The organism is Idiomarina aquatica, assembly GCF_004362895.1.
Classification (GTDB): domain Bacteria; phylum Pseudomonadota; class Gammaproteobacteria; order Enterobacterales; family Alteromonadaceae; genus Idiomarina.
In genome coordinates, this window is record NZ_SNXI01000017.1 from 1 (window position 1) to 57,378 (window position 57,378).

The 57,378-nt window shown below is 47.4% G+C and carries 47 protein-coding genes and 2 pseudogenes; 13 read left to right on the top strand and 36 right to left on the bottom strand.

Annotated features, from left to right (window positions below; all coding sequences use genetic code 11):
* Window positions 1-82: 82 nt before the first annotated feature.
* A complete protein-coding gene (locus tag DEU29_RS11045) occupies window positions 83-883 on the top strand; it encodes a SecC motif-containing protein (RefSeq protein WP_243734574.1) in 801 nt (266 codons plus the stop codon).
* 6 nt (window positions 884-889) lie between these two features.
* Here the strand turns inward: DEU29_RS11045 and DEU29_RS11050 are convergent, their stop codons facing one another.
* The 7 genes from DEU29_RS11050 to DEU29_RS11080 all read right to left on the bottom strand — a co-directional run bounded on the left by DEU29_RS11050 (window position 890) and on the right by DEU29_RS11080 (window position 10,208).
* Complete coding sequence (locus tag DEU29_RS11050; protein WP_133540417.1) at window positions 890-3,118, bottom strand: hypothetical protein; 2,229 nt, start codon at window positions 3,116-3,118, stop codon at window positions 890-892.
* 189 nt (window positions 3,119-3,307) lie between these two features.
* Window positions 3,308-3,508: a hypothetical protein gene (locus tag DEU29_RS11055; protein WP_133540418.1), complete on the bottom strand. Its 201-nt coding sequence runs from the start codon at window positions 3,506-3,508 to the stop codon at window positions 3,308-3,310.
* A 282-nt stretch (window positions 3,509-3,790) separates the two neighbouring features.
* Entirely contained in the window at window positions 3,791-4,831 is a 1,041-nt protein-coding gene (locus tag DEU29_RS11060; protein WP_133540419.1) for a cyclase family protein, read from the bottom strand.
* A 35-nt stretch (window positions 4,832-4,866) separates the two neighbouring features.
* A complete protein-coding gene (locus DEU29_RS11065) occupies window positions 4,867-6,315 on the bottom strand; it encodes an NAD-dependent succinate-semialdehyde dehydrogenase (RefSeq protein WP_133540420.1) in 1,449 nt (482 codons plus the stop codon).
* Window positions 6,305-7,681, bottom strand: coding sequence for a sigma-54 interaction domain-containing protein (locus tag DEU29_RS11070; protein WP_133540421.1), 1,377 nt, complete (start codon window positions 7,679-7,681; stop codon window positions 6,305-6,307). The genes DEU29_RS11065 and DEU29_RS11070 overlap by 11 nt, the downstream gene beginning before the upstream one ends.
* The gene (locus DEU29_RS11075) at window positions 7,681-9,033 is read right to left on the bottom strand and encodes a hypothetical protein (protein WP_133540422.1); all 1,353 of its coding nucleotides are present in this window, start codon (window positions 9,031-9,033) and stop codon (window positions 7,681-7,683) included. Before DEU29_RS11075 ends, DEU29_RS11070 begins: the two co-directional genes overlap by 1 nt.
* A gap of 11 nt (window positions 9,034-9,044) precedes the next feature.
* Entirely contained in the window at window positions 9,045-10,208 is a 1,164-nt protein-coding gene (locus DEU29_RS11080) for an iron-containing alcohol dehydrogenase (protein WP_133540423.1), read from the bottom strand.
* A 329-nt stretch (window positions 10,209-10,537) separates the two neighbouring features.
* Between DEU29_RS11080 and DEU29_RS11085 the strand changes: the two genes are divergently transcribed.
* Window positions 10,538-11,719, top strand: coding sequence for a porin (locus tag DEU29_RS11085; protein ID WP_133540424.1), 1,182 nt, complete (start codon window positions 10,538-10,540; stop codon window positions 11,717-11,719).
* A 173-nt stretch (window positions 11,720-11,892) separates the two neighbouring features.
* Here the strand turns inward: DEU29_RS11085 and DEU29_RS11090 are convergent, their stop codons facing one another.
* A complete protein-coding gene (locus tag DEU29_RS11090; protein WP_133540425.1) occupies window positions 11,893-13,794 on the bottom strand; it encodes a bifunctional metallophosphatase/5'-nucleotidase in 1,902 nt (633 codons plus the stop codon).
* A 206-nt stretch (window positions 13,795-14,000) separates the two neighbouring features.
* On the opposite strand from DEU29_RS11090, the gene DEU29_RS11095 reads away from it, so the two are divergent.
* Window positions 14,001-16,334, top strand: coding sequence for a TonB-dependent receptor (locus DEU29_RS11095; RefSeq protein WP_133540426.1), 2,334 nt, complete (start codon window positions 14,001-14,003; stop codon window positions 16,332-16,334).
* A 1,471-nt stretch (window positions 16,335-17,805) separates the two neighbouring features.
* On the opposite strand, the gene DEU29_RS11100 is transcribed toward DEU29_RS11095, so the two are convergent.
* Window positions 17,806-18,546, bottom strand: coding sequence for an HNH endonuclease family protein (locus DEU29_RS11100; protein ID WP_133540427.1), 741 nt, complete (start codon window positions 18,544-18,546; stop codon window positions 17,806-17,808).
* Window positions 18,547-20,144: 1,598 nt separating this feature from the next.
* Here DEU29_RS11100 and DEU29_RS11105 point away from each other — a divergent pair.
* Window positions 20,145-20,747, top strand: a complete 603-nt coding sequence (locus DEU29_RS11105; RefSeq protein ID WP_133540428.1) for an outer membrane beta-barrel protein — start codon at window positions 20,145-20,147, stop codon at window positions 20,745-20,747.
* Window positions 20,748-20,792: 45 nt separating this feature from the next.
* Here DEU29_RS11105 and DEU29_RS11110 read toward each other — a convergent pair whose 3' ends face one another.
* The 7 genes and pseudogenes from DEU29_RS11110 to ssb form a co-directional block, all read right to left on the bottom strand.
* Complete coding sequence (locus tag DEU29_RS11110; RefSeq protein ID WP_133540429.1) at window positions 20,793-22,169, bottom strand: HipA domain-containing protein; 1,377 nt, start codon at window positions 22,167-22,169, stop codon at window positions 20,793-20,795.
* Complete coding sequence (locus tag DEU29_RS11115) at window positions 22,153-22,464, bottom strand: helix-turn-helix domain-containing protein (RefSeq protein ID WP_243734575.1); 312 nt, start codon at window positions 22,462-22,464, stop codon at window positions 22,153-22,155. Before DEU29_RS11115 ends, DEU29_RS11110 begins: the two co-directional genes overlap by 17 nt.
* 136 nt (window positions 22,465-22,600) lie before the next feature.
* Window positions 22,601-24,295, bottom strand: a complete 1,695-nt coding sequence (locus DEU29_RS11120) for a methyltransferase domain-containing protein (RefSeq protein WP_133540431.1) — start codon at window positions 24,293-24,295, stop codon at window positions 22,601-22,603.
* A gap of 62 nt (window positions 24,296-24,357) precedes the next feature.
* Entirely contained in the window at window positions 24,358-24,747 is a 390-nt protein-coding gene (locus DEU29_RS11125) for a type II toxin-antitoxin system death-on-curing family toxin (RefSeq protein WP_133540432.1), read from the bottom strand.
* On the bottom strand, window positions 24,747-24,920 hold the full coding sequence (locus DEU29_RS11130) for an acetyltransferase (RefSeq protein WP_133540433.1): 174 nt from the start codon (window positions 24,918-24,920) through the stop codon (window positions 24,747-24,749). The genes DEU29_RS11125 and DEU29_RS11130 overlap by 1 nt, the downstream gene beginning before the upstream one ends.
* A 107-nt stretch (window positions 24,921-25,027) precedes the next feature.
* Window positions 25,028-25,909 (bottom strand): helix-turn-helix transcriptional regulator, encoded by an 882-nt coding sequence (locus DEU29_RS11135; RefSeq protein WP_133540459.1) that lies wholly within the window; start codon window positions 25,907-25,909, stop codon window positions 25,028-25,030.
* A gap of 219 nt (window positions 25,910-26,128) precedes the next feature.
* Window positions 26,129-26,470: pseudogene (gene ssb / locus DEU29_RS11140) on the bottom strand (single-stranded DNA-binding protein); the annotation flags it as partial.
* Window positions 26,471-26,651: 181 nt separating this feature from the next.
* On the opposite strand from ssb, the gene DEU29_RS11145 reads away from it, so the two are divergent.
* Window positions 26,652-27,278, top strand: coding sequence for an SOUL family heme-binding protein (locus DEU29_RS11145; protein ID WP_133540435.1), 627 nt, complete (start codon window positions 26,652-26,654; stop codon window positions 27,276-27,278).
* Window positions 27,279-27,325: 47 nt separating this feature from the next.
* Here DEU29_RS11145 and DEU29_RS11150 read toward each other — a convergent pair whose 3' ends face one another.
* From DEU29_RS11150 to DEU29_RS11185, 8 genes are all read right to left on the bottom strand, one after another.
* Window positions 27,326-28,372, bottom strand: coding sequence for a hypothetical protein (locus DEU29_RS11150; RefSeq protein ID WP_133540436.1), 1,047 nt, complete (start codon window positions 28,370-28,372; stop codon window positions 27,326-27,328).
* A gap of 202 nt (window positions 28,373-28,574) precedes the next feature.
* Window positions 28,575-29,285, bottom strand: coding sequence for a dUTPase (locus DEU29_RS11155; RefSeq protein ID WP_166635912.1), 711 nt, complete (start codon window positions 29,283-29,285; stop codon window positions 28,575-28,577).
* A 47-nt stretch (window positions 29,286-29,332) separates the two neighbouring features.
* The gene (locus tag DEU29_RS11160) at window positions 29,333-30,157 is read right to left on the bottom strand and encodes a DUF7281 domain-containing protein (RefSeq protein ID WP_133540438.1); all 825 of its coding nucleotides are present in this window, start codon (window positions 30,155-30,157) and stop codon (window positions 29,333-29,335) included.
* Window positions 30,158-30,260: 103 nt separating this feature from the next.
* Window positions 30,261-31,514: a hypothetical protein gene (locus DEU29_RS11165; protein ID WP_133540439.1), complete on the bottom strand. Its 1,254-nt coding sequence runs from the start codon at window positions 31,512-31,514 to the stop codon at window positions 30,261-30,263.
* A complete protein-coding gene (locus DEU29_RS11170; RefSeq protein WP_133540440.1) occupies window positions 31,515-32,141 on the bottom strand; it encodes a hypothetical protein in 627 nt (208 codons plus the stop codon).
* Window positions 32,138-35,797: an ATP-binding protein gene (locus DEU29_RS11175; RefSeq protein WP_166635913.1), complete on the bottom strand. Its 3,660-nt coding sequence runs from the start codon at window positions 35,795-35,797 to the stop codon at window positions 32,138-32,140. Before DEU29_RS11175 ends, DEU29_RS11170 begins: the two co-directional genes overlap by 4 nt.
* A 217-nt stretch (window positions 35,798-36,014) precedes the next feature.
* Window positions 36,015-36,983, bottom strand: coding sequence for a restriction endonuclease (locus DEU29_RS11180; RefSeq protein WP_133540442.1), 969 nt, complete (start codon window positions 36,981-36,983; stop codon window positions 36,015-36,017).
* A 26-nt stretch (window positions 36,984-37,009) separates the two neighbouring features.
* Window positions 37,010-37,309 (bottom strand): hypothetical protein, encoded by a 300-nt coding sequence (locus DEU29_RS11185; RefSeq protein WP_133540443.1) that lies wholly within the window; start codon window positions 37,307-37,309, stop codon window positions 37,010-37,012.
* A 179-nt stretch (window positions 37,310-37,488) separates the two neighbouring features.
* On the opposite strand from DEU29_RS11185, the gene DEU29_RS11190 reads away from it, so the two are divergent.
* Entirely contained in the window at window positions 37,489-38,364 is an 876-nt protein-coding gene (locus DEU29_RS11190) for a hypothetical protein (protein ID WP_133540444.1), read from the top strand.
* 64 nt (window positions 38,365-38,428) lie between these two features.
* On the opposite strand, the gene DEU29_RS11195 is transcribed toward DEU29_RS11190, so the two are convergent.
* Both DEU29_RS11195 and DEU29_RS11200 read right to left on the bottom strand, forming a co-directional pair.
* The gene (locus tag DEU29_RS11195) at window positions 38,429-39,433 is read right to left on the bottom strand and encodes a helix-turn-helix transcriptional regulator (protein WP_133540445.1); all 1,005 of its coding nucleotides are present in this window, start codon (window positions 39,431-39,433) and stop codon (window positions 38,429-38,431) included.
* Window positions 39,434-39,486: 53 nt separating this feature from the next.
* On the bottom strand, window positions 39,487-39,864 hold the full coding sequence (locus tag DEU29_RS11200; protein WP_133540460.1) for a thiol-disulfide oxidoreductase DCC family protein: 378 nt from the start codon (window positions 39,862-39,864) through the stop codon (window positions 39,487-39,489).
* Window positions 39,865-39,967: 103 nt separating this feature from the next.
* On the opposite strand from DEU29_RS11200, the gene DEU29_RS11205 reads away from it, so the two are divergent.
* Window positions 39,968-41,248, top strand: a complete 1,281-nt coding sequence (locus DEU29_RS11205; protein ID WP_133540446.1) for a serine hydrolase domain-containing protein — start codon at window positions 39,968-39,970, stop codon at window positions 41,246-41,248.
* Here the strand turns inward: DEU29_RS11205 and DEU29_RS11210 are convergent.
* On the bottom strand, window positions 41,245-42,249 hold the full coding sequence (locus tag DEU29_RS11210; RefSeq protein ID WP_133540447.1) for a hypothetical protein: 1,005 nt from the start codon (window positions 42,247-42,249) through the stop codon (window positions 41,245-41,247). The genes DEU29_RS11205 and DEU29_RS11210 overlap by 4 nt on opposite strands.
* 109 nt (window positions 42,250-42,358) lie before the next feature.
* Here DEU29_RS11210 and DEU29_RS11215 point away from each other — a divergent pair, with 109 nt between their 5' ends.
* From DEU29_RS11215 to DEU29_RS11225, 3 genes are read left to right on the top strand one after another with little or no spacing between them, the layout of a single operon-like run.
* The gene (locus tag DEU29_RS11215; RefSeq protein ID WP_133540448.1) at window positions 42,359-43,015 is read left to right on the top strand and encodes a c-type cytochrome; all 657 of its coding nucleotides are present in this window, start codon (window positions 42,359-42,361) and stop codon (window positions 43,013-43,015) included.
* Window positions 43,016-43,026: 11 nt separating this feature from the next.
* A complete protein-coding gene (locus tag DEU29_RS11220) occupies window positions 43,027-44,016 on the top strand; it encodes a c-type cytochrome (RefSeq protein ID WP_133540449.1) in 990 nt (329 codons plus the stop codon).
* 44 nt (window positions 44,017-44,060) lie between these two features.
* Window positions 44,061-45,683: a methyl-accepting chemotaxis protein gene (locus tag DEU29_RS11225; RefSeq protein WP_208107638.1), complete on the top strand. Its 1,623-nt coding sequence runs from the start codon at window positions 44,061-44,063 to the stop codon at window positions 45,681-45,683.
* Between the two features lies 1 nt (window position 45,684).
* Here the strand turns inward: DEU29_RS11225 and DEU29_RS14215 are convergent, their stop codons facing one another.
* From DEU29_RS14215 to DEU29_RS11240, 4 genes and pseudogenes are all read right to left on the bottom strand, one after another.
* Window positions 45,685-46,137 (bottom strand): cytochrome-c peroxidase, encoded by a 453-nt coding sequence (locus DEU29_RS14215; RefSeq protein WP_347813157.1) that lies wholly within the window; start codon window positions 46,135-46,137, stop codon window positions 45,685-45,687.
* Window positions 46,135-46,554, bottom strand: a pseudogene (locus tag DEU29_RS14220) (cytochrome-c peroxidase); the annotation flags it as partial. The pseudogene DEU29_RS14220 and the gene DEU29_RS14215, both read right to left, overlap by 3 nt.
* A gap of 17 nt (window positions 46,555-46,571) precedes the next feature.
* Complete coding sequence (locus tag DEU29_RS11235) at window positions 46,572-47,444, bottom strand: thioredoxin family protein (protein WP_133540451.1); 873 nt, start codon at window positions 47,442-47,444, stop codon at window positions 46,572-46,574.
* A gap of 131 nt (window positions 47,445-47,575) precedes the next feature.
* A complete protein-coding gene (locus tag DEU29_RS11240) occupies window positions 47,576-48,469 on the bottom strand; it encodes a LysR substrate-binding domain-containing protein (RefSeq protein WP_133540452.1) in 894 nt (297 codons plus the stop codon).
* Between the two features lie 105 nt (window positions 48,470-48,574).
* Here DEU29_RS11240 and DEU29_RS11245 point away from each other — a divergent pair, with 105 nt between their 5' ends.
* Window positions 48,575-49,414: a DMT family transporter gene (locus tag DEU29_RS11245; RefSeq protein WP_133540453.1), complete on the top strand. Its 840-nt coding sequence runs from the start codon at window positions 48,575-48,577 to the stop codon at window positions 49,412-49,414.
* Window positions 49,415-49,442: 28 nt separating this feature from the next.
* Here the strand turns inward: DEU29_RS11245 and DEU29_RS11250 are convergent, their stop codons facing one another.
* From DEU29_RS11250 to zwf, 5 genes are all read right to left on the bottom strand, one after another.
* Window positions 49,443-49,991 carry a bifunctional 4-hydroxy-2-oxoglutarate aldolase/2-dehydro-3-deoxy-phosphogluconate aldolase gene (locus DEU29_RS11250; protein WP_133540454.1) on the bottom strand — a complete coding sequence of 183 codons (549 nt, stop codon included), beginning with the start codon at window positions 49,989-49,991 and terminating at the stop codon, window positions 49,443-49,445.
* A 9-nt stretch (window positions 49,992-50,000) separates the two neighbouring features.
* On the bottom strand, window positions 50,001-51,017 hold the full coding sequence (gene glk, locus DEU29_RS11255; protein ID WP_133540455.1) for a glucokinase: 1,017 nt from the start codon (window positions 51,015-51,017) through the stop codon (window positions 50,001-50,003).
* Window positions 51,007-52,842 (bottom strand): phosphogluconate dehydratase, encoded by a 1,836-nt coding sequence (gene edd, locus DEU29_RS11260; protein ID WP_053952283.1) that lies wholly within the window; start codon window positions 52,840-52,842, stop codon window positions 51,007-51,009. Before edd ends, glk begins: the two co-directional genes overlap by 11 nt.
* 97 nt (window positions 52,843-52,939) lie before the next feature.
* Window positions 52,940-53,635 carry a 6-phosphogluconolactonase gene (gene pgl / locus DEU29_RS11265; RefSeq protein ID WP_053952284.1) on the bottom strand — a complete coding sequence of 232 codons (696 nt, stop codon included), beginning with the start codon at window positions 53,633-53,635 and terminating at the stop codon, window positions 52,940-52,942.
* 14 nt (window positions 53,636-53,649) lie between these two features.
* The gene (zwf, locus tag DEU29_RS11270) at window positions 53,650-55,119 is read right to left on the bottom strand and encodes a glucose-6-phosphate dehydrogenase (protein ID WP_133540456.1); all 1,470 of its coding nucleotides are present in this window, start codon (window positions 55,117-55,119) and stop codon (window positions 53,650-53,652) included.
* A gap of 163 nt (window positions 55,120-55,282) precedes the next feature.
* On the opposite strand from zwf, the gene hexR reads away from it, so the two are divergent.
* Together hexR and gap are read left to right on the top strand one after the other, a co-directional pair.
* Window positions 55,283-56,128, top strand: a complete 846-nt coding sequence (hexR, locus tag DEU29_RS11275; protein ID WP_133540457.1) for a transcriptional regulator HexR — start codon at window positions 55,283-55,285, stop codon at window positions 56,126-56,128.
* A 12-nt stretch (window positions 56,129-56,140) separates the two neighbouring features.
* Window positions 56,141-57,151, top strand: a complete 1,011-nt coding sequence (gene gap / locus DEU29_RS11280) for a type I glyceraldehyde-3-phosphate dehydrogenase (RefSeq protein ID WP_133540458.1) — start codon at window positions 56,141-56,143, stop codon at window positions 57,149-57,151.
* The last annotated feature ends 227 nt before the right edge of the window (window positions 57,152-57,378 follow it).

Below are 57,378 nucleotides of genomic sequence, written 5' to 3' on the forward strand. Positions count from 1 at the left end.
ACACAGCATGACCTCCGTTTTGCTGTATCGAACCCTATCAGATCAACCGGTCAAGATAATTGTCGCGGACCGGTCAGGTTAATTGTCGCTTAATAGCCTGACGCCAGGGCAAGTTAATAACTGGCTCTATGCCCCTTTTTCCGAGTTAGACGGCATCACGGTAAAAACGCCCTCTGATTTAAGTACCAGTCCGGTCATGCGTTATTTGGAACTGATGTTGGAGACCGCATTAGCTAACGGTGGACAGATTAAGGCGACCGCCAAGGGGAACCTCCCGGCGGCGCTTGTTAAAGAAGCGAGCGCGTTCTTACCCGAGTTTGCTGTTGCTCCATTCGAGCGAGCCATCAGCATTAGTGAATTCGCTGGAGCCAATGAAGATAAGTTTAACGCACTGCATTACTGCCGTGTTCTTGCAGAAATAGCGGGGATTTTTAAGCTTAAAAATAATAAGTTTCACGTCTCAGCCTGGGCTAAACGTCAATACCAGCAAGCTGGCCTGGAATCGTTTTTCCCTCTCATGTTAGAAACCGCCATTTACAAATATAACTGGGGCTACATGGACGGATGGGAAGACGAAATTCCGCTACAGCAATTTTGGCTATTCATGATTTGGCGACTTCAGCATCATGAGTCTCACGAACGATTGGTGGATGAGATGACGCAGGCATTCCCTGATTTGCTCAATGAGCTTTATGAGGAAGAGTTTATTTCTGATAAAGACAAACTCTCAATTCTGATCGAATCACGTTTTATCCAGCGATTTCTGCAGTTTTTTGGGGTTGTCATGGTTGACCCCAGGCGGTTTGTTGACGGCAAACGGGTTGTTCCCCAAATCAACTGTCTGCGTTTGTTTCATGAAACGTTTGAATTTTCGGTTGGCTAACTACAGTTACCGATTAACCTTTCGTTGAGCAGAACTAGCCAAGCTCTCTCGTATGCGTTGAATTACCTCTGCACCTGCATCCATTTTTATACCAAGTTTAAAGAAACATTCTGCAATATGATTGACATAACGAGTCAAAGAGGCAGTGGGCTTATAATACTCGATCCCTTCCACAGACAGTAATTCAACATCATGGAGACCGTCATATCGCGATTGTTTATAGTTCCTCTTACTTAGATAATCTCTAAGGAACCCAGACCCAGGATACTTTTCATTACATGCCCACACTTCTCCATATACCTGACGCCCATAATGCTCATTTTTAAGTAAAAAATCTGCTTTCATCGCATTCGTGTTTTGTAAGCTTTTGAAAGGTGTCTGTACGTGTGTTTGAAAAGGTATGTTATTGAGTTCCATTAGAGAAAAAACAACTGACTCTACTAAAGAATCAGCCCTTCTCCCAAATATTGATTTAAATTTTCCCCAGTGAACTTCAGCGGCTAACTTTTCGGCCATACCTGTGCGATAAAGTTCTTTATAAAGGCCTGGTAATTTTTTGTGCAGATCTGTCATCGAAAATATTTTATACTCAAGGACTTTACACAGGACTTCATACATTTCAATTCCCCGCCATTTTTCTGCTGACTCCCAGCCTAATATAGCGTGAAGGTTTTCATTAAGACCCGACCGAGATTCAGAGCGGATTTCTCTCACCAATGCACTGCTACCTTGATATTCGAGTTCAGTGATATTTCGAGCATTCAGTTCAATCGCAGTATTTTTAGCATGGCTCAACAAGTCATTATCACACATATCGACATAAATAATGGGCTCATGCCAATCCATAGCTGCGTATATTTGCGCCAATAAGTTTTTGCGGATACATGCACCGTAAAGTCCCTGCGCATTATATTTAAAATCATTTCTACTTTTTAGTTTTAAACGGTTTATTTCTTGTAATGCTTGCTCAACAGTTAAGTTTCGCCAGTTATTTCTTAAGTGATAATCCAACTTCTCACAGCAAGTTCTAAATTGCTCTCTAAATTTTTGACTTACTTGAGCTATGAATGCTCTATTATTAAGTGTTGGCGCTGATTCGAGCAAGCTATTCAAGCCGGCGGTAGCGCCATTTTTAATGCACAATAAAAGCACCTTGGTAATATCTTCATCTTTTTGAATATTTACCTTTGTGCTCTTCCAGCCGTCACTTAGCTCCCCACAGCGCTGCCATAGCTTCTTTAAAAACACCGCTCGTTTAACGCCAAAAGATAGTCGATATTTAACGTAAGGGTAAGCTGACTTAAAGTGAGATAAGCTTTCAAAATTTGATGTTAGTATTAATGCATTTCGCTCGAGATCCGCATCGCTACTGCCGAAGCTTAACCCTAGCGAATCTGATTGCGCTCTCATTTCAACAAAGCTTTTACAGTTTTTATTCGTACAGAAAAGCAGAAACTCATAGACAATTTGAAAAAGACTTTGACTAAGAAAAGCTCCACCGCAGTCAGGACACCTTAACTGCGCTCTCACATTTCTATATGCGTTTTCTCGCTCTTGCTTCGGAAGATTTTTTTTAGCTATAGATTGAAATTGATTTCTCACATCGTCTAAGTCATCGAATGCTAAACCAGCTTCCTCTACACGTAATACGAAGTCATCAAATCGCTTTTCTGACTTTACGCACTCACAATCGCAATTTTCTCTACTACTTAATCTTTTGGCGGTGTCAAATCGATGCAAACCACATCGTAAGCATTTGAACTCAACTCTATCAACCCAGCTCGTCGGTTTCCGTTCGGTCAGCTTTACTTGGTTAATCTGCATTATTTGTTTTAGCTTCTCATCTGTCAGTAGATTGTGCTCTTTATGTTTCTCATCTTCTTTAAAAATTAACCGCCCAGTTCTTATTCTCTCTTTTATTGTTCTCCAACGCTCTCTCATCTGTTTCTTATTATGTTCAAATACAAGCTTATCATCGCTACTAACAACAGTTGCCTCACAGGGTTCTGGCTCACTTAGTAAGCTGATACCATATGGCGCGAGCGTGTCTTGAATATATTGTAAAGTTAGCACTCCTCGGTTTTTGCATGGCATATAACGACACTTAGAGTGGGCTATTAACATTTTTGTTGTCTTTTTATCAGGTAAACCGCACGTTCGGCATCTTACAACGTGCTCAGACTCCTGGTTCGCTTGAATGCCAGCGATATATTTATAGCCATTTTCATCAGCCATCCTCTCGATATCTTGTTGATTGTATTTCGAACATCTACTCATAGCTGCTATCTCCAGATACAGGCTTTGCTTAAAATTTAGCACTGTTGAAAATTAACCTATTAAAAAATAGTAGTCTAGACACTAACCTTTACAAGTGGAACAGCTTTGGGCTTCTGACTGAACGGTTTGCACCTCACACTGTCAATGCTAGACATGTAACTTCTCTTGGTTTTCAACTATTCTCACCGATACTAATGCTTGGGAGCGAAAGAGAGTAGAAATATGAATGACCCGCCCGACATAGAGCGTTTGATTGTCTACAAATAGATATTCATCCAACCCGGGAACACGGCTCAGTGATGTGGTTTTAGTTGAACCGTTTTCCAAAAGTAATGTTATACGTGCCATAAAAGTCTCCTTTTTGTTAAGAAGTTTATGGTACCGCTAACTAGGTACAAGGGTGCTGTGACGATCACTGATCTCGAAGTAATACATTAACGACAAGTGGGTGCTTCCACCGGTAGGGCTTGACAAAAATTAATGTAGTGGGCACTCGTCAACCGCATTCCCACTGTGTTGACGGTTTTTAAATTGAATTGAATAACTCAAACGCCCTCAGTTAAGCACTTAATAATTTGAGAATAAGTGAAACGTAAATTTACGTAAGGGGGGATAGCTCCCCCCATTCGTTTATTTAATCACAATTGGATTAATAGGAGAGCCTGAGCCTCGTTCCATTTTGAGCGGCGCTGCTGTAAACATAAACGTATACTGCCCATCTTCAGCACTGTCTTTTGCAAGGTCATCTAGCCAATACAACTCACTAAGCACAACTCCTAAATCCCTGATCAATGCACCATGTAATGGTATTACGTAATCTTTTCCGTGAATAGTTTGCGGAACCAGTTCGACAGCAAGGTTATCCGCCGCAATCACTGGTATTTCCATATCGTCAATCCAGTTAATTAGTTGTTTGCTATAACATAATCCCGGCTCTGTAGTTGCGCTCCATGGCGCGTCTGGTTCGTCCTGATAAAAGCGACCAACGGAACCCGTTCTTATCAACAAAATATCACGTTTCTCGATTGCTACGTTTTGCGCTTCAGCTGTTTCTTGTAAATCATCGAGTGTAACGCAAGAGCTTGGTGCCAAACGGCCAGACTGACCACCTTTGTGACTTCCTACATCCAACAAGACACCACGACCAACAATACCGTGTTCAGCAAGTTTGCCTACATCGACATGATCGTGCCCGTGTACAGTGCTATCTGCCGAAACGCCCCCATAAACTTTGTCGCCATACCAAGCATGCCCTAATGCATCCATGTGAGTCGTGCCTTGTAAATACATGAATACAGCATCGTCGGAGTACTTCACCCCACCGGCTAACTCATCAAGTTTATCCACAGAATACATACTTTCATCCTGTGTCATGAAATGCATGGCTGGCACTCTTCCAGGAAAGACAGGTCCGACTCCATGAGTAATCGGTAATTGCAGGGTGAATTTTTCACCTGTTTTTACAGCCTTAACGCCACGCAGTGCTTGTTCATCATCGAGGTAATTTAGTGCGCCAATTTGGTCATTCTCACCCCACTTCCCCCAGTTTTTCGGCATATCCTTCTGTAAATTTTCAATATCACTGCTTTGAGCAAAAGCCAGTGATGAAGAGCTTAGTCCCACAAGGGCGCTCAACACAGCGACAGATAAGATATTTTTGGATTTTTTCATTGTTATTTTCCTTTTGTTGCTCGTAGTTTTACTTGTTAGTAACAAAGCTTGATGTACTTTGTTTCGAGGTACTCCGTAATGCCTTGTCGACCTCCTTCTCGGCCTAAGCCAGAGCTTTTAACTCCGCCAAAAGGCATCGCAGGATCTGAGATAACGCCAGTGTTAACGCCTACCATACCCACCTCTAACTCCGCAGCGAGGTCGTGGATCCGTTTCAGACTCTCGCTGTAAAAGTAAGCCGCTAAACCTGTATCCTGTGCTCTAAGTGACGCAATGAGCGAATCTTCATCGCTATAGCGAACTAAAGGGGCGACTGGGCCGAAAACTTCTTCTTGAACACAGCGCATATCGGTTGTTGCTTCTGTGATCAATGTAGGAAGATACCAACGCTCCGACTCTGCCCAACGCTCGCCTCCATACACTATCTTGCCGCCTTTTTCTCTGGCATCTCTAACTAGTGCCTCCACCTTCTCCAGAGCCCGTTCATTAATGAGGGGACCTATATCGGTATGGGGATCACCGCCTAAGCCTAAGGAAAGTGCTTTTATTCGTTTTTCAAAAGCACTCGCAAAACGGTCATATAGCGAATCATGAACATAAAACGCATTCGCACAGACACAAGTTTGTCCGGCATTGCGAAACTTTGACTGCATCGCTCCTTCAACTGCTTTATCGATATCAGCATCGCTACAGACTATAAACGGGGCATTACCGCCCAATTCAAGCGAAAGGCGCTTAACGGTAGAGGCACAAGCTCGCATCAAGTGCCGCCCCACAGCTGTTGATCCAGTAAAGCTGAGCTTTTTAACCTGTTTGCTGGTGCACACTGTGTCGCCTATAAGTTGTGCGTCACCAGTTACTACATTAATCATACCCGGAGGAACGCCGGCCAAAAGCGCCAGCTCTGACAATGCAAGTGCTGTAAATGGAGTCTCAGGTGCAGGTTTTATTATCATTGAACATCCTACAGCCAGAGCTGGTGCGACCTTTCGAGTTAACATCGCTGCTGGAAAATTCCAGGGAGTTATCGCAGCACAGACACCGACCGGCTCTGTAATTGTTTTCAACGACTCACCCTCGGAACCATTGGGCATTGCGCTCCCGTTATCCTGCAACGCCGGTTGTGCGTACCACTTTACATAACTCGCCGCATAACGAACTTCTCCCAGGGCCTCAGCGAACGGCTTTCCTTGTTCTAGAGTAATGATTGACGCTAACCGCTCCTCATTCTCTTTTATCTTTTGGTACCAATTATTAAGTACTGCACAACGTTCGTTTATCGAAGTCTTACGCCAACTATTGAAAGCACGCTCAGCAGTGGTAATCGCATAGCGAACTTGCTCCTCAGAGAGCTTTGGAACAGTGCCTAGCAGCTCTCCACTAGCTGGATTAAAAACCTTCAACGTATTGCTCCCGCTACACGGGATCCAATTTACGCCAATTAAGGCCGCCTGCTTTAAATCTACCTGTTTCTCATTCATCATCTTGAGTTGGATTTCCCATCATTTTTGCTTTTAATCGTTGTTGTTTTTTTACTAATGTTGACTGGTCTATACCCAATGCTTGTGCCGCAGCTCGTGTCGTACCATGAACTTGGAGAGCCTCACTTATAAGCCTTAATTCAAGCTCATCCATCCGATGTCTCAACGAAAGCCCCTGCTTTCCTAGAAACTGCTCACCGATAAGTTCTCGAGGTAAATGAGCGGTCGTTATTAATGCTTGCTCACTGGTCACCACTAACCGCTCTACTAAATTTATTAATTCTCGAATATTTCCAGGCCAATCGTAACGAGTAAGGCGCTCAACAACGCTCTGATGCCAACGACAGTCAAATTCATATTGTTGATTAAAATAACAAAGGTAGTGTTCCAATAGCGGCTCAATTTCCTCAGTACGCTCGCGAAGCGCGGGTAGCTCGATAGGAACTACACATATTCGGTAAAGAAGATCTGGCCGAAAGAGGTTCTCTTCAACTAGTGCCTTTAAATCGCGATGCGTTGCTGAAATGAGTCTAAAGTTTGTCTGCCTAAACTCGGTCCCTCCAACCGGTAAAAACCGCTTCTCGGCAATCACCTTCAATAGCTTTGCCTGCAACGATAGGGGTAAGTCACCAATCTCATCCAGAAATAGAGTGCCGTTATTAGCAGCTTCAAGCAGCCCTGTTTTTCCTTTATTTGACGCACCAGTAAATGCGCCAGGTACATAACCGAAGAGCTCTGCTTCCAGCAGCGACTCAGGCATTGCGGCACAGTTAAGCTCAATAAAGGGTCCGTTACTGCATCGGCTATATTGATGAATAGTGCGTGCTAATAATGTTTTACCAGTTCCCGTCTCGCCTTGTAACAGTACTTTTGCCGCTGAGTTAGCTACGCGCTTGGCAAGCTCGTAACAGGCTTGGGTACGCGGGCTTACGATAAATGGCTCTGCCGGCCAGTCATGCTGCGCCGGACCATATTGTTCTCGCACATTCAACAACTGCTCTAGCTGCTCTTCGGCACGCTTGGCTTGGAGTAACTCAGTTACGTCTCTAACCGTTGTAACTACGTATTCAATGCGTCCTCGGGCATCAATCATCGGAGTGCCCGATGCCAAAATTTTATGGTCATCGGTCAAAGCCTGAGTCAGTGTTACAGCGCGTCGCTCTTTCAACACTTCTAACGATACCGAACGTGAAATGTAGCCGGCTTTAACAACTTCTGACATGTGCATGCCCTGTAGAGATCGCTTTGGAATACCTGCTATTCGCTCATAGGCTTTATTTACAGTTATGGTTATTCCGTTCCCATCGGTAATGTAAACGCCGTCACTCATGGCATCCAGTACCCGTTGCAGGTTATCACCGTGAAACATCAGCGTGTCTCCTTAAGGGGGCTCCGTAGACGCCAGCCATAAATCAAAAAACACAATAATAGTCCAGCAGCAAACGCCCAGGTTGCACCTTTCACGACCAAAATTGCTGCAATAACACCGGCAATTCCCAAATCGCGCTCGCTTCTAGCTTCCTGAATACCTATGCGCACACTGACGTAACCTTGGATTAGTAGGGTCAGTGCCAAAGCAATCCCCAAGATCGGTTGCACTAGACTGACGACTGGTAGTAGTAGTAAGCCGGTATTGGTCCCCCAGCGAAAAGATCCTGCGCCCCCGAAGATGGAGTCCATTGCCTTGCGACCTTTTTTAAAACGTTCAACAATTACAACATGCATTGCCGCCCAGAGAGGTCCGCACATTGCTACATCCGGCCCAATAATACTCATACCAAAATTGCGAGCACCAAAAATCATGTGAGCACGATCAGGGCTATAATCAATTTTTTCATCCGGGCGCGCTTCATCAGCTTCATCCAAAATAGCCTTGCTCTGCAGGACATCGCCAAAAAGTACGATATAAGCTGCTAGCACTGTCGGAATTGCTGTAACAAACATCATTAATGGTGGCAGTCCAACACCGAAGAGCGTGTATTCTGTAAACATCGTGACAAAATCTGGTGATGTCAGTCCCCACTCGATATCTGGCCAGGGAGCCTCACCAAAAAGCGGTGCGACCACGATGGCAAGTGCAATGATGGGGAAAATTCCCAACTTACCTATCAGCGCTAATAACCAATGTTTATTTTGAATGGCTGCAAAATGGCGTGAAAAAATTAGGTAGAATGCTATACCAACCGCAATGGATATTGTCATGGGGAAGGACTCAAAACGCCCCCCTTCTTCAAATACTACAGCAACAGCCGCTAAGCCGGCGCCCATAATGATGCCAGCTTTGATCGCACTGGGAATATAATGAACAACTCGTCGTGCGATTCCTGAAGCACCCAATACCATGGCAAATGCGCCCAGCATCATTTGAAAGGCGATTAGTGCATGTACGCGGCTTTCCCCCTCGGGAAAGGTAGAGACATACATCATTAACAAAGGTATTGCAGGAGTTATCCACCCTGGCACTACTGGATCGCCAAGCAAATGATGGAGCAAGTAAAATAGACCATTAATCAGTACTATTGCCAGTGCAGCCTCAAATGGCATTCCCAGAAGTTCGGCCATTAACGAAATAGCAGCTAAATCCACTGCGCACATCAACAATCCCTGAAAGTAATCCGGCCACTCAAATCGGTAGTGCAAAAAGGGCAGCCTTACTTTTAATGGACCAAGTCCCCAAAACGGTGCTTCAGCGCCCGATTTACGATGTTTCCATAACGACATTATTGGTTTCCTCAGTAAACAGCAGTGTAAATAGCTGCAATATCTTCCACACTCAATTCCCGAGGATTATTGCGGAGCAGTCGAGTGACACCATGAGCGGACTCAGCCAATTCAGGAATAACTTCTTTTGGAATATCGAACTCGCGTAGCGTTTTGGGAATATTAACTTGCTCACATAGCTGGGTCAGTCGCTCAACCACAAAGTCCCCAGCTTCTTCTTCTATCAAAGTTTGAGGAGCTCCCAGCGCATAGGCAATATCAAGAAATAGACTCCGACAATAAGAGTAATTCCAACGCATCACTTCCGTAAACATAACGGCATTACTGACACCATGCGACAAGTGGAAACGCCCTCCCAAGGGATATGCCAGCGCGTGGACGGCTCCAACTCCAGCATTCCCAAAGGCTAAGCCAGCCATAAGGCTGGCTGTAGCCATTTGCTCGCGCGCCTTCATATCTTTGGGGTTTTCATAGGCATGTAACAACGATTTATTAATCATCGTCATCGCACGCAATGATAATGGTCGAGTGAGCTCAGTAGAGAAATTAGATAAATAACTTTCAACGGCATGCACTAAGGCATCAACTCCACTCGCTGCGGTGACGGCGGGTGGACAGCTCACTGTCAATTCTGGTGCCACAATGGCAACGTCTGGCAACAACTGGTTGCTGACAATACCCTTTTTTAACTGCGCGTTTACGTCTGACAAAATAGCAATATTGGTCACCTCAGAGCCTGTTCCTGCTGTAGTCGGCAAACAAATAAGGGGAGTTTCTCTGGTACGAACCTGATCTTCCCCAAAAAGCGCCTCCAATTTTCTGTCATCACCAATATAGACAGCCACGGCTTTAGCCGTATCCATCGCGCTGCCCCCCCCTATTGCTATAATGCCGTCGCATTTATTTGCCGTAAAACTATGACAGCAGTCTTCGACTACATGTGTTTCCGGTTCAGCCGAAATATCTGAGTACAGTGATGTACTGTCTGCAAAGTCATGCTTGAAGCGTTCTAAAATCGGTTCAATAACACCAGAGCCCAGCACTCCTTTATCGGTAACAATTAAAGGGCGCTTCATCATGAGATCTTCAGCCTCTGCCGCCAATTGGGCACTTGCACCATATCCCGTCAGTAACCGTCGAGCGGTTTTAAATACTTGCACGCGTGTCTCAGTCATTGCGTTACCTTTTTGTCGTTATTTTTTAACTTTTTATTATCAATTACTCAGCAAGCCCTATGCCAACTCAAAGTAAAAAATTTAAACCATTGTTTTTATTGCACTTAATAAATATCAGCACCACTGAAAAATAAATCGAGTTTACTTTTCTGATGATTTTAAGCCATCAAAAAAGAGAAAATGATGAAATTATTCATCAGCAGAATTTAGGACTTTTTAAAATATTTATATAAAAAACAGCACCTTACATTTTTACAGTCTTTGGCATAACCGTTGCAGAGCTTATCTTGCACATTCTTAATAACAAGAAAAAAACAGGGGAATACCACATGAAATATAACGATAAGCTTAAACAGCGAGCTCTTACAACCACGACATTGGTCTCAACCATGTTGGTAAGTAGTTCGGTTATGGCTCAGTCAGTTTCTGCACCGAAATGGGATTTTTCTTTTAACGGTTACATAAATGCTCACGCTGTGTATGCGAGCTGTGATGACTCAGGGTCTACAGTAGCCGGCAACGCTTTGCTTTGCACGGGGGAAGATGCAACCTCCGTATCAAACGGTTATAGCCCCTCCAGTTTTCAATTTTCAGCAACAACCCAGGCTCAGGGCTTCGATTTAAAAGCGTTTCTTGCAATCGAGCCAGGCTCAACTGATAACAGCGCATTTAATGGTAACGGAGACAACCGTGCGTATCGTGCCTACTTTACTGTCGGTAATGACGATGTAGGAACACTCAAAGTTGGTCGTGGTTATGGTGTTTTCGGTATTGATGTAGTGATTGAGGATATGGCGCTAGGAGGAGTTGGTGCACCGGCATCAATCCGTAGCCCATTAAACACAACCTTAGGCGCTGCAGGCTATGGTTATATTTTTGCAGATAGGTTATCTCAAATCACTTACAGTCGTTCATTTGCTGACAACTGGCAAGCTGATATTGGTATTTTTCAACCTCTAGATTCAGTAAGCTTCGGTGGAAACGGTTATGTGGGAGATTCCGGCTCAGAGCGTCCAGGAGTTCATGGCCGCTTACGCTACAATCATGATAACGGCTTTATTTCTACAACATTTTACAATCAACATGTCACAACCGATATCGGAGATTATAGCGCTAGGGGTGTCGATTTAACCGGCGCACTTCAATTGGATAACACTCGTATCTCCCTTTCAATATTTGATGCTAAGGGACTCGGTTACTATGGGCTACTGATCGATGCTGCGGATGCTAACGGTACTCCGCGCGATAGCTCTGGTTGGTTTACGCAGGTAACGCAAACATTTGGGGCAACTAAGGTTGGTTTGAATTATGGTGTGTCAGAAGTAGATTTAGCCGGAATTGATCAGCTTAGTCAGGTAGAAGAACAGAGTAAACTTAGTTTGGGTGTTTATCATACATTATGGCAAATGTTTACGGTGTCAGCAGAGCTGTCATCAATGGAAGCTGAAAGCCATAATAATGATAGCATTGAAAACGAAGCTGTCAGTATTGGTTTCTCTTTATCTTTTTAAGCTCATAGAAGTGCTTATCACGCGCTGAAGTTGGGACCTAGCCCAGTGTTCTATCGGCAGTCTACCCCATCTAGTATCGGGTGGGGTATTTCCGACGTAGCGCTTGCGCACCAGGCCGAATTAACCCCACCCCATCCTCGAAATGATTGCTTTGCGACGTTTTGAATGGCTGCTTAATTACGCGATTGTTTGTTTTGTTCGCCCTGTTGATCTATTAGGCTAAACTTAATTCTTCCGTCTTTTCTAAAATCTATAGTTTTATGATTTGACGCTCTTAGGTATTCTAAAACGCTATCTCGGAGCTTGTAAGTTGTGGACTTTATTGGGAACGACTTAATGTCAAAGCCTGTTACTTTGCCACCATTCGGGAAATGTATCGTTTGGCCCCTCCATCCTAGGTTGCCAGAAGCTATATAATCTCCAACTAACAATTTGATCGTTTGACCAGCATAATGTTCGAGAGGTTTACCATTGAACTGAATATTGGTTGCTTGGGGTCGTCCATCTTGTTCGTAAGTCACTTCATACCGTAACGCATCCGAGAAGTGTAAAAAGCCCTGATTAATAAAGCCGGTTAAATCGAGGCTTTCTTGCTCTGATGGCATAACTAGGCGTTGAGCGTTAGACTTTATAAGCTCTCTGAGTTGAGTAGGCGTAAGCTCAATTAATTGAAGCGTGTCTGCATAGGGAATAACATTGTACCAATCAGAAAAAGTCGCCATTTCGCCCGGCTCAAAGCCGTTAACAATACTTGATGCATTGATTGCTGCCAAATCAGCGATTTCATTATCTGTATTAACCGTTTGCATAACTGCATCCGTTATAAAGTTGGCAACGGCAAGCTCTGCAGTATAACGGTCAACCAGTATCGCATTTTTTGTTAATGCTGAGTCATCAGGGATGCGCCCTAACGGCTCATTTAATACATCGTCAAAATCAGTGATGATAGGAGCAATGGACGTTTTATAAAACTGCTCACTAAAGCTTATAAGCGACGCGCTGTTTTGCTTTAGAGAGTGCAAAACGGTGTTGTTAGATATTACGACTTCTTTTGAGTCACGTCGCAAGTTCAGTTGAATATCCCCAATGTAATCGCCCCACTGTCCAGCCTGAAATACCGGAACTCCACTGTAAATGTGCTCTTTATTAACCCCTGACTTATGCAGTGTATCGTGCGAATGACCGCCGATGACAATAGCGGGAACCGACGCTTTTGCTAATAGCTCTGCGATGTCTTGATCGCCAACTTTTCCGCTTTGTTGATAGCCAATATGTGTCAGTGCGATAATGACATCAACCTTACCTTCAACAGCGGTCAGTATTTGGTTCATATTTTCCAGTTGCGGAGCAACCTTTAATTGCGGATCGTCAGCCAGGTTACTTTTCGTATCTTCTGATGATGTTTGTCCAACTACCGCGATTCGCCACCCATTAATTACTCCAAGTAGCACAGAAGCGTAATCGTCAGCATCTAAATTTTTAGACGCAACAAGATTTGAACTCAATAGTGGAAAATTGGCATCAGCGTTAATGGCTTGCTTTAGGATTTGAGTGCCGCGATCAAATTCATGATTACCCAATACTGCCGCATCAAGACCTGCCGATGAATAAGCGTGGTAGGCCAAGCTTTTTTTGAAAGATCCTGGACTGTAACCGAGTAATTCATCATATACGGCACCGGTATGATCATCTCCAGCGGATAAAAATAATACATGCTCTTTTTTTGAACTTGCCTCACGACGAGCCTTGCTGACATGGGCAGCTATGAGGCCAGTCACAAAGCGAGCATCGCCATCTTCTTTTTCTATTATGTGTTTGTTGTGTAAATCATTGATGTGGAAAATTCGTAGTTTTAAATGCTCTGATGGTTTTTTTGACGGCCAGTTATCGGGCCATCGTATTTCGAGATTTCCGGTTCTATCTAAAATAGGAGCAAGAGTGTAGGCTCGATCAAACGGGCTATTCTTATGCAGTTCAAGTGGCGCTACCTGAATTACGTCTCTAGCGTGAGAGAACGTATCAGTACTAACCAGTAGCAAACTGAAAAAGATAAACAGGTGGCGCAACGTTTTCAAAGTGCACTCCTTTTTTAATTAAGGGGCTTAAGCTTTGCTCTATTAAACCGCATTAATATGACAGTAAAAATACACTGCCTGTGACTCAAATTTGTCATCAAAATGACGCGAAAGCATACGTTAAATGTCATATTAAGTTATTACTCTCTCGCACACCTTTACAATTCATTCAATCATAAAAAAACCTGCTTCAGGGAGAATAATTAATGTCAGTGTTTCGACCAAATGCGTTAGCTTTTGCAGTAACGAGCGCCCTGTTACTTGGGACCTCCTTCACCGTTAACGCCCAAGAGCAAACAGATCAGCTTGAAACCATTATTGTGACAGCGCAAAAATCAGAGCAAAGCCTTCAAGAAGTGCCCGACGCAGTCTCTGTTGTCGACGGAAGCGCACTGGATCAACTGAATGTTGCCAATATATTTGACTTGAGTGATCAAGTACCCGGACTCGTGGTATCAAGCGTACAAGGCTATCGACCCTCTGTATCAATTAGAGGCGTCGGCAATGAAATACCTGATAATGCTGGAACCAAGCAAGCAGTGGCATATCATATTGATGGCGTATTCATGGCCAATGATTATGCACTTTGGGCTGACTTGGTTGATATTGATCGTGTTGAGGTCACTCGAGGCCCCGACGGAACAATTTATGGAAATAGTTCGACAGGCGGAGCCATTAACGTACACACCAAAAAACCTGACTTTATAAATGGTGATGGCTCATTATCAGCAACGATGGGTCAGTACGACACAATGAACTTTCGTGGTGCTACCACATTGAAGTTAGACGACAACTTAGCAGTACGACTCTCTGGATCTCACCGAGAGCATGACGGCTTCACAGAAAATAGAGCACTTACTCATGATTACCGTTTAGACGATAAAAATAACACGACAGTTAGGGCACAAATTCGTTGGCAACCCGCTCAGGACTTCGATATCCAGCTTCAACATATGCAGTTCAGCTCAGATACAAATGGCCCTGCGCTGAAAGGTAATTTAGACTTAATTAGCAATGATCCTCGCGTGGTTTACCATGATACCCGTGAGTATTATAAACTAGACATGGATATGACCAGCTTGCATATGCATTATGCTATGGATTGGGCTCAGTTACGCGGTATATTCAGCCAGCAAAACTATGACATGCGCCGTCGTCTCGATATGGATAGAAGCAGTTTGACTGCCAATGATCCAGCACCATTTCCTCTGTCTGATGGTGAAGAGCCGACAAGCTTAGGACAAGTTCCTATACCGGAATTTATCGGTAATTTGCGACAGGAAGATGAGTCTTATACGGCTGAAATCAACTTGATATCACCTGATGCAACGGCTGATTTAACATGGTTAGTTGGTGCTTTTTACCTTGATACTGAGATTTTCTCAAATACACGTAATTTTTACGATGGCGGAAGAGATGGCAACCCAGTCAGTGAAGTTGTTGCAGGACCTAATGTCTTTGAAAATAATGCGGATATTGATTTCATAAACTCTGACTTCCGTAACTTTCAATCGTATTCAGTTTTTGGGCAAGTCAGTTATGCGTTGACAGACGCACTGCGTATGACGACGGGCTTACGTTATACTAATAACGAATTTTCTGATGAGCGTTGCAGTTTAAACTGTGTTCCCACTCGCTCTCCTATCACCAGCACACCATCTGATGAAACTGATAACGTGACAGGGAAGTTTGCGCTGGACTATCAGTTCACAGAGCGAACTATGGGTTATGCATCTGTAGCAAGTGGCGTAAAACCAGCAGGTTCAAATAGCTCGACTGACACGCGCTTTTTCCCTGAAAAATTTGATCAGGAAGAACTCATCGCTTACGAACTTGGTCTCAAAAATGATTTATTTGATAACCGGTTACGTTTAAATACCGCCGCTTTCTATTATGACTACAGTGACTATTTATTTGAATCAAGTGGCATTGAACGTTTTAATTCAGGCGCATCAAATTTGCCTGAAGCAGAAGTATATGGCTTAGAGGTTGAGGCTCAGGCGAACCTTGGAAAAGGCTGGCGTTTAGATACCAACTTAACCTGGATGGAGTCAGAGGTTATTGAAGGACGCGATGCAATTGATAGAGCTGAAGCTGAAAATGCTTCAGTCGGATTGATCTTAGATGGAGCCCCAACCGAGGCCATTAACGCCGCCCGCGAGGCCACCGCTGTTAACTTAACGGGTAACGAATTAGCGAAAACTCCAGATTTAGTCGCTAATGTTCGCTTAAGCTATACACATCAGCTCAATAATGGGGCCACATTAAGATCATCGTTGGGCTATACGCACCGAGGTGACTATTTCGCTCGAGTCTTTAATTCTCCTGACCGTGATGTCGTAGAAAGCTATGATATCGCCCATTTAAACGTGAATTACATTCCTTCACATGGTAATTGGGATTTAGAGCTGAATGTGCGTAACTTATTCGACGACGACTCTGTTGCCTCTGTTCATACCGATACATACGGTGTGGGAGTGACCAGTAAACAATATTTAGCACCGCGTGTTGTGACACTTCAAGCTCGTTATTTCTTTTAACATCGACTTATAGCAGCTCAGAGGCCACCTTAATCGGTGGCTTCTATCTAAATCCAAATAGATGAAATTAAATACGTCTGTTTTTATGGTGTCAAAACGGCCGGCAAACTCTAGGAAGAACTCACTAAATTAATGTGTGTTGACAGCTTATTCTCCTTCGGTACCTAATCAAACGAAATCACCCGAGACAAATTCTAACTTCCTACCACCTTCGATAGCTGCTTCTTTATGGTTATTGTAGTTGCCCCTGTTAAAGTGTGGTAACCAATCGTTCGGCAACAAAAACGCGGTGGCAGTTTTTAGCAACAGTCATAATTAACGACGTGCCTTTCGGCACAGCCATAACATCTTCTTCGGTGATGTCCAAACGGCTTGCAACTTCCCAGTGACATAATTGAAGTCAAACACGTGCAAGCCTGCGTCCCAACAAACCAATGGAGGGCAGGCTAATATTTTTCGCTTTCGTGCTCACGAAGCTTTTCTATACCCCAAATCAAGAGAGCTATGCCAGAACCTATACCAATTACGAGAACGAGAAGCATAGCTATTTGAAATGTACTCATAAACACCTACCCTAATTAACATCCGTGAGTTGTCTCAGGAGTCATTAACCCAATTAAAACAATAGTTTTCAACTATCTATTGAAAATAACCGCCAATGCTGAGATTATAGCACCGTTGAGGCACGTTACATTTTGCGAGTGGCCTTATCACCCACTAGCCCTAGAGCCACCAGTTTTGGTGGCTTTTTTATATCAACAGCAAGATATATGAGCGTAAAATTCTCTTCATTTAAACCTTACTCGATTAGTGATTTTGCGTAGAGGAAATTAAAAGAGTCAGACCAAGTACCCACTCTTTTGAACCAAGCCATTCCTGTTGCGCCGAAACTCATCGCCAATCTCGCTAGCGAAAATCATAGTCACATATCAGTTGGGCTATCATCTCTGCAGTTTTTTGCAGTGAGTATCTCTAGACTTTGAATTACTTCTAGTCTTTTTCTAATTACCGATAAAGATTGTTGTAACACCAATCAACAGAACAAAAGGTGCAGCGCCGATCAATACAGCTTGCAGCGTTGTTAGCTCCATAACTAATATCTCATGAGCAAATATTCAAATATACATCGCGTCGAAACCGAGCACCTATGATTTAAGTATGCTGTAAAATCGTCAATTTCACTAACCATTCCGGTGCCTGCGACAATGAAACTTCTTCACTCTGATAGAGTATCACAGCATTAATACCTGGCTAGCTACTCGAATTGTGGATGAAATTACCTCACTCATAAACGCACAACTAAGCTAAGCCATTATGTCCGCAAGCAGCTGCCCAGCTCACGGCACAAGTTCAATGACAATAACATGCTACCGCTGAACAACGCAGCTAACTGAAGCTCCTGATTGCTAAAATCTGTTAGATGAAGTTTCTGGGGCTCGAAAAAAATCTAAGAACCTCACGGTTATGCACGTTATTTTTTACAGACTTGTCGTTTAAGCCGGCCTACCTGCTTCTGATAGTTTGAAGGTAGCTCATAGCTAATTAGCACACGAAGATAACGAGTCACATAGGCACAATGAAACTTTTGATTTGGCGGCAACCATTCAAGAACAGATTTAGCACCCTTCGATTGATTTGTAGCGTCATCAACAACCAATAAGTTGACGGGGTCGTTTGAAAAACGCTCCCTTTTATCATAACTCCACATGGCAGCCCCCATATCCCAGGCGCGCTTCAGTGGAACTATATGATCAACATCAACATCGCTACTGATAACAAAAATTTTCGCAGTGTAGGGATCATTCCAGCGACCTCGCAAAACACGGCAATTATCGCTCGTATACTGAACAGGGACTGTGGAAAGCTTTTCAAGTAATTCATGGCGTTCGTTCAAACAATCTCCGTCTTTATCGATCCAATGATTGAATGTTCTGCGCTCATAGCCCTTCGACTGCTTCTCTTCATCGTTGGTGATATAGCCTTTCGGGAGTCGCCCGCCACTGCTTAAGCATGCCTTCAGGGAATCATAAGGGGTAAAGTTTTTCGTCCTTGTAAACCATGGGCTATCCTCAGCATGGCATATTCCAGTATTGCTTTTTTTTACCGATGGCTCAGAATAGATTGCTAGAGAGACATTACTAAAGAAGAATAATAAGAGTGATCCATAGCGCAAGAACGAAGAACCTCGCCTTGTTATGCGGCGCTCATACATTGAGTATCTCACTCATCCTGACTGTCTTCCGTAGACTTCAATCGGTTTATACCCCATACACCGATAGTAAAAAATGCAATAAGTCCAATGAGCAATAGAAACAAAAGTGCTATTTGTCCGTTTGTCATTGTGCGCCCTCCTTTGTCTAATGCACAAATCAGTGAGTATATTTAACGCTTTTAAAACTAGCACACGACCAATAGTTTTTGCTAAGTTGTCGGCGTGATATCATAATAAGCAACAAAGCTACTCGGAAGCTAGGCTCTGACAGTCATAAGTAATTTTTCCAATAGGCACCTACCAATAGTCGCTTAGCAAGAGATGACAGGCCAATTGCGCTATTCATGCAAAAAGAGTTTGAGCTCAATCTAAGGGGTATGCCCCTCAATTGATGAATAACGAGTTTACCAGTCATGCAGCTGAGTCAGAACTGATTCATTTAACACAAAGAGGTCGGGCAGATGAACTGTAAAAAGAAGCCACTGGGAAAACAGAGTCACAGAGAGACGTCTAAAGAGTATAGCCTCGATCAACTACTAGCCAAAAGTTCTAAGGATGACTTTGTTTTAAGCGATGAAGATAAGTGCTGGCTTAACGGTTCTTTGGTCGAGAGAAAACCAAAAATTAATCAATGAAAAACAAGAGGTTTTAGATGTCAGAAATTATGGCAACTATCGCAATAGCGTTAGCTCCAATCCTATCAATAGCATTTGTAGCATACTATTTGTTCTGGTATGAGCGTAAATCTGATAACAACCAGGACTGAAGTGAATGACAAAGAAGTCGTCGCTTAGATTGATGGCGTTATTTCGTTTAGCTTTCAAAGCTCTGGCCCCAACTGCAATAAACCGCCATACTAATTTTGGTCATCTCGGACATACTTTTAATCAGTAAAGTTAGTCACATTATGTAAGCCGGGTTAGTGGAAATCCGCAGGCTCTCCGCGAGATATTCTGAAGTTATCACCAGCTTAGGTTGCCGTTCACCAGTTGGTTTAAATTGCATAAAAATTCACATTAGGTACTATTCCTGCCTCTTAAAAATGACCAATTTAGTACATAAAATCGGTGACCATAAACTATTTTGACCGCCGTGTTTGACCTCTATGTACCTAAACTGTTTGTTTTCAAATGTTAACTAGGCCCCACGTTTGACAAGGGGTGTAGGTTAATGTAAATTAAGATCTATCAAGACAGCCTACCCTTAACTGTCTTGACATGGCAGAGGTTTCTTTCATATCGGTTCCATCGTATAAATCCAGCTGAGCATATATTGTCATAGTCACCTCTGCACTTCCATTGCGAGTTTGCTAAATGACTAATTATAAGGCAGACATTTTTTCTTTCCGCCATCCTACCGTCTTACCAAAAAGTAGCTTTTCTCAAACTAAGACTACCTGACCGCTGTAGATAATTATGAAAAGTAGCATCCCTGCCCACTCACATCCCTTGTGATGTCCATCCTTTCAACGTTAACGCCTTGCTACGTCATTTTACGTCGCAAGCAAACAATTTAACTGCGACCCCAAATGACGCACCCAAAGGTTTTACTGCACGGATTCACCATGATGGTGATATTTGCTCAATAAGGAGATACCCATGAAAAAATCAATCTTAGCGTTGGCGTTAATTACAGCATCAAGTGCGGCGACGGCGCAGTCGCCTAACTGGAACAAGCTCGATGTGTCGTACCTTGATACTGATATAGATGTAAATATTGGTGAAGCGTCGTTCGACGGCTTTGGCCTGAATGGCTCGGTTGCGCTTAGCGATAACTGGATGCTGTTTGGCGATTACAAAGCGGTATCGGAAGATGCCAATGGTGCCAGTGCCGATTTAGATATGTTCAGTGCCGGTGCCGGCTTTTACCAAAGTGTGTCGGATAACACCGATATGTTTGCAACGGCATCGGTGGAGCGACTGGAAGTATCGGGTTCCGGCGGCGGTATTTCTGCCTCTGACGGTGAAACCGGCTTCGGTTTGGGCGTTGGCGTCCGTTCGATGTTAACGACGTCATTCGAGTTAGGTGGCAAGGTGGATTACGTCAATATCGATAGCGAAGACATTGTGCGTGCCCAGGTCAACGCATTTTACTACTTCACCGACAACATCTCTGTTGGTCTAGGTTACGAAATGTACCGCCCCAGCGACGCTGATTTGGACATCGACACGTTGGGCGCATCATTCCGCTACGCGTTTTAGGTTAGTAGTACCGCAAAACAATTAGCCCGCAGCTGTTGCGGGCATTTACAAGCGTTTGGCCATAGCCGGGATTAACGCAATCTGCTCGGTTAACTGGGCACTGGCCTGCTGAATAATAGCGATACACTGATCAACATGCGCCAACTCTGCTGACGAGATATCCTTATCCACTGTCGCTGCACGCGCTGAGCTTATCCCTTTATGTACCGCATCAATGGTTTGTTGAGCCAGTAACTGCATGCGAGCCGGCGAAAAGCCAAATTCCTCTGCCATGTCGGCTAACATATAGGCGGTAATAGGCTCGGAGAAATTCCCGGCTGTTCCGCTCTCATACTCACCCATCGACATGGCATAATGCTGGTCCATGGGAGCGTCCTGTTGTCGTTTTTCGATTTCATCGATAATGGCTTTAATATTGACCAAATCGTAGAACGGCGCCAATGTCAGACCATTTTTGCCGACATAAAAACTGATGTTTTTACCATGTGCGTCGTAGTTGCGCACCAACACATTAAATATCATCCACCGGATCAGTTGTGCCCGGTAATGTGCTTGGTTAGCGGTATAAATGGCAAAGAGTTTCGGGAAAGAAACCCCATCGCGAATGTATCGCCCATCGCCCTCGTCGCCATGCTGGCGCTCATATTTATAAGAAGGCGGTAAGTTAGTCGCCTGGCATCCATCAATCACATGACGCCGAAAAACCCGCTGACTACTGGCATCAAGCTTTCGGTCAAATCGTTCAACAACCAAGGTTCTGACGCCACCATAGGTGCGCAGCTCAGTTGCGGGTACCGGCAAACCAGCATGCTGTGCCAAATTCAGGGTAAAGAACTCGTTGACGGCAATAAACGGTGCCCGCCCGGATTCAAATTTAAAAATTTTAGTCGAACACAGATCGCCCTCGCCAAACCCCGTTTGTCCGTCAATCTCCAATAGGTTAAGTTTGTCCTGAACCCCTGCTACCGATAACCGCACACGGCCATCCCAATAGGCTATTGACTCACCTGTCAGGCGATATCTTTCCAGTCGCTTGTTCAGTTCATCTTTTGTGATCAGGCGAAAGTCTGTTTTGGTCTTGTCTTGGGTATCGCTAATAAATGACAATGCGCCGGAGGTGTCAGTACCAATAACTTTGATAAGGCCAAAAGTATTATTACGCGAGATGGTCGTATTGCTGGTGAGCTCTTCCAGGCCTTTACCTTCGGGCAACATATTCTGTAAAAAATGACGAACCGCACGGCTATCGAAATTACCGGATAACGGCAAATGTGGCGATATTGCAAAACCGTCAATAACCCAATCGGGCTCATAGGTTAACATCAGCTCAGTTTCAGAGCCTACCGGCAACGTTAGTGTTGCTATTACCCTTTGATTACCTAAAAGGACCTTAAGCTGAGGCGTATTAAAACCACTCGTCATCTGCATATCCTTCGTTTGCGCTGTGTTCAATGTCGTCAGACACCACGGCAAAGGTCAAACCGAGGTATTCCATCACCTGAAGCAATGTAGACAGCTTTACGTTGGTATCCGCCTTTTCTATTCTTATTAAGGTGGGCTTAGAAATCGACAAGGCATCCGCGACCATCTCCAGCGACAACTTCATTTTAGTGCGTTTGGCTCGGATCGCGGATGCTAATTGCTGCGGCGAAAATTGCTGTTCTAAGTTAGGCATCGCTGTCGCTTTGACGCTACGCCCGGTAGGTTGTTTAGACATAATGGTTAACTTTAGTTTACTTTTAGTAGAAAGCTTAGACGAGAGAAGCTAAAAGTCAAATATAAATTACTTTTAGTTGCCAGTCTGTAATTTTCTCTTTAAAAGTAAATTACAGATTACCTTAAGAAAAGTCCGCCTACCCCCACTCCGCCAACTGCTGGATATCTTTAATGCGGTCGCGTTGCAGCGCAAAGGCTTCGAATACGTCGTCAAAGCTTTGGTTGTTGTGATGTAGGTTGGGTAGTGCCAAGTTGGCCTGGGTGAAGAACTCGCGGCGGTTGTTATGCCAGCCTTGTTGCCACCAATGCAGGATGAGTTCGCGCGACGACAACAGTTTATCGCTGCTTGGCAGGCGGTCAGATTTGTTTGCGTTTACCGCAGTGCGGGTGGGCAGTAAGTTCCATAAATCGTTATTGGGCCAGCGGGCAAACGGGAAGGCATGATCCACGGCGTAGTCGCTGGGTTTTATGTGTTTGCCGGACCAACAACAGGCGATGTCATCGCTGGCGAGCAGTTCATTAACCCGATGGCGCACACGGTTGGTGCTGCGAGTATCGTCTTTCCAGTCCAGCGCCTCTAAATAATCATTGCGGGTAAATTGCTGCCGATTGACGTCATAACTGTGCATCAACGCCGCCCATTCGTTCACCAGCGCCGGCTCTATCCACACGCTGAAACGGGTTAACGAATCCCAGATGTGTTTGGGTGCATAAAAAGTCCCGAGCGAGGCTAAAAACGGCAGATCCAGGGTCAGGCCAGTTGTTGGCTTGCTGGTACGATTCAGCTCAACCTCAAACACGGCGGTATTGCTACCGGGCAAGGTGGTGTAAGTGGCCGGGTTCTTTTTAATGGTGGCGGCGATGTCTTTCAGTGTCTGGTAAAGCGGTAACGCCTGCTCTGCGCCGCTGTAGTGCGCGCCAATAGCGTAATCGGCGGCCGTGGTATGTTGTAATAATCCCCAACCCCGCGGCTGCACAAAACCCAGCCCCGCCGAGGTGTTGTTGTTTTGGTGCATGCCGTAATGGTCAATTAAGGGTTTATAGAGTTTTAACCAATACAGCGCCACCAGTCCCATGGGTAGTGCGACGTGATCTTCGGTTTGATCCAACACCGCACCGGGATGGCCTTCGGCGATACGCAGCAGACTTCTTAACAGTGCAACTTTGTAGGTGGATGTCTTTCTGTCATTAACCACGATGTTGCGCAGCAGCGGAAAGGCGCCGGTGCCGTCATCGGGTAAGGTCAGCAGTACGGTTTGCCAGCTGACATCGTTACGGCCGAGTTCGTCGGTTTGTTGTTCGGGTGTGAGTAACTGATAGGTTAAGCCAAAACGACTGGCTAATTGCGCCAGTTCGTCGGCGGAAACCTCGTACATGGTGCGCTCGTCATGACAGGCGCCGTGACGCAGCGAAATCACCAACTTGCCGTTAGGTTTTAACAGGGAGCTTAACTTGCGCAGGCTGCGTTCACGCTGGGAAGCCGGGATGTGCATCCATACAGCGCTTAATAAAATAAGATCAAACTTGGTTTGCAGTGCAAATACCTGGCTGAGATCGGGCAGGCTGTCGTTAAGCCAATGCACCGGCTTGCCGACGGTGTAGCCTTGCGCGACTTCACGAATGCCCTCGGCGGGCTCTACGGCCACAACGTTCAAGCCCTTGGCGGCCATAAAACGGGCATCGCGGCCTGAGCCGGCACCGACATCCAGCACCATGCCCTCTTTTGGTAATTGGCCGAGCCAATCTTTGTGCACCGACTCAACAGGCACGCTGTTGTAGTTGTCCGCCAGGGTTTCGGCGTTTTTGGAGTAGTAGGTGATGTTTTTGGACATTTTGTGAGTCTCGGGCGACCCTGTTCAATTAAATTTCAAATTATTTTGAAATATACATGAAGTTAAGAGCCATTGATAAAACAGTCGTACAGTAAGTCTGCAAACTGCTGCTCTGTAATTTGCCCCAAAACCAGATCAACCATTGCATCAGCAAGCTCTTCGCGCTCAATTACCACTTCATAATCATTTAACGCCAAATATTCCAGGGCAACCATTAGCCCTGTGCGCTTGTTAGCGTCTGAAAGCGCATGCGCTTGTGCAATGACGAGTGCGTATTTGGCCGCAACTTCAAATATGTCGTCTAACCCCTCGTAGGCAATGGCATTATCTACCCGTGCCAAAGCCCCCTCTAGCTTACCTTTATCCGGTGTTCCCTTATTGCCTGGTTCGGTCGACAGAATAAACGCATTTATTTCAATAACTCGGCTGGCTTTGAATTGAATAAGGTTCATTACATGGATGCCAAGCGCCTAAACGTGTTTTTATGCTTTGCTAAGATTAGCCTGGCCTCGGCATGCACTAAGTGCTGACCCTCGGGTGTATCGAGATTCAGTTGTTTTACCGGTTTAATTTTAGGCCGATTAACTGGCTGACTAACCCCATACTTTGATAGTTTATTTTCCATTTGAATATCCCTAGCTATTGCTTTAATGCAAGTTTATAACTGCGCAACGTCTCTGTCGATAGCGTGATAAAGTTATTTACCCACCTTATACCCTGGCGCAAGTTACGTCACCTCACCTTATACCCCGGAGCGATAGCCAGGTTGCTGGTGTTCATCAAACTCGTGCGATTGCGAAGCCACAGTTGGTATTCGGGGCCGAGCAAAGTGCCATCTTCGGTGCAATCGACGTTCCAGCGTCGCAGCAAGTAGCCGGCCATAGCGGCGCGCACGTCGATGGTCAGCACGCCGTTGCTCATGCCGTAATCCATTTCGATGGCTTTGTTATGGGCCACGTTATGCGGGTGCGGTACCAGCTGCAACGGGATCATACGGTGCCATTCGTGGTCGGCGTCGCCCTGCTCTTCCGGCTCGGCGGCAGTGTCAAACTTGCCGGTTAATTTTGCGCGGCTGATGCGGGTTAACACAAAGTCACGGAAGCTTTCGGATTTACGGTCATAGCCGCGAACGTGCCAGCGTAAGCCGTTATCGACGATGGAATGCGGCACGATCTCGCGCCTGGACTCGCCACTGCTGAGCGAGGTGTAGCTGATTTGCAACGCCTGCTGCTTGAGCGTTGCCTGCACGATGCTGGCGACAATAAAAATATCTGGTACGTTCAAGCTCGATGGTGCTTCGACCGGAAAATGCACGTCGCCAATCGCATCAAAGCCGTCGCTGATGTCGTTGGCCAGTTTGACGAGCGTGCGTTTGGCATCGTGTTTAAACAGCGGTTTAAAGGTTGCGGTTTGGAAGTAGCGCTTTTGCTGGTGATCGTACACCAAATTTTGTGGGGCGAGCTGCTTATAAATCGTAAAGTCACGCGACCCCGCCGACAATCCTACTTCAAAGCGCTGGATCAGATCCTGCCGGTAAATCGCGCCCTTAAACAGCAAACAAAAATCAATATACGCCAAGCGCTGACGCTGCGCGTACGAGAGCTGATCTAACATCGATTCGTTAATGGATTTTTTAGCAACCGCTTCGGACATGGTGGTGTTGTTATTGTTATGTGGATCATAAACCTAGTGTGGTTTGTTTTGGGTTAGGTGTAAAGGGGGATAATTTCAGCGGAGGAAATGCCGCGCGCTAAGCACCCAATTAGCGCACGGACATGACAATTTAACGCGTTAGTTAACGCTCTGCGTGGCAGGGCGATTTTTATCGGCACTGCTTTTGCTATCCAACATTTGCAAATTTCGCACGATAATCTCCGTGCTATATCGGTCCGTGCCGTTATCGTCGCGCCATTTATGGGTCTGCAATTGCCCTTCGATATAAACTTTACTGCCTTTTTTAAGGTACTCATCAGCGACTTCCGCCAACCGTCGATACAGCACACAGCGGTGCCATTCGGTTTGTTCTCTAGCCTCACCGGTGACTTTATCCTTCCAGGATTCCGAAGTCGCGACATTGAGATTGGCGACTGCGGTATCATTTTGCGTATGTCGCAGTATCGGATCGGCACCTAAATGACCGACAATAAACACTTTATTTACGCCTCTTGATGACATCAGCTTTTTCCTTTTTTGATGAAAGTGAAAAAGCCTAGTTAATCTCGGACGCATTGCTATTGGCGATGGCGCAAATGGTTGTAAGCAAACGATAGCGTGGTAGATTTTGCTGTCAGCAAAAACTTTTCCAGCGCCACTGCGTATCATGATTAACTGCAATTTTGCTTTTACCGAGGTTAACATGAAACGCTTTTTCGCCCTGTTTGCGCCGCTGGCTCTGGCGGGTTGTTCTGTGTTTGGTCAGTCCGATGTCGAGACGGCACCTTATGAGCTGGTCGAGGCTGTGGCTGATAAAAATATTGAGGTACGGAACTACCCATCGTTAATACTGGTATCAACGCCAATGAATGCGGGCGAAAACAGTGCTTTTCGGCGGCTCTTTAATTATATTTCCGGTGCTAATAAGGGCTCTGAGGAAATCGCCATGACTGCGCCGGTATTTATGAATGAAGGCGCTGAGCGCGAGAAAGATGGTGAAAAGATAGCAATGACCGCCCCCGTTTTTATGGGGCAAGGCGAACAAAATATGATGTCCTTTGTTATGCCCAGTCACTTTACTGTGCAAACCACACCGCAACCGAGCAATCCGGACGTCCGCATCAGCGAAGTTACTGACTATAAAGTGGCGGTTATCACGTTTAGCGGCACGCTGAGTGAATCCAATGTAAGAGAAAACACGCAAAAACTAAATGCCTGGCTTGCAAGCAGTAATTACACGGCAACGGGACCCGCTATCGAGGCCGCGTATAACGGCCCCATGACACTGCCAGTGTTTCGGCGTAACGAGATCATGGTGCCGGTTAAATAAATAAGCGAGCCGTCCTGGCTCGCTTTTATTTGAACAAGACAAGAAGGCTACTTGTTTTTACCTTTAGCTTTTCCCTTACCTTCACCACCTTTTCCGCAGTCGCTTTGACCGGCTGTAGAAACTAGTGCAGAGGCGCCTTCATCAGTCAGTAAACCGTTATTGACCTGGGCGTTGGATGCTTTCGCTACACAGCTGACATACTGACCATGATTTTTCCAAGGCGTATTATCCGCGGGGCCTGCACAGTCGCAGGCATTAGCGACGTTTTGTGCACCAGAACAACCGTTTTGACCGACCACTGCACCGCTAGCTGTGTCAGGGCAAACATCAGTGTCGTCAAACACACCATCAGCGTCTGCATCAACCACAGGCGTGCTGTTAGCATCGTTAGGGTCACTGCCGGCGGTGACCTCCTCACCGTCCAAGAAACCATCACCATCCGAGTCCCCGTTTTGCGGATCAGTTTCGGTTAATACCTCTTCAGCATCGGTTAGGCCATCGTCATCCGTGTCTTCAAAGGTAACGTTAACATTGGTTTCGAGTCTAAATAGGCCGCCGGCGAGACCACCCCCATCAAAAATAATAAAGTCTAGCGTGTGGTCACCATCAAGGGTTACCGGATAAACGCCAGGGGTACTGACTGCAGGTTGGTAGCCCACCAGCGTGCCGTCGATATAAATCCACGAACAATTATCGGCTAATAAATTAAGCACGAATTCACCGTTTCCGGAAACCTCTTTCGAGTAACGGGTCCAGTTTTGCGGGCCGTTCTCTCCGGGGGTCCCAATGGAGTTAAATTGTGGGTCTTCCCACGCATTTATCCACATCGCACTAATGCCTGAACTCGCTTGCCAGGGGTGTGTAAAGTTAGGGTTAGTATACGCCGGGTGCGGGTTCACCCAGTTAGCATTCAAACTAATATCCGGGTTGACGGAGCACGCGCTCGCTGGCCAGTTAACGTAGGCGGTTACGGGATAAATAGGATCATAGGCAGTGACAGACGCGTCGCTGATATAAACATTACTTTGTTGAGCCATCGCGGAGGCAGCAGTAAACGCAGCTGCAACGACCAGGCTGTGGGGTAATCGAAACATAGTTGTACCTTAAAAAAGTTAATAAAAGGTACTGAATTCATCAAGTGAGGCTTGAACGACCAAACTCAGTAGTTTTTCAAGCAGTTAGCTGTCGCACTGCCCGATTTAACATAGGTTATAGAAGCTGGTCGTTTTTTAGGCAATATGACAAATGGCGTTTTTTTGACGTCATTTGTCATATTATAACTTTCATATCGGCGAGCTACTGCTGAGATACGACGTGGGTATCGTAGTAATCCAACAGCAGTGCCACGGCGTCGTCGAGTGGCGTGTCACTGTTTAGGATACGGTCGCTATCGAGCAATAAACGCACCATCACTTGGTTGTCTTCTTCGTGTTGCCACATTTTGATGTAAGTGCCCTCTTTATAACCGCGCTGCTGACGCACGTGGTTCAGGGCGTTTTTGCCGATGTAACTGACGTAAACGGCTTCGGCGCTGCCGTAGGCTTGGTATAACAGCGACAGCAGTTGCGTCAGTGATTCGTTGCCAAAGCACAGTGGACGTTCTAAATCAGGGCGGCCCTCTAGTGCAGTGTGGCGCAATAACCACTTGGCGTTTTGCGCATCCTTGGCTTGGGCGCGAATACTGGCTTCGGCGAGCTTTAAGCCGGCGCTTTCGACTGGGTTTTCAGCACCGTCAACCGCTAACACTTCGATCACGTCCGACAAAGCAAAATGCAGCACGTCTATCAGTTCCATATTCGCCTGTGCGGTGTCGGGGGTTTGTTTTTTCCACCATTTGTAGCCGAGGTGATCATAACGCTCGCCTAGTTCGACGATGACCGCGGCCATATCGTCGCGTACCAGCGTGGGTGCGGTAGGCCAGTTGGCGTCCAAGCCTTGGTTAAACTGGGTTTGGAGCTTGGCGATTTGTTGCGCTTGCTTTACCGAAAACTGCGTGTCTTGTGACATTAAAAGATCCTGTAAATTACGTGCCGTAAAATGTTGAACAAAATACCTTAGGTTTCGCACCACTGCAACGGCGTGTTTTGTAGCCATTGTTGTAAGATAGCGCGATGTTGGTCTTTTAGGATTTGGTGGTATGGGCGTAACGCGCCCTGAGTGCTTAGTGACGCCAGTAGGTTTGCCTGGGCTGGGTTAAAGGCGCTGCTGTTTGCGTTGGCTTTAAACCATTCGTAAGCGGGGACGGCGATATGGGTGAAGCCTTCGCTTTGGGCGATGTGAAAACCTTTTGCATCCAGGTCACCGAAGTACTTTATCGGTTTGCCGGTGTGGCGCCAGTGTTTAAGCAGCTCTTTGCGGCCGGTGCTGTACGCGCTGTCGCCGCGGTATACAACAAGCGAGTCGGTGGCTATATCAAATGCGAAGTTTTCCATCGCATAAAAACAATCCAGGTTTTCTACGACGATAATTTCACTGATGCTGTCGAGATCGAGTGCGCGGTAGTCGCAATCGATAATGGTCCAGCTTTGTAGTGATTTTTGCGCTGTCAAAATACGATGCGCGCGGGGAGCTTCACGTACTGATTTTGTTTCGTCTTTACCCTGCTCGGCTTGTTGCAGGCTACTAACCGCTTGATCGGTTTCGAACGGTGCAAAGCCAAGCTGTTGTAGGCGCTGATTTATGTTGTTTAGTAGTGACACGGTGTAAACGAACACCGGCGCGTCGGCCTCAGCGTTGCTGATGAGATCCTGCTCTGCGCACCAATTTAGTAGCTGGCGATCGGCCGCTTTGACTTTACGTTTTTGGTGTGTCGATGTCCGCAGTTTTTCTGCGATGTTTTGCAATAGCCGGCGCTGGTTGGGGGTGAGATTTGTGTTCATATCAACGTTATATCGTTACTTGCGCCAGGGCGCAAGGTACGTTTGGGTGATGGAATCTCTTGCGCCAAAGGCGCAAGGTACGGGTTGGAGCGCAAGGTACGCATCAGGGGGTGAACCGCAGGGCGATGTCTTCGATGACGATGACTTGGTTGTAGCGGCTTACCGGGTGTTCGCTGCGTTCGATGCTAAACAGTTTTTGTTCGTTTCGCGGCAGGCTGTTGTATTCGCCAATCACCTGAAACAGCCAGGCCTCCGGTGGCCATTCGAGTGTCTGCTGGTGCAGGTAATCAAGCGCCGATAGCGGCGTTTTGCTGTCGCAGGCAGCCATAAAGTATTGCATGGCATCGTGTTTAAGTTGTTGTTGTCGTGCTTCCACCGCTTGCTGTTGGGCGCTGTTATCAACTGCCTGAGTATTGGAGTCGGCATCGTCGGTTTTGGCCTTTATCGCCAGCTCTTTATAAAGCCCGTGTACGATATGAGCGATATCTGCGTGCTGATCACGTCGATCCAGTGCTACGGCAGCGGCTGGCTTTATCGCCGCGGCAACATTCACCAAGCTCGGCACCTGACTGCGATAGGCATAATCGCCTACGGTAAAGCCCGGATGTTCACGTAAAAAGCCGGCCATGTTGGTGACTAACAAGCTGCGCTCTTGTTGCTCGCGGAAGCGCGTCATTAACTCGACCAAGCGCTTTTGTACTTCCAGCAAGCTACCGTGGTGACCGTTAATCTGCGTCTGTAGCTTAGTCACTAATAGTTTACGTAACGCCGGGTTACCCTCGGCCAGTTCAATCAGCTCGTCAAAGTCGATCAGTGATAGGCCTTCGATTAGGCGCCTGATCTGCTCCTGAGCGCGGCTGTTTTCACGGATTTTATCGCTGAGGTTACTGACAAAACCAAAATTTGAATTAAGCCGATGCCACAAACTAAAAATGGCTTCTTCAAATTGCGAGGTCAGATCATAGACCGCCTCTTCGGTGCGTTGTAGCTGGTTATCGGCACGGATCACATCACCGCTACGTTGCGCTTCACGAAAACCCTGCACAAAACCGCGGATACTCTGCAGTTTATCGGCAATATCGGCATTAACCTGGCGGCGGCTTTCGTCGGTGACCATGGCGGCGACCAGTTGCACCACCGGATGACGCAATTTTAGTTCGTGACTATCATCAGGCTGGTAAATAATCCGCGCGTTGATGAGTTTTTTCAGCGCTTGCTCGCTCAGTGCCGAGGCATCGATGCCCCCGCTCAAGTAGCCTTGCATCAGCACCTTGGCGTGGTTGCCAATTAATTTTAGCCGCTCGACCCCAACGTCGAACATATTACTTAGCAGCTGCTCGTCGTTTGCCTGCGCCATTTACAACAGCTCCGCCTGACTACTGGTATCTTCCAGTGGAATATTTTCTTCGTCTTTGACAAAGCGCACCAGCTCAAGCAGGTAATCAATTTTGCCGGTGACGGTAAAATACAGGCGATTGGCATGGGGTTGCAGTAAATAACCATGTTCAACTAAGCGTTTAGCTACTTGCTTAGCCTGACCATCGACCGCGTCCGACTGTGAATTAAAAAAGCGATCATTAGCCAGGCTTTGCAGGCGTTGACGCAAGCTCGGATTGTCTTCGGTTTTTACTGTTAGTTCTTGCAGTTTTAGGGTATCACCGGCCGTTAAAATGCCGTCGCTGCCCATGGCTTCCTGCACATATGTTAACCACTCCAGCAGCGGCAGCATCGAGCCCATCACCACGCCTAGTTGCTGCTTTAAGTGCTCACGCGCGCCGTCATCGAGATCACGATACGCCAAAAAATACACGCTGCCTTCGTCATTGGCGGCCAGCCTTCGGTTTAACGGCTTTAGATACGCATCAATGCTGTCGCGCGTCTCGTCGTCTTGTAACTTAGCAAAGTTGGCTTCGTCGCTAATCGCGCAAATAAATTCACCCGCCAATAGTTTTTCGATTAACGGCCCATATACCGGCGAAATCATGCGTTAACCTCCTTGCTGTCTTGTTGCAGCGCCTGTAACTTTTGGCTGAGTTCAGATACCCGTGGCTTAATCCGCTTAAGCTGGCCTTTGTTGGCAAATTCTTTGTGCGGCTCAATCAAATAGCGGTGCTTAAACAGCAGCAACACATCCGATTCCGGGTTCGGGAAGGCGCCAACAATATCGATGTTGTTGTTATCGCACGCAACAAAGAGCTTTTCGACGTTGTGGTATGCCAAAGTACCAATTTCGTCGATAGGCCAGTGAATGGTGACGCCGGCCTGCTCCGGCCGCAGTAAGCGGGTAAAGGCCAGTAGAAATTTGCACAAGATTAGGTAGGCCATGCCGTGGCTGGACGAATCGGTTAACTGGCGATCGTTGCGAATAACCACGGGCTCGCCATTTTCGACCAAGTTTAACTGCAGTTTGATCAGTGATTCAATGCTGTATTCCTGATTGGCTTTGAGCAATTCGGCGACGTCGGTTAACTGGTCAATATATTCTGCGGGCGGCGTTAGCGCGCCGGATTCTATCCACTGCCGGTAGTGCTGCGTCATTTGTTTGAGCGGTTGCCAAAAGCTGAGCTCATCGATGGTTGAGCTAATTTTAACCTCGGCTTTATCGATGCCATCTAGGGTTAATTCATCGGTCACCGCTTGCGTTAAACGGCGGCTGTAATCGCTGACACGCTTGTGAATATCGTTAAAGACGGTGAAAAACTCAAACAGTCCTTTGCCGATGGTTTTACCCTGGTCAATGGTTTGATCGCGCTTGCCTTCTAATACTTTGAGTAGTTCACTTAGGGTGTTGACCTGTACTTGCAGATCCGGCGCTTCGCCCTGCTGTGCCAACGACTGCTCGATAAAGCGCAAAAACTGCAGGTCGGCATCTTCGCGTAACTCGGCTTCTAAGCGCGGAATGCGCTGCTCCAGATCTTTATCTTGTTTTTGCTTCTCATCCAGTAGTTTATAGCTGCGGGCACAATGTTCGCTGACATCGCCCTGCGCTGCCGCTGACTCTTGCGGAGGGTTCAGCGACGCCGGCAAATCGGCCATGCGTTGCACCAGCGACTGCAGATCTAACACCACTTTCTCGGTTTTCTCGAGCGTGTCTTTTAACGTTTGCAGCTGGGCTTTTAGTTGTTGTTGCTGGGCTTTAAACTGGCTTTCGTGCTGTTCTAATTCACTAGTTGCCTTACGCAGCGCTGCCTTCGCTTGTTGCTCTTGCTCCAGCCACCGTGGCCGTTGCTTGTCCCAGGTAACCCGCATAAAGGTTTGATATTCGCTGTATTCATCGCGGCGGCTGTCGGTATCGCGAATTTGCTGCTGTAACTGACTGATTTGTTGTTTTATTTCGCGCAGCTTGTTTTCATCAACGCCCTGATCTGCGAGCTTTTCGCTAAACGCCTGCTCCAGCTCTTTAATGCGTTGTTTAGCGGCATCCTGCTTGCGACCTAATTCCGCGTTAAGATCGTCGATAGCTTCTTGCAGTAACTGTGTTTTTTCCTGAAATTCAGCGGTAACTTCCAACACTCGTGCGTTGTGATCGTCTTGCAGTTCTTCTAGTGCTTCGCTGCGCTGAGCCTTGGTGTGCTCAAGCTCACGTTCGAGTTGCGTGATACGCTCACGGACTTGTTGTTTACGCTCTTGTTCCAATTTTTGCTGGGCGTGGGCCAGTCGCGCTTTGTTATCGCGGGCATAGTCGACATCACTGCTCAGCTGACGTTGCTGTTGTTTCGCCGCATCTAACGCCTGTTGCTGCTGCTTGGCTTTTTCAACTGCATCGGCAAAGGCTTTTTCGGTATTTTTCAGTTGTTGTTGCTGCTGTTGCCAGTGTTCGGTTGCCAGTTCTAACTGCTCCCGTAAGCGCTCTGCGCCGGCGGCATGCTCGGGCAGTTCGATGGCATGTAAATCCAGCTCAACGCCAAACAGGCTGTCGTTGTGTTCGTTTTCTGTCAGCCGTGGGGTTAAGTCGGTGCGTTGCAATAAAGGCTCCGACACTACGCGGCCGAAAGATTGCTCCCAGTGCTCGACGTTTTGGCTTAAAAACTGACGCAAACTCCCCGCTGCCGGTTGCAGTCGTTGTTGCAATTGCTCAATACGCTGCTCACTCTGCGCCAGCTGCGTGCGAGCCTCTGTTACCTGGCTATCGAGCCGTTCGCGCTCGCGCAACGCAACATTAAGCTGCTCTTGCTGCTGGCTAACCACCTGCTGGTGTTGGTTGAGCTGTTCCTGTGCCTGATCAACACGCGCCTCGGCAATTTGCATTTCGTTACGTTCATCGTCAGTTAGCGTTGATAACTCGCGTTGTGCTCGTTTTGCGGCCAGTTCGTTTTGCTGCTGTTCCAGTTGCGCTTCGTACTGCTCGCGTACTGTCTGCTGCTGTTGTTGCAGCTGCTGGTTTAACTGTTTGGCGGCATCCAGTTCTTGCTGCATCACCGCCGTTTTTTGCGCGGCTTTGTCTTCGATTTTTCGGCGCAGTTTGGAGCTAAGTTGCTCCAGCTCTTCTTTAATCTCCAGCTTGTGACTTTGCAGCTTTTGCGCTTCATCTTTGTGCGCGTCCATCATGGTGGTGTAATGCTGTTCCAACCCCTGGAGTTCGCTGCGGCGCTCCGGCAAAGCCTCGAGTTCACGCCCTAATCGCTCGATGTCGTTATCGCGGTAATTGTCATACTGTTGCTGCGCATCATTTAGCTGCTCTTCGAGCTTTTTCAGATCCGCCTGCGCATCGCTTTTGCGATCGCGCAATTCACTGCGAAGGGTCTCGTAAGCATTTTGCGCATCGTTAATTTCGCGTTTAAGGGTTTGAATAGCGGCTTCGGTGTCGGCTTTTAGACGCTTTTGTTCACTAAAATCGCTTTCTATAACCGCTTTTAAATGCCACAGTTGCTCCAGCGTGCGGGTGCGATCAGCGCTAATGCGTTCGATATCCGCCAGGCTTTTTTGTAGCCGGTCAACTTTTAAAAATTGCTTCATGTCGCGCAACCAGGCGCGGATCTTATCGCCGGTAAAGGTGTTATCCGGGCGCTTGTAGCCGTCTTCTTCTAAGATCGCTGCCAACATGCTTTTCAAGGTATCCATTTTGCCTTCTTTGGCATGCACGGCAGAGACGAGTTTTTCGATATGGCGCAGGCGGAAGTTCTCATTGGCCAGGCCATAGCGCGCTGCTAGTTGCCGATGTTTAAGGCTTTCGCTGCGGCTGCTGCGGTCGTTTTTAATATCGTTAAGAATAATATTGCGGTATTCGGTGGTGCTGGAAATTTTAGCGCTCATTTCAATGCCGCGACCACGCATTTCCTGTGCCCAGTCACTGTATTCACGGGCAACTACACCGTCTTTTTTGTCGTATAGGTAATGTTCGGCATCGTACCCGTTGTCCACAAAACGGTAATCAACGCCGTCGGCGCGCTTGGTTAGCACCACTTGTGCGGTGCCGTTTGCGGGTCGCTGGTATTCGTAAATGACGTAGCTGTTTTTGTACGGCAGGTAGTATTTGTCGAAGTTTAACCGCGTTTTGGGTACCACACGGTTGGGCAGCTCGCCGTAAAATACCGGGATCATGCGCTGCAAGGTGGTTTTGCCGGAGGCATTGGAGCCACAGATATTGGTGTGCCCGTCTAAATCAAGCTCGACCACACCCGGCAGGTGCCCGTTTATCATTATTATTCTTAGCAGTTTTGCCATGTGTATCCTTACGCAACGCCAACATTAACAACACAAGCCCAAGATTATAACGCAACCGCTGCCAGCTGCCACCCCCACATCGCTCGCGTCCAAAGTAGCTCGCGCCCTGGCGCGAGGGGAAAAGCCTTGCGTCAGGACGCAAGCTACGGCGTTAACGAATACCCGCGTCAGGTCACACGATACCTGGGTTAACTTAAACCATTACTACTGGCAGATTTGCAATGCCGAGAGTGCGTAGCTGTTCAACCGTTAATTTATCTAAGTGTTCAGAAATCCACTCTACCAGGTCGTTGCCGGTAATTAGCATGATGTTTTTAAGGTGTGCGTAATCACGCACCTTAGCAGAAAAGTCGGCAGTTGTTACAACGCAACGGACTGTGGCGCTATCGTCTTCCACAGCATCCAATTGTTCTATTGCATGTGTTGAGGATTTACCCGCATGGTGTTTAACTTGGACTAATAACTTGGCAGCGAAAAAGCGATCGTTTCGCTCGGCCAAAATATCGATATCTGCGACGCCCTTCAGCTTGTTTTTTGCCTCGATCGTTGTGTTGTAGCCATCAAGTTCGAGTAACGTAGCAACAAGTTCTTCGAGACCCTGTCCACCACCATCTAAGAAAGTCTTTCCGTGCTGCAGGTTATGTAGCAGTTTTGTTTTAAAATCTGCAAGCTGTTGCTCTTCTTTTTCTATTAATGTTGACTCAAAACGATAGTGCCCGCCTTTAGCGGCCTCGTAGATGCTATCGAGTTCGTTTGCAAACTGACCGAGATCGGCAACCGACATACGAATTCTCATGCGTGACTCGAGGCCGTTACTCAAGTTTTTTCGTGGCGTTTTTAAGATACGTCCGTCTACGCAAACAAAATCTACGCTCACTCTATTCTCACCGTTTGTGATGCCTTTATCATAGCTTTTAGTGCCAACAGCCCTACCAATAGCAAAACTTTTTACTAAGGGCACGACGACAATGTCGCCAGGTTTGATATTAAAGAAGCGTTTTATTTGATTGGTATGACGACCTAAACTTATATTTTTCTCTTTAAAAGCTGCTATCAACTCTTTAACCGAGGTGTAGTTAGCAAACTTAACTTGCCCCCAACCGTAACCAATAAGATTGTCTTTCAACAATTCTGCAGGACTTCTAACCAATAAATATTTCATGAACTTTCCTTGTCGTAAATTATGTACTACCAAATGACTTTGATGGTGCCACCACCAATAACCGCTTTAGTTGTAGAACTAATCTCAAACCCATTGGTGTGACGAACCGTCACTAAATTTTGCAATAATTCGATCAGGTAAAGTTTAAATAAGCTTATTTCAGGCCGCTCCCAAACGAAGTCTGACAACGACCAAGTGCCATACTCGATTTCTCGATGCGCATTAATAGCGAACTTAAATTCACCTGGGTGTTCAGTAATTTCTTTAAACTGCTTTGCTAATGCAAAGAGTCGGTTATTTTCAAAAGTTGGTTCACTTGTTTGCATGTTATCACCCTCAAATTAAGTGACATAGCGTATTTTCCTGATGCGTCAGATTGCGTCGCACTTAGCGTTGTTTCAAGCAGACCCACGTCAGGACGCGGGCTACGCTAAGATCAAAATAACTTCCCAAATCTAAAATATTAAATAAAATAGCGCTTTTTTGATTTTTACAGGATGTATCGATGAAAAAGCTACTCACCATCGCTATTTCGGCATTAGCACTCACTGGGTGTTCTTCTATTCCTGAAGGGTATCAATTTTCAGAGGGTGCCAAGCTAACAACCGCCACAAAATTGAGCTCAGCGTCTGAACTTTACGAGAATGCTGAACAGCTAAAACAACAAAATTTAGATACGGTAAACAGCACCGGCGGGAATACGTCCGACTTGCTGTTTGGTTCTGGCCTTGCCGGTTCTGCGATTTTCTATGCTGATACAGGCATGTGGACGGGGCCCGGCAATTTTTCTAGTGGTATGGCATTAACCTCTTTTGTTCTCGACTCAATGACCAATAAAGGTATGGCTTACCACAAGTGGACGTACACGTACTTTTTTCACATTGATGCAGAATGCGAAAGTACAGACTGCGTTAATGAAAATTTAGGCGCATTCTGGATGAACATAGCCAACCTGTACAAAGCAACAGGCTTAGCTGAAGAAAATAAACTATTTGATTTTGACTACTCCGGTGCAGGCTTTATTTTTGACTATTTTGAAGGGCAAGCTGAACAAAAAACCGTATTACGCGATGGCTCTCCCTCATCAACAACCCGTAACCTAATGCTTGTTCGCCAGTTAGACGACATCTCTGAATTTAACGGCATGGAAGTATGGGGTAACGATACTCCGAAAGATTACCAGGATAAAATCTCACTACCAGGCATGGATTACGTTGAAGAGACAAACTTGCTAATCAAAGCCAGCCAAGGTCACCCGAATATATATATTTTCCGTGGCATCGATCGCGTAGCAGCCGCAGAGAAAAAACCGTGTTTTGGTGGTTTTTTTATTAACAATGGCAACGTGATCAATGTGCCTGAAATTGGTTGCATGATCTAGGTACAATACCACGTAGCTCGTGCTTCCAGCACGAGGTTATCGACAACTCGTGCCAAGGCACGAGCTACTGGTATGCGCGGAGGGTTTCGGCGAGTTCGCTGGCGATGTCTTGGCGCAGCGCGGCGGGTTCGAGGATTTCGATTTGGGCGCCCATGGATTTGATCCACCAGCGTAGTTGCCAAGAGTCGTTGACCGTAGCGGTGAGGATCTTACCCTGCTCACTGGCTGCAATCGCCTGGTCATCACTCAGTGGTGTTTCGCTGATATGCATCGCCAGGTTATCGTTAATACGAGCTTTTAGTGCCAACTTTACGCCATCGGAAAACTGCAGATTACCGTCTAACAAATATCCTTTTAAGGTAAACCCATCCGGCACGGTGATATTTTTATCGTCGCGTAAAACAGCCGCTTGCATCCGATGCAAAGCAAACAAACGCGCGTCATCATAGGGGTCGACCGTCGCCACCAAATAAGTGCTGACGCCTCGCTGTACCAATCCCAATGGATGCAATGTATAGGTTTTACAAGGTTTACCGGCAGGCTGGTAGTTAACATCCAAACACTGATTATGCAACAGCGCCAGCTGCGTGTTGTGCAACACCTCGTCATCGATATGCGGTGCCTGCTGTTGCAATGTTGCCGGCACATACGCCACTTTGTTTTGCCAATCACCAAAAGCCTGACTTTGCTGCAACTTAGCTAGTTTGTCTTTGGCCTGGTTCAACCGCGGCGCTATGGACTGTAAAACAGTCCCCGGTAGCAGCGGTTTTAACACCTTCTCAACCATGGTCAACGACAACGCCTCTGCGGCTGAAATCGCCGGCATATCTGCCCCTGCTCCGGCCATCCAGTGCCAACCATAGGGCTTGCCTTTGTCGTTACAGACCAGGGCAAATGACTGGGATAACTGCTCCAAATCACGCTCAACCTGCCGCTTGGACACATTAAAGCCCTCGTCATTAAGCAGCTGACAAATATCGCGAGCGGTCATCCCCGGCGCCCGGGTTGGTAGTAATTTGAGCATTTCCCACTGGCGTACCAGTGTTTGACGTGATCCTGTGGTCGACATAGCAATTCCCTTTGTCAGTAAGCCGCCGCTATTAAACTACTATATCTCGTGAGTTAATCAATACGGCATTGCGAACATCTTTCCTGACCGGTCAAAAGCTTTGAGATACGATTGCGGTGTTTAGCAAAGCCCAGGTAAACCTTATCGGCCAGCCAACGGACACCCGGCCATCGCAATGGCGCAATCAGCCAACCTTTACCCACTTGCGACCAGGCCTCATGTGTCACATCCAGGCCATAAATCATCTCACCATTAGCAAGTTGCCCATGAAGATAGGCATTAGCATCGCCCACGTTAATCTCAGGGTAGCGCTCGCTAAAGTCATCCGCATTGATATTTTCAAACTGGATATTGCCCGGCTCATCCAGCTTTTTTAGGTGGCGCATTTCTTTGACACACAAAGGGCAGCCACCATCGTAAAAAATAATCAGGTTTTTCACTACTTAACACCCTGTCATCGTTTTTAAAGCCACTTATACATACGGCAGAATTTGCTATAGTTATCACAATAATTATAAAAAAAGGGTTAAAGCCATGTCTAAACATCTCACATGCTGTAGTGTCATGCTGTTTTCGTTGACTGCGCAAGCGCAAGAGTTTGCGAGCAGTTATGCTGGTGACTTAGTGGTTAATGAAAATACCACACTGCCACTTCAACTTAATTTAACCGATGGGGCCGCCACCTTAGACAGTCCGGCGCAGGGGGCCTTTGGCATTCCGATAAACGAAGTCGATATAACCCAAACCCAGCTGACGTTTAGTTCATCGGTCATCCAAGCCTCATTCGATGGTAAACGTCAGGATAATGGCTGTTATCAAGGGCAATTTAACCAAGGCATGAGTTTAGCGCTAACCTTGTGTCCCGTAGATGAGTCACAACAGCCAACACCAGAACAAACCCTGGCAGAGCTACCGGTCGATGCGGCTATTATTGAGTTGACTGACGGTGAATGGCAAGTCGAACGTTTAACTTTTAACGTTGACGACAACAAGCAATATGAAATTGGTTCAGTGACTAAAACGATGGTTGCTTGGTTGTTGGCAGAAGCGCTGCAGGACGATGTCGTTAATGAGCAAACGCAATTAAAAACCTATTGGCCCAACGCCAATGAACAGGTCGGTGACATCAAACTGGTTGATATTGCCACCCACCACTCCGGATTACCGCGGTTGCCGACTAATTTGAGTTTAGATGATATCAATGACCCCTATATCGATTACGATACGGTAAAACTCAACGAAGCCGTGAGCACATCCTCTGTCGCACTACCGGCGCAATACGAATACTCAAACTTTGGCTACGGACTGTTAGCCGAAACCTTGGCAAAAGCTTATGATCAATCCTTTGAGGAATTACTCCAAGAAAAGCTTTTTAAGCCATTGGCTATGGCCAACAGTTACTTGGCATTAGCGCCAATTGATAACCCACAATTGATTGCCGGTTCGCGTATCGACGGTAGCCAAGTACCACATTGGCACTTTGACGCCCTAGCCGGAGCCGGTGCGGTTATTGCGACCGTTGATGACATGGTGGCTTACTTAAAAACGCTGATGCAGCCGCGCGATAAATGGCAGCCGGTGGTAGAAACCCTGTTAGCCGAGCGCCAGCCGTTAGGTCAATCATCACAGCAGTCTTTGGCTTGGATAAAGGAGCAGCGCGGCGATACAATGCTGGTCTGGCATAATGGCCAAACGGCAGGGTTTAGTAGCTTTATTGGTTTTACGGAAGATGGCAAGCGCGGCGTTGTTATACTTAGCAGCCGCGCCCGCAGTGTGACCGAAATAGGTAAAAAGCTCTTGCTGAATAAACCTTAAAAATTCCACATGGTCCAGACACCAAACTCGTTGGAGTCCCGATCGACTGTCGCTGACGTTTGCTCTTTATGTTTGGCAACAAAGGCGACCGTCAAATAGGACGTTGCCTTCCAGTCCCAGCCGGCTTGAATGTAGTCTTTTTCTAAGCTGGGATTAAGTCGGCGACTGGGGTTGCTGGTGTCGTAACGTAAGAACACCGAGTACTTAGGCGCGTAACGATAACTGACCCAACTGCCGCAGCCACTTTTAGCATCTTCGATGGGGGTTGCGACTTGGTTCCAGTTATTGCTATGCACGTACTCAACACCAAAACGCCACTGTTTCGACTGATAATTAACAGAGGCATTAAAGCGCTCAGCGGTATTTAGCTTATTCGCTTCGTCTTTATCCTGTGCACGTGAGCCCGTGTAAATACCCACCGCAACGTCCCAGTTAGCCGTTGCGTGCCATGCTGCGTAGGCTTCTACGTCAGCCGAGTCACCAACTGTAGGCTTTTTAAAACCCCCGCCGGTTACGACTGATGCACCATAGCTGAACTGCTCACCTTTTTGATAAAAGTGCACACCCAAATCTGTTGGGCCGGCGAAACCTTCCATTGGGTTAATGCTGGGATCCACGTAGCGGTAGCCGACTTTGCGCGCCACATAGTCAATCCAGGGTAGCGGAGCGACACCCAGCCAGAGCTTTTTATCGTCGCCGATTTTACGCTCGACATAGGCATGACGAAACCACACGTCTGTTGGATCGGCCTGCCGGCGCCATTGCACATCCGTTGTTATGACTGCGCTCCAGGTTTCGTTAAATTGATGATTCAAATCAAGATAGAAGCGTTTTAGGTCAAATTCCCAACCTTCAATCGGCACGCTGACGTCACTTTGCTGGATATTGCTGAAGTTAGCAAAGGTCTGGCTGGACAGCTCAGTTTGCTGTTCAGCCGCTGCGTTTGCGCTGATGCCTAGCGCCAACAAGGTGATTGCTAACTTTGACAAACGTAGGTTCATACGCTAATCCCTTTAATTAAAGTCCTTACAGTTTGTAGGATTATAATATATATTCTGCTAATATAATAACCATCATATGCATATGCTCATATCACATAAGGAAGTCGTTATGAAAAACTTCATTCGTCGGCGTAGTTTAATCCTCGGCAGTGCGTTTTTGATATCGCTGTCAGCCAGCGCCGCTGATGGCAATATAGACAATGGTCAACAACTGTCAATGAAAGGTGATGGTAGCGGTGCCCCTTGTATGGCTTGTCATGGCCCTAATGGTGAAGGCAATGCGGCAGGCAATTTCCCCTACATTGCGGGGTTAGACGAAGGCTATTTATTGCGTCAGATGCTGGCCTATCAAACAGGCGCCCGGACTAACGCCGTTATGAGCATGAATGTCGATAACTTTGACGAGCAACAACTGGCTGATATTGCCGCTTATTACGCGAGCTTACCCGCGCCGACCGCAACCGCAGAAATCAGCGATAAAAAACAAGCGGAACTGGGCGAGATGTTAGTCAATAACGGCAATTGGGATGAATACATTCCGGCCTGCAGTACATGTCATGGGCCCGGTAATCGTGGTGTTGACGAAAATTTCCCTGCCCTTGCCGGACAACATGCGGGTTACATTAAGCAGCAGCTTAAAGCGTGGCAAAACGGTACCCGTAAAACCGACGAAGTGCAGTTGATGGAAGCTGTTGCTAAACGCTTAAGTGACGAACAAATTGATGCGGTCGCAGCCTACCTCGCATCGCTACCTGCCGCGAAATAAGGAGTCAGAACATGGATAAATCATTAAAAGTTGCCTTATCGTTACTCGGCGCTTCTGTTGCCGGATTAGCTGTTGCGGCGGTTCAAGATCCCGGTGAAGTAAAATTACCTGAATATAAAGAAGGCGCTTATGTTCACGATGCCCCGACGCTAACTGACATTAAGACGGATCCTGATTTACACCCGGAGCTGCGCCAAGTGATCCTCAAAGGTCGTGACATGTTCATGAACACCCAGAAATATCGCGGCGAATATGTCTTTAACGACATGAGTTGTAAGTCGTGTCATATGGGTGAAGGGCGTATGCCATGGGCTGCACCGGTGTGGCCTGCAGCGACGACCCTACCAGACTTTCGTGGTAAGAATAAGCACGTTAACTCACTAGAAGAGCGCATTGCCGGTTGTTTTGCTTATTCTATGAACGGTAAGCCGCCGGAATATGGCAGCGATGACATGTTAGCGTTAGTGGCTTATCACACCTATATGGCCAAAGGCGCTAAGGTGTACGACAAAAATATTGCTGCACGAGGCTTTAACCACTTAGGTAAGCAGATGCCTGAGGACATTAGTTATGACGCTGGGCAACAGGTTTATACGGACAACTGTGCGGTATGCCACGGTGATAATGGCGAAGGAAAACGCGTTGATGGTGAGGTTGTTTTCCCCGCGTTGTGGGGCGATAACTCCTACAACTGGGGCGCTGGAATTACCCGTATCTTTACCGCGGCATCTTTTATTCAAAACAATATGCCGTTAGGCCAACCCGGTCGCTTATCGGATAAAGAGGCTTGGGACGTCGCTTATTTTATTAATGCGCACGAACGCCCTCAAGATCCGCGTTACACTGGCGATATAGAAGAGACACGCAAAAAGCATAATAACTTTTATCAGTGGTCGTTATACGGACAGGAAATTAACGGCAAAGTGCTGGGTGATCATAACAACACCGGCGAAAAACCGTTTCTTAAACCGGATAACTTAAAACCACGGACATTTGACTAAATCGCGTTTAGCGCGAGTTTAGCCCCTAAACAAGGAGGTATTGAGTGTTCTTATCATCCGTTAAAGGCCGTATGCTCAGCGCTATCGTATTGACGGTGGTGCTGATTATTCTAGCCTTGGGTTTTACCCTAAATGGTGTGCGTAGCGTTAACCAGGATTTTGAGCAGTACTTACAGGTTAACCAGGCGCGTATGGATGCACTCAATACCATGTATGGCGAGGGGTTACTGGGTGGCGTTGCCTCACGTAACAAAATCTTTAACCCCGAGCTGGAATTACCTGCCAAAGTGGTCGAAAGGACCAATAAATTATTTACCGAATCGCTAAGCTTTATTCGCTCGACCGATGACCAAGTGCATTTGAATAACGACCAGGCCTTGACCATGATCGAGCGCAACTGGGGTATTGTTATCGATGCCCGGCGCCGAGTATTACAACTGGCCGAGGCTGGCGAACAACAAGCTGCCGGCCGTTTATTAGCTACCGAAGAGAACCCCGCCTGGCGCGAAATTCGCATTGCCGTTGATGAAATAATGCAAAAAGAGCAGGCATTAACAGAGCAAGTGCAGGAGCAGGCGCAAACACAGGTTAACACCACCTATGCCACTGGCTTGATTATTGGGTTATTGGCTATCTTGGCTATCGTAGCGGTCAATTACTTTATTATCGGTTCGGTGTTGCGACGCATTCAGGCCACTCGCGAGCACCTGCAGGAGCTGTCTGCCGGCGAAGGCGATTTAACCAAACGCCTGGAAGCGGATGGCAACGACGAAATCAGTGACATGGCGGTGAGTGTTAATCGTTTTATCGAGAAAGTGCATGCTATTGTCAGCGAAGTTCGTGACTCAACTTTGCAAGTCGCCTCCGCTGCTGAAGAAGTCGCTGCGGTGTCGCACGAATCATCACGCGCTATTCACACGCAACGCAGCGAAACCGAGCAAGTCGCCACAGCCATGAACGAAATGACGGCAACGGTGCAGAACGTTGCTGAAAGTGCACTGGATGCTTCCTCTGCCGCGAACGAAGCGGATGAAGAGGCTAAACGTGGCGAGCGGATCGTTGAAGAAACTCAAACCACGATTAAATCCTTGGCCGAACGGGTCGAAAATGCCGTATCGTCGATGGAGGATGTTAATTCCAACAGCGAGCGCATTAGCGGTATTTTAGAGGTGATTAACGGCATTGCCGAGCAGACCAACTTGTTGGCGCTTAACGCAGCTATAGAGGCGGCCAGAGCCGGCGAACAAGGTCGTGGTTTTTCTGTTGTCGCCGACGAAGTACGCAACCTGGCCCATCGCACTCAAACCGCGACCCAGGAAGTGTCTGACATGATTGAGTCATTGCGCAGCGCAACCGGCCGCGCTACCAATATTATGACCGAAAGTCATGCGCAGACCGACGAAACGGTTAGTGCCGCACGCCAGGCACAAGAAGCATTACAGGTCATTGCCACCGCGGTTTCGCGCATTAACGACATGAATACCAGCATTGCTAATGCAGCCGAAGAGCAGTCGGTGGTGGCTGACGAAATTAACCAAAATGTTAACCGTATCAACGATGCCAGCGAACAAATTACCGCGGGCTCAGAGCAGACCGATACGGCAACCGCTGAATTAGCCCGACTGGCTGAACAGCTGCAATCTCAGGTTAATCAGTTTAAGTTGTAAGTTAGGGCTCAACGCTCCCGTCAAGGCTGTGTAAAAACGCTTGCAGTTGAGTGAGCTCTTCTCGGCTTAGGTTAAGTTCGTTAATTAATGGCGATAGTTTGGCGTAAGGTATGCCACTATCGTCATTAGGATCCGGCGCATTTTGCCACCAACCATCGTTATACAGGTTTAACAGCGCCTCCAGACTGCGGGCAAAGCCGTTGTGTAAATACGGTGCCGTCGCGCTTACCCCGCGCAACCCGGGGGTACGAAAAGCGCCGACGTGCTCAGGCTTGGCGGTTACCGCATAACGCCCTTTAAAGTTGCCCTGGTGATGAAAGCTAGAACCTAAATGATGAAAGTCATTATCGGTGAGTAGCGCGCCATGGTGGCAATTCATACACTGCCCTTTAGTGCGAAATACATGCAAACCTTTAATTTCTGGTGCGGTTAAGGCTGTGCGATCGCCCCGCATAAACTGATCAAAGCGCGTGTCGGTTAGGGTGATGGTGCGCATATAGTTTGCTATCGCGGTCGCTATTCGGCCGGCATTGATTTGCGTGTCGCCAAAAGCCGCCTCAAACTGAGCGCTATAGTTACTGTTATTTTGTATGCGTTCGACCGCCGCAGGTATGTTGGCCGCCATTTCGATGGGGCTTTGCCAGGTTTGTATCACCTGCGCTTCGAGTGACTCTGCACGACCATCCCAGAATAGCTCTGATAAAAACGCCACGTTAATGATGCTGGGGGTGTTGAGATCGTGTTGTTGCTGTTGATGCCCGATGGCCTTGCGCTTGCCATCGGCCCAGCGCTGCTCGGGATCATGGCAGCTGGCACAGGAAATTTGCTGCGACTTAGACAGCAGCGGCTCAAAAAACAACGCTTTACCGAGCTCACGCTGAGCTCGGTTTACGACTTTTTTGCGTGGGCTTCCTGTTGTCGTGGTAAGGCTGCCAACGGCGTCGCCGTTACATTACTGTCAACCATTGCCGCAGGCCACTGCGATTGAGGTCCCCGATAGATTTGTACCAACGGGTCCTGTTCCGACTCCCAGCGCTGTTGCGGGTACGACGGTAACGGCAAAGGCTGATTGGGGTTTGCGATGCCCTGCTCGATGGCGGTGACGATATCGCTATGCACTTGATTGCGAAATTTAGCTACGGCCATCCATTTATCGATAAACGCTTGCGGTGGCTGTTTGGCGCCGGAGTCTTTATAAGCTTTTAAATGCGGAGCAACCCAGTCGTAACCGGCTTTTACGCGTTGCGCTTGACGCTGGCTGAAGTCGTTAAGTTGTTGTTGCTGTGCCTGGCTTAACTGGCTTTTATCAACGCTCTGGTAGGACTGCTCGATAAAATACTGGGTGAATTCCTCGGTAGAGTGCTTTGACGCATTGGTCCAGTGTTGCCAATCGCCAAAATTATCAATTGCACCTGTTTCCGCATCGATAATGATTACCGTAGGTGTGCCGTAATACATAGGTTCATCATAAGCTTTTACGATATCGTACCCGCGTTCAAAGTAGCCGACGTCTATCGGCTGAACTTGGTAGTTTTGCTGTAGTTTTTGACTAAATTCAGATTGATTAAACTGTTGCAGCAAGGCGATGCTGTCACCACACCAATTAGCACCTAACACCAGCATCAGGTCTTTACCTTCTGCCGCGGCTTGCTGCTGCCATTGTTTTAGCTGCTGCGGGTCTGGGTTTTGACCGTCAAACTGCCACTCTTGTGCTAGTGCTGATGTACATACTAATGCGACTACGACCAATAAATACTTCATGCTTGCGCCTTACCACCTAATACTTTGTGTAAAAATATACCGTACTTTACGAATGATTTATATCATGATTATTAAAGCGTTTTTCTCTGTGGCCTCTGCGCTCTCTGTGTTTCAGTGTTTTGGTTTTTTGGTCAGCGGTTTTTGCAAAGCGCGACCAGCCAGTCACCGAGGGCTTGCAGACCGGGTGATTTCGGCGTTGATGCGGGGTACACAAAATAAAAGCTGTCGTCGGTGCGAATGCCGTGAAACGGTAACTCGAACAGGCTTTCGGCACGTTCTTGCTCGGTCGTCATGAACTCGTTAAGTAAGGCAATGCCCTGGCCGTATTTGGCGGCTTCGGCAGCCAGTAACAAATGACTAAAATGATGCACTTTCGCGTCAGTTGGCAGCACAATACCGGCTTTTTCGAACCAACGCTGCCAGTCTGTTCCCGGCTGACCGCTGGCAAACGCAGAAATCGCCGATAACAACGGAAACCGCCTCAGATCGGCCACGTCTGATAAGCGACTGGCCTCGTTCCAAAGGGCTTTTGAGCAATAAGGTTTTAGCGTTTCGTCATATAAATGATAGCGCACAAAACCTGCGCCGGGCGGCATCGTGGTAATAAAGCAGTCGGCCCACTGGCTATCGAAATGGCCGTCTTTGGTCAGCATTTGCAGCGTCAGTTCGACATTGGGATAACGCTCGCGAAAGTCATCCAGTGCCGGGATCAACCATTTGACTGCCAGTGACCCGTGTACAGCCAAACGCACCTGGCGTGAATCATCCTGCTGGAAATTGCGGGTGGCGTGTTCGATGCTATTGATGGCGCTAGCCACTTCGTTAAAATAACTTTCGCCAACCGCTGACAACAAGGTTTGTCGGCCGCGCCGCACAAACAGATCCGCACCTAGCAGCTCTTCTAGTAAGCGAACCTGGTGACTTACCGCACTTTGTGAAACAAACAGCCGTTCTGCCGCTTTCGAAAAACTTTCGCAACGGGCGACTTCGACAAAGTAATGAATGGCTCTAAACGGCAAACTCATTTTATCTAATTACCTCATGATTAAATGATTTTATATCATTTTATTTAATAACTAGCCTGACCTAAAATGGCCACCAATTCAAGGGTGACTATCAGGGAGGTATCTATGGATCGTTCATTGGTTTGGGCTATTTTGTTGTTAGTGCTGGGCAATAACGTGGTGATCCTGTCGGACTCGTTGATTAAGTTACTGGATGGTTTTGAGGCGCCGTTTCAGTTTGTTTTGTATCGTCAGCTGAGTGCAACGTTGATGTTGCTGCCGGTCATCCTGCTGCTTAAGCGGCCACTGTTGCCGAAGAATTTGCGTTGGCATGCCACTCGGGCACATATTTTTTTACTGGGCACGGTGTTTATGGTGATTTCGCTGACCACTCTGCCGCTGGCTACGGCTAATGCCATATTTTATGCCGCGCCGGTGATTACCGTCGTGCTGGCTCGGTTGTTATTTAAAGAGCGCGTGACGATTTTGTCATTGTCTACGGCAGCCCTGGGCATGGTGGGTGTATTAGTTATCGTCAATCCGACCTCGGCCAATATCTTTGCGCTGGCGGCGCTAGTGGCAGCAACCACACTGGCGTTGAATAATTTACTGATTAAAAAGTTACCAACAGAGCACAGCATTATTGATACGCTTTATTTAACCAACTTGTTGGGGATACCGACGGCAGCTGCGTTTGCATTGTTCGAGGGCGCTGCATTTAACCCGGATACGTTATTGATTGCGGTTGGATCGAGTTTATTTGCGATGGTGTATGCGGGCACTTGTGTGTATGCGTATCGGGCGGCTGAGAGTAATAAAGTGACCAGTGCGGAATATACGGGGTTAATTGGCGCCGTGCTGCTCGGTATGTTGTTTTTTGCCGAACAGCCCGACGCGCGCTTTTACATTGGTAGCATGCTGATTGTCGTGCCGTTGACTTTGCTGACGCTGAAGTCGCGAGCCTAACGTGCGTCGGGACGCACGCTACGGGGGCTCAAATGATCCAGCTACCGCCGACGCAGGCGACGTTGGGCAGTGCCAGGTAGTCTTTGTAGTTGGACTCGTTGATGCCGCCGGTCGGGCAAAAGGTGATATCGGCTAATGGTGCGCTAATGGCTTTGAGTAGTTTAACGCCGCCAACAGCTTCGGCCGGGAACAGTTTGAATTCAGTATAACCATACTGCATGCCATTCATAGCCTCAGAAACCGTCGCAACCCCCGGAATTAATGGGATATCCGACTCGGCCCCGGCTTTTAATAAATCATCCGTAGCACCCGGGCTAATCGCAAATTGTGCGCCGGCAGCGATGACTGACTGCAGCTGTTCGTCGTTAAGCACAGTGCCAGCACCGACCAGTGCATGTGGCAGTTCACGGCGCATTTCTTCAATCGCATGAATGGCGGCAGAAGTGCGCAACGTCACCTCTAATACTTCAAAGCCTTGCTTATAAAGCTTACGGCCCATTTCTACCGCGCTTTCAACGTCGTTGACGGTCATCACCGGGATCACCGTCGCACGTTCAAATATGTCTTTTGCTGTCATTATTAATTCCTAAGCGGTTTGCTTGCGCTGTGCACGATGCTGCAAGCGCTGTTTTAAATATTGTGCGACCCCACGCATACCCGCGTGTTCGGCGGTTATGACGTAACAGGGGATAGACTCTGCTAAATTACAGAAGCGCCCTTTTTGCTCGAAGCGCGCACGAAATTCTGAGTTCGCCATCATTGGCAGTAGTTTAGGTACCACGCCACCGCCAATATAAACGCCACCGCGGGTATTCAACGTTAACGCCAAATTACCGGCAAAACTGCCTAAGCTGGCAAAAAATTGTTCTACTGCTTCTACCGCAATCGCGTCACAGCCGCTTAGAGCACGAGCGCCAATGGTCTTAGCACGCAACGGCGGTACCGGGCGATCATGATAAGCCGCGATGGCCTGGTAAAGGTTTTCGAGACCGGGGCCCGAGAGCACCCGCTCTGCTGACACTCGGCCCTCAAAGCGATGTGAGAGAAACTCATAAATCGCCCATTCTTTCTCGTTCAGCGGAGCCCAGTCTGCATGTCCACCCTCACCGGGCAGCGGCATTACGTCGCCATTGGGCAAGGTGATCAGGTGGCCCACGCCTAATCCGGTACCGGCACCCAGTACTGCTTTGGGCGCATCGTCATGTTTGTGACCGCCGCCGATTTTCTTTTGCTCTTTCTTATCCAATGTAACCAAACTCATTGCCGCAGCAGCGAAATCGTTTAACACGATAAAGCTCTTAAGCCCCAGCGCGCGCTTAGTTCCCTGCACAGAGAACTGCCAGTGATGGTTGGTCATTTGAATAGAGTCAGACTCAGCCGGACAGGCAATAGCGATGGCGACGTGTTCTAACGGCACATCCTGCTGCTCGCGATACGCAATCATAGCGTCGGTCAGATTCAGGTAGTCCGCACAAGGGAATACCTGAATACGGTCTAACTCGAAAGTTTCTAAATTAATGCGGCCAAATCGGGCGTTTGTGCCACCGATGTCCGCGACTACCGCGAAACCATCGATAATTGGCGTATGTTCGCTACTCACCATGCTCTTTGTCGTCCTTAAATAACACACTAGCGCCCTGCTCGGCACCACTAAAACTGGCGCGTAGATTACCAAATAATTCACGTCCCATGCCAAAGTGGCTGTCAGTTAAATCAATTTTTTCTGGTTCGCGCTGTTCAAGCTCGTTGCTATCGACTAACAATTCCAGCTCGCCGGTTAAAAAGTCGAGCTTAACCATATCGCCGTCTTTAACCTTGGCAATCAAGCCGCCATCGACCGCTTCCGGCGTTACGTGGATAGCTGCAGGCACTTTACCTGAAGCACCCGACATGCGACCGTCAGTCACCAACGCCACCTTATAACCACGCTTCTGCAATACGCCCAGTGGCGGTGTCAATTTATGCAACTCCGGCATACCTATAGCCTTGGGGCCCTGATATTTGACCACAACCACACAATCTTTATTTAAGTCGCCAGCGTTAAATGCCGCGTCCAGATCGTTTTGGTCGGTAAATACAACCGCGGGTGCCGTTATAGGCTCGGCTTGTTCAGGCAATGACGAGGTTTTGATAACAGCACGCCCCAGGTTGCCGCTTAATACTTTTAAACCACCATGGTCGCTAAACGGATTACTGACTGGGCGCAGCACGTCCTCGTCCAGTGATTCTTTATTGATCTCAACCCAATTTAACTTACCGTCCTCGCCCAGTTCCGGCTTCTTGGTGTAGAGATCCAGTCCATGACCAACGACCGTTTCCACGTCGTTATGCAACAGACCCGCATCGCGTAGTTCGCGCGTCAGGAATGCCATGCCACCGGCACGCTGGAAGTAGTTGATGTCAGCCTGACCATTGGGGTAAACACGCGTCAGCATCGGCGTGACATCTGACAAGGCTTCAAAGTCACTCCAATTGATATCGTATCCCGCCGCCTTAGCAATGGCGACTAAGTGCATCGTGTGGTTAGTCGAACCACCCGTCGCTAACAAACCGACAATACCGTTTACCAGTGTTTTAGCGGTTACAATTTCGCTGATCGGACGGTAATCACTGCCCAAGTCGGTAATACGAGTCACGTGCTGAGCGGCTGCACGGGTCAGTGCTTCGCGCAAGTCGTTACCCGGATTAACGAACGAAGCTCCAGGCAAATGCAGGCCCATCAACTCAACCACTAACTGATTGGAGTTAGCCGTGCCATAAAACGTGCAGGTACCAGCCGTGTGATACGAGGCCGACTCGGCATCGAGTAGTTCCGCTTTACCAACTTTACCCTCGGCATACAATTCACGAATACGGGCTTTTTCGCTATTGGGAATACCCGATGGCATAGGCCCCGCCGGTACGAAGATAAACGGCAAATGACCAAAGCTCAGTGCGGAAATAAGCAATCCCGGTACGATTTTATCGCATATGCCCAACATTAAGCCGCCATCAAACATGTTGTGCGACAAGCTCACCGCACTGGCCATGGCGATCACATCACGGCTGAGTAGGCTCAGATCCATGCCCGGCTGGCCCTGCGTTACGCCGTCGCACATAGCCGGCACGCCGCCCGCTACCTGTGCAACACTGCCTACTTCACGTATCGCCTGTTTAATTTTATCAGGATAATCGTGGTACGGCTGGTGCGCCGACAACATATCGTTATATGCCGTGACGATACCAATGTTGGCTTTGGTCAGACTGCGCAGCTCTTGTTTGTCGTCTTTACCACAGGCGGCAAAGCCATGGGCTAAGTTACCGCAAGACAATGCGCCGCGATGCGGCCCTTGTTTGCGGGCTTTTGCCATGCGTGCCAGGTAATCTTTGCGACTGGCCGCGCTGCGTTTTTCGATACGCTCGGTAACGGCGGCTACTGTTGGATTCATAATTGCTCCTGATCTTTTTTGGTCGCTTGCGTGCGAGTAGCTTGCGCCTCAGGCGCAAGTTACATGGCTATCTGGTAGCTTGCGCCTCAGGCGCAAGCTACGCTGCGTAGTAAACCTCAGTGGGGACTTGCTGCTGGTGCAAGAATTCACCGATAGGCAAAATAGCCTTTCCACTCTCTTCGACCTGTTTAAACACTTGCAGCTTGTTTTCGCCACAAAAGTGCAAATAAATATTGCGACTGTTCATGATACGTGACTTGGTTAAACTAACCCGTGCATACGGCGCCTTAGTTGGCTGCGTTGCAATAACCGCATCATTAGCCGTTAAGCCTTGTTGCAGCTCGGCGCAATCCGGAAACAGCGAAGCGGTATGACCATCATCGCCCATACCTAAAATAATCACGTCAAACTCAGGCAGTTCGTTTAACTGTTCAGACAAAACAGGGGCTGCATTCTGAGCCTTTTCATGACCCGTATACAAGCTAATATAATGCGCTTTAGCCGCTTTGTTTTTTAATAGCACGGTCTTGATTAGCTTATCGTTGCTGTCATTAGAGTCGGGTAATACCCAACGCTCATCGGCCAACATAATGGTCACGTGCTTCCAGTCGATGTCAGTTCGGGATAACTTTTCGAATAAAGGCTTAGGTGTATTGCCACCCGAAACCACGAGATAGGCATGCCCGCGCGCTGCGATAGCATCACTGAGTTGCGCACTAACGCGTTGGCAAAGCTGTTCAGAAAGTTGTTCGTTACTGGCAAAGGTTTTCACTGATTTGTCCTCGTTATTCATCTTTTTTAATCTCTTTATTCGTCCCATTCACGACCATCTTGTGCCAACAGACTCACCGAAGCGACCGGACCCCAGCTTCCCGCAGGGTATGGCTTAGGTGACTCGTCGGTGGTCTCCCATGCAGCAATAATGCCGTCAATCCAATTCCACGCTTGTTCGACTTCCTGGCGATGCACGAATAAGTATTGATTACCGTGCATCACTTCCAGTAATAAGCGCTCATAGGCATCCGCGATACGCCTTTTCTTGAAGGTTTCGTCAAAGCTCAAGTCCAGGGTGGTCGCTTTTAGCTGCATCTGCTTACCCAGCCCCGGTATCTTGTTGATCATCTCAACTTCTACACCTTCGTCGGGCTGTAAGCGGATAACCAGTTTATTTGGGGGCAAGTCAGGCAATGTTTCGTGGAAAATATTATGTGGTTGCTTTTTAAACGTAATAACGACTTCACTACGTTTTTGCGGCATGCGTTTACCCGTACGCAGATAAAACGGCACACCGGACCAACGCCAGTTATCGATATAGGCTTTTAACGCGACAAAGGTTTCGGTTTCGCTGTTCTCTTTAGCACCCTCTTCGTCCAGGTAACCGGGTACTTTGGTTTCGCCGGCAAAACCTTTCGCGTACTGGCCTCTTACGGTCAATTGCTGACTATTGCTGGCATTAATAGGTCGTAACGACTTTAGTACTTTGAGCTTTTCGTCGCGGATGCTCTCGGCGTCTAAACGCGACGGTGGCTCCATAGCAATAAGCGATAACACCTGCAACAAATGGTTTTGCACCATGTCGCGTAACTGACCAGCGTCATCGTAATAACTCCAGCGCCCTTCAACACCGACCTGCTCTGCTGCCGTTATTTGAATGTGGTCGACCGCGTTATGATCCCAGTTGTTGGAAAACAGCGAATTGGCGAACCGCAACGCTAACAGGTTAAGTACGGTTTCTTTACCCAAATAATGGTCAATACGATAAATCTGGGTTTCGTTAAAATACTGGCCAACTTCCTCGTTAATGTCTTTTGATGACGACAAGTTATGACCGATGGGCTTTTCCAGTATCACCCGCGTTGGTTCAGCGGTCAGGCCTACGTTGTGTAGCCCTTTACAAATCGTGGCATAAAGCGCAGGCGGCGTGGCCAGGTAAAAGATGCGCTGATGCTGTTTTTGCTCAAGGCATTGCTGCAGCGATTGATAACTCGCGTTATCCGAGAAATCCATACAGACATACTGAAAGCGCTTACAGAAGCGCGCCATCGAATCATCGTCGCGCTCGTTTTCCGCCACAAATTGCTTCAACACGTCGTTAACACGCTCAGTAATTTGTGCCGCCGGCATGTCTTCGCGGGCGACGGCAATAATGCGGCTTTGTGGTTCGATAAGTTGAGCACGTTCCAGCTGATACAAGGCCGGGATTAACTTACGCCGGGACAAATCCCCAAGCGCTCCAAAAAGCACCATGTCACAACAGTTCGGGCAATCATTTGGCATTGCTTTTGTCCACTTTCAGTTGAATGGTTTGAAATCGTTTTTTATTAATTTTTGTAATTTTACTACATTTCTATTCACACTTTAGCAACGTTTAGGTTAGCATGGCAAATATTAATGTAATTAAATTACAAAAACGAACAACGCTTTGTTGGAGCTTTTGCCCATGAATATAGTGCAAACGGTGAAGGATCGCCTGTCAGACTTGAGTAAAAATGAATATAAGGTAGCGCAGCAGGTATTGCTCGATCCCGAAGCTATTATTCATGTATCGACGGCGACGCTGGCTAAACAGGCCAATGTCAGTGAGCCCACCATTAACCGCTTTTGTCGCCGCATTGGCTGCAAGGGCTACCCTGACTTTAAGTTGCAACTAGCACAGCAACTGGCTAAGGGCGCCTCGTACGTTAACTCGCAAATTGACGATGACGATAACGTATCCACGGTTACCGATAAGATATTTTCGTCGACACTTTCTGCGCTTGCCAATACCCAGCGCACTTTGGACCACGCAGCCATCGAAAAAACCATTAGTTACCTAAAGGATGCTCGCAAGATCTCGTTTTTTGGATTTGGCGCATCAGCATCGGTCGCTCATGACGCACAGAATAAGTTCGCCCGTTTTACCACGCCGGCGATTTTCTCTGATGATGTATTGGTGCAAAAAGTCGCTGCCCTGAACAGCTTACCGGGCGACGTTATCGTTTGCTTTAGCCACACCGGACGTACCAAAGCGCTATGTGAAATTGCGCAGCTGGGCTATGACAATCAGGCCACGGTTATTGGTATTACTGCCAAAGGCAGTCCCCTGGCTAAGTACTGCCATGTCGTGGTTAGTACCGAAGTCCCTGAAGATACCGATCAATATATGCCCATGGCATCTCGTATTGCGCAGATGGTGCTGATCGATGCCATCGTCGCCGGCTTTGCGCTTGCGCATGGCGAAGAAATTAAACAACAACTAGCTCGGGTTAAAGCCGGGCTCAAAGATTCACGTTTTCCACCGCAGTAAGAAGGATTCATTATGACAATTAAAGTTGCAATTAACGGTTTTGGCCGTATCGGTAAAAACATCGCCCGCGCTATCTTTGAAAGTCAGCGCAATGATCAGTTTGAGGTTGTCGCCATTAACGATTTGGGCGCTCCTGCTACGCTGGCACATTTATTAAAATTTGATACCGTGCATGGCCAGTTTAATGCTGACGTTCGTGCCGACGAAAACGCCATCTATATTAATGACCACAAAATTAATGTTTATGCCGAGCGTGACCCTAAAAATTTACCCTGGAAGCAATTGGGCGTAGACGTGGTGATGGAATGCACCGGTTTATTTACTAACCGTGACGGCGCCGGACAACACCTGACAGCGGGAGCTAAAAAAGTAATAATTTCAGCGCCGGCAAAAGACGTTGACGGTCTGTTCGTGTATGGTGTTAACCATCAGGATATGAAGCCTGATATGACCATTATTTCTAATGCGTCTTGCACCACCAACTGTTTGGCGCCGATTGCTCAGCCGCTTAACGAATCCCTGGGTATTGAAAGCGCACTGATGACAACGGTTCACTCATACACCAATGATCAATGTCTGCTGGATGCCTACCACAGTGATTTACAGCGTGCCCGTGCCGCTGCGCAGTCAATGATCCCATCAAAAACCGGTGCAGCCGCAGCCATTGGTAAAGTTATTCCAGAGCTTGATGGCAAGTTCGACGGCCTTGCTGTGCGGGTTCCAACACCCAATGTGTCACTCGTAGACCTTAGTTTTATTGCCAATCGCGACACCAGCGTTGAAGAAGTCAACAAAATTGTACAGCAAGCGGCTGCAAAATCGCCTCTGAGTGCTGTACTCGATGTTAACGAGTTACCTTTGGTGTCGAGCGATTTTAACCATAACCCGGCATCCAGTGTTTTTGATACGCACCAAACCCGGGTCAACGGACGTTTAGTTAAAGTGATGGCTTGGTATGACAACGAATGGGGCTTTAGCAACCGTATGCTGGACAATGCAGCACATTTGATGTCGCTCAGTTAAGTATTTATTAAGGTTTTTTATTGTAATAATTTGTGCTGATTCATTGACCATGTTAATTTCTTGTTCTACTTTATAAAAGCGCTTACATTAAAAAATGTAATATTCGTCTAAAATAGCTAACAACAAGAATGTGTGACTGCTCCCCGCCCTAACGGGCGAGGCTTCCAAATTCTCAGGCAGCAACCGGCGCGTGGCCGGATTTACGCAAGCCTCCATTGGCAGGAACC

Bases quoted from the DNA above. Each gene is read 5' to 3' on its own strand.
- DEU29_RS11050 (WP_133540417.1), bottom strand. From the start codon at position 3,118: ATGGCTGATGAAAATGGCTATAAATATATCGCTGGCATTCAAGCGAAC.
- DEU29_RS11055 (WP_133540418.1), bottom strand. From the start codon at position 3,508: ATGGCACGTATAACATTACTTTTGGAAAACGGTTCAACTAAAACCACA.
- DEU29_RS11060 (WP_133540419.1), bottom strand. From the start codon at position 4,831: ATGAAAAAATCCAAAAATATCTTATCTGTCGCTGTGTTGAGCGCCCTT.
- DEU29_RS11065 (WP_133540420.1), bottom strand. From the start codon at position 6,315: ATGATGAATGAGAAACAGGTAGATTTAAAGCAGGCGGCCTTAATTGGC.
- DEU29_RS11070 (WP_133540421.1), bottom strand. From the start codon at position 7,681: ATGTTTCACGGTGATAACCTGCAACGGGTACTGGATGCCATGAGTGAC.
- DEU29_RS11075 (WP_133540422.1), bottom strand. From the start codon at position 9,033: ATGTCGTTATGGAAACATCGTAAATCGGGCGCTGAAGCACCGTTTTGG.
- DEU29_RS11080 (WP_133540423.1), bottom strand. From the start codon at position 10,208: ATGACTGAGACACGCGTGCAAGTATTTAAAACCGCTCGACGGTTACTG.
- DEU29_RS11085 (WP_133540424.1), top strand. From the start codon at position 10,538: ATGAAATATAACGATAAGCTTAAACAGCGAGCTCTTACAACCACGACA.
- DEU29_RS11095 (WP_133540426.1), top strand. From the start codon at position 14,001: ATGTCAGTGTTTCGACCAAATGCGTTAGCTTTTGCAGTAACGAGCGCC.
- DEU29_RS11100 (WP_133540427.1), bottom strand. From the start codon at position 18,546: ATGTATGAGCGCCGCATAACAAGGCGAGGTTCTTCGTTCTTGCGCTAT.
- DEU29_RS11105 (WP_133540428.1), top strand. From the start codon at position 20,145: ATGAAAAAATCAATCTTAGCGTTGGCGTTAATTACAGCATCAAGTGCG.
- DEU29_RS11110 (WP_133540429.1), bottom strand. From the start codon at position 22,169: ATGACGAGTGGTTTTAATACGCCTCAGCTTAAGGTCCTTTTAGGTAAT.
- DEU29_RS11115 (WP_243734575.1), bottom strand. From the start codon at position 22,464: ATGTCTAAACAACCTACCGGGCGTAGCGTCAAAGCGACAGCGATGCCT.
- DEU29_RS11120 (WP_133540431.1), bottom strand. From the start codon at position 24,295: ATGTCCAAAAACATCACCTACTACTCCAAAAACGCCGAAACCCTGGCG.
- DEU29_RS11125 (WP_133540432.1), bottom strand. From the start codon at position 24,747: ATGAACCTTATTCAATTCAAAGCCAGCCGAGTTATTGAAATAAATGCG.
- DEU29_RS11130 (WP_133540433.1), bottom strand. From the start codon at position 24,920: ATGGAAAATAAACTATCAAAGTATGGGGTTAGTCAGCCAGTTAATCGG.
- DEU29_RS11135 (WP_133540459.1), bottom strand. From the start codon at position 25,909: ATGTTAGATCAGCTCTCGTACGCGCAGCGTCAGCGCTTGGCGTATATT.
- DEU29_RS11145 (WP_133540435.1), top strand. From the start codon at position 26,652: ATGAAACGCTTTTTCGCCCTGTTTGCGCCGCTGGCTCTGGCGGGTTGT.
- DEU29_RS11150 (WP_133540436.1), bottom strand. From the start codon at position 28,372: ATGTTTCGATTACCCCACAGCCTGGTCGTTGCAGCTGCGTTTACTGCT.
- DEU29_RS11155 (WP_166635912.1), bottom strand. From the start codon at position 29,285: ATGTCACAAGACACGCAGTTTTCGGTAAAGCAAGCGCAACAAATCGCC.
- DEU29_RS11160 (WP_133540438.1), bottom strand. From the start codon at position 30,157: ATGAACACAAATCTCACCCCCAACCAGCGCCGGCTATTGCAAAACATC.
- DEU29_RS11165 (WP_133540439.1), bottom strand. From the start codon at position 31,514: ATGGCGCAGGCAAACGACGAGCAGCTGCTAAGTAATATGTTCGACGTT.
- DEU29_RS11170 (WP_133540440.1), bottom strand. From the start codon at position 32,141: ATGATTTCGCCGGTATATGGGCCGTTAATCGAAAAACTATTGGCGGGT.
- DEU29_RS11175 (WP_166635913.1), bottom strand. From the start codon at position 35,797: ATGATAAACGGGCACCTGCCGGGTGTGGTCGAGCTTGATTTAGACGGG.
- DEU29_RS11180 (WP_133540442.1), bottom strand. From the start codon at position 36,983: ATGAAATATTTATTGGTTAGAAGTCCTGCAGAATTGTTGAAAGACAAT.
- DEU29_RS11185 (WP_133540443.1), bottom strand. From the start codon at position 37,309: ATGCAAACAAGTGAACCAACTTTTGAAAATAACCGACTCTTTGCATTA.
- DEU29_RS11190 (WP_133540444.1), top strand. From the start codon at position 37,489: ATGAAAAAGCTACTCACCATCGCTATTTCGGCATTAGCACTCACTGGG.
- DEU29_RS11195 (WP_133540445.1), bottom strand. From the start codon at position 39,433: ATGTCGACCACAGGATCACGTCAAACACTGGTACGCCAGTGGGAAATG.
- DEU29_RS11205 (WP_133540446.1), top strand. From the start codon at position 39,968: ATGTCTAAACATCTCACATGCTGTAGTGTCATGCTGTTTTCGTTGACT.
- DEU29_RS11210 (WP_133540447.1), bottom strand. From the start codon at position 42,249: ATGAACCTACGTTTGTCAAAGTTAGCAATCACCTTGTTGGCGCTAGGC.
- DEU29_RS11215 (WP_133540448.1), top strand. From the start codon at position 42,359: ATGAAAAACTTCATTCGTCGGCGTAGTTTAATCCTCGGCAGTGCGTTT.
- DEU29_RS11220 (WP_133540449.1), top strand. From the start codon at position 43,027: ATGGATAAATCATTAAAAGTTGCCTTATCGTTACTCGGCGCTTCTGTT.
- DEU29_RS14215 (WP_347813157.1), bottom strand. From the start codon at position 46,137: ATGCGGGGCGATCGCACAGCCTTAACCGCACCAGAAATTAAAGGTTTG.
- DEU29_RS11235 (WP_133540451.1), bottom strand. From the start codon at position 47,444: ATGAAGTATTTATTGGTCGTAGTCGCATTAGTATGTACATCAGCACTA.
- DEU29_RS11240 (WP_133540452.1), bottom strand. From the start codon at position 48,469: ATGAGTTTGCCGTTTAGAGCCATTCATTACTTTGTCGAAGTCGCCCGT.
- DEU29_RS11245 (WP_133540453.1), top strand. From the start codon at position 48,575: ATGGATCGTTCATTGGTTTGGGCTATTTTGTTGTTAGTGCTGGGCAAT.
- DEU29_RS11250 (WP_133540454.1), bottom strand. From the start codon at position 49,991: ATGACAGCAAAAGACATATTTGAACGTGCGACGGTGATCCCGGTGATG.
- glk (WP_133540455.1), bottom strand. From the start codon at position 51,017: ATGGTGAGTAGCGAACATACGCCAATTATCGATGGTTTCGCGGTAGTC.
- edd (WP_053952283.1), bottom strand. From the start codon at position 52,842: ATGAATCCAACAGTAGCCGCCGTTACCGAGCGTATCGAAAAACGCAGC.
- pgl (WP_053952284.1), bottom strand. From the start codon at position 53,635: ATGAATAACGAGGACAAATCAGTGAAAACCTTTGCCAGTAACGAACAA.
- zwf (WP_133540456.1), bottom strand. From the start codon at position 55,119: ATGCCAAATGATTGCCCGAACTGTTGTGACATGGTGCTTTTTGGAGCG.
- hexR (WP_133540457.1), top strand. From the start codon at position 55,283: ATGAATATAGTGCAAACGGTGAAGGATCGCCTGTCAGACTTGAGTAAA.
- gap (WP_133540458.1), top strand. From the start codon at position 56,141: ATGACAATTAAAGTTGCAATTAACGGTTTTGGCCGTATCGGTAAAAAC.